This window comes from Stenotrophomonas sp. Steno-Z10-BAI (assembly GCF_056393115.1).
In genome coordinates this window covers 1-57,053 of the sequence record NZ_JBWJOZ010000004.1, presented here as the reverse complement: position 1 = coordinate 57,053, position 57,053 = coordinate 1, and the positions used below count along the sequence as shown (strand labels likewise).

Here is a 57,053-nt window from a genome sequence, read left to right as displayed (position 1 = left end):
ACCCCCGTGCGCAGACCTCGCGCAACACAGCGCGCCACCGCCGGCGCGCGCGCCCCTCACACGCCGGCGGCAGTAGCTGCGACAGACTGACCCCTGTTCCGCGCGCCGGTTGCTGGCATCCTTTGTCCATGATTGTTGTCCTGTCCTCTTCCCGCCGGTGCCCGGCATGACGGCTGCCGGCGAGGCGCATGCACCCAGCTGGTACGCCGACAGCGTGCCGGGCGCGCCGCTACGTGAACCGTTGACGGGCGATCTCAGCGCCGATGTCTGCGTGCTGGGTGCCGGCTACACCGGCCTGTCCGCCGCCCTGACCCTGGCCGAGCGCGGTTATCGCGTCGTGCTGCTGGAGGCGCACCGCGTGGGCTGGGGTGCGTCCGGCCGCAACGGTGGCCAGGCGATCGTCGGCTACGGCTGCGAAGTGGATACGCTCGAGCATCTGGTGGGTGCTGAAGACGCGCGGGCGCTGTTCGAGTTCTCGCGCGATGGCATGCGCCTGCTGCGTGATCGCATCACCCATCACCAGATCGAGTGCGATTGGCGCGATGGCCACGCCAGCGTGCCGATCAAACCCCGCCAGGAGCGCATGCTGCGCGCCGGGCTGATCGATCTGGCCCAGCGCTACGCCTATCCCCTGCAATGGTGGGACCGCACGCAGCTGCGCGGGCAGCTGGACAGCCCCCGCTATCGCGGGGCGATGTTCGATCCCCACAGCGGCCACCTGCATCCGCTGGCCTACGCGCAGGGGCTGGCCCGTGCCGCGGAGGCGGCCGGCGCGGTGATCCACGAGCAGTCCCCGGTCCTGCAGCTGATCCGCGGGCCCCGGCCGCAGCTGCGTACCGCACACGGCACGGTCAGCGCCGACCACGTGGTGATCGCCGGCAACGCCTGGCTGGAGGGCATCGCGCCGGAGCTGGAATCGCGGATCATGCCGGTCGGCACCTATATCGGCGCCAGTGCGGTCCTTGGGCAGGCGCGGGCGGAATCGCTGATCCGCAACGGCATGGCGGTGGCCGACGTCAGCTGGGCACTGGACTATTTCCGCCTCAGCCGCGATCACCGCCTGCTGTTCGGCGGCCAAGCCAGCTACTCCGCCCTGCCCCCGCCTGGCCTGCGCGGTGTGATGACCCGGCGCATGCGCGCGGTGTTTCCGCAGCTGGCCGACGTGGAGCTGGAGTACGTGTGGGGCGGCTATGTGGACATCACCCGCAACCGCGCCCCGCACTGGGGCCGACTGACCCCGAATGTCTATTTCGCGCAGGGCTTCTCGGGCCACGGTGTTGCCGCGGCGGGCCTGGCGGGCCAGGTGCTGGCCGAAGCCATCGCCGGGCAGGCAGAGCGGTTGGATGTGTTCGAACGCATTCCCCACCGGCCCTTCCCCGGCGGGCGCATGCTGCGGACCCCGCTGCTGGTGGCGGCGATGTCCTGGTACAAACTGCGGGACGCGTTGTGGTGAGGGCTTAAGGGGCTTTCGGGGTGGCGGGCTCGGCGAGGGTGCCACGTTGGAAAAGTGAGACACGGCGCGGGATCTGAAAACGGGCTTTCCATTTCCCGGCAGCTCCAGAACGGCGAGTGCCAGCAGATGGTATGGGAGCGCTTGCCGTGCTGTGCACGCCGCGCGTCACAGACCAGCGAAGTGTGGAGAATGCGTCATATCAATGCCCTCAGTGGCAGAGATTGGCACTCCTCAACCACGGGGAGTCATCTGCATGTCCGCGGCGCAGCTCGAATGCGGCCCCCATGACCGGCGTGAAGAGTTTCATAAAAAAATGAGATATTTGTCACGCCCATGGGCGCGACACGTGTCTACATGTGTATCCATACGCTGTGCGCGCCATCACGCCGGACCACTTGCGCAATTGCATAATCCGGCGCGTATATATACCGTCCAATCTGATCGCGGCATTGATACACAGGGACGTTGAAGGCACGAACAGGGGGAGCCGGTGCGAGGAGAATGGTGGAAAAATGGACTTCAGGTGAATCTGCGCATCGAGCCGATCGGGCTTGTTCTTGCCGTCATCTACGCCTTTGCATGTTGGGGCGCGCGCAAGTTGTCCCTCGACCAGTTCTACCTGCCTGCTGGCATACGCGTGGCTGCACTCCTGCTCTGTCCACCACGACTGTGGCCCTATCTGTTCCTGGGTGAGTACGCCTACTTCGCCCAGATGCGTTACCCGATGGTGGAGAAGTACGGGCTGACGTGGGTCGTTCTCGCCTCCGTCTCGCTGATGCCCACGGTGGCAATGATCGTGCGACTGCATCGCAAGATGATGGCCGCCACCACGCAGGCCTGGTTGCTCTCAGTTGGCGCGGCATCCGCCGTAGCCGTTACGTCAATCAATCTTGCTCTGGCGGAATTGCTTTGGACAACGCCGGATATGCCATTGCTCACTGGCATCGCGCGCTACATCGTAGGTGACTTCATCGGGATCCTGACCGTGGCGCCGCTGGCCTTGCTTTGGGCAAAGCGGCACACGGAGCCGGCATGGACTAGCAGATTACTCACGCCAATCATTGCCGCACTCGCCTTGATGATCATGTTAGGCATATGCATGACGCTGACCCCTGCGGAATCGCCCACAGCCAAGAGCAGCCTGCAGCTGTTCATGGCGCTCCCGGCCATTGCACTGACGTGCCTGCTCGGCTGGCGTGGCGCAGCAGTGGCGGTGCCAACACTTAATCTGATCATTGGTCTTACCACGCCCAAGCCCTATCCGTCGGCATTTGATCCCTCGACGTTTACCACGCAGATGATCATGGCCATTGCAGGTGCCGCGTTACTGATGTTCGGCTCCCGGATCACTCATTACTATCACCGCTACCGAATCCGGGACGATGGTGAGAAGAACGCTATCAAGCTGGCCAGAAACTCCCATATGGCGAGGGAAAACGGTCTGCGCGAGCGTGCGCTTAGCCTCCGGAAGCTTGGAGATGGCATTGATGTCTCCCTCAACGAAGTCGTGAACTGGTTGAAGCTGCATGGACATCATGAAATCGCCAGCGGCCTGCTGCACACTGCAACGGTGCATTCGCGCCTGTTTCGGGAGCAGGCAAGCATGGTCTATCCCACCACTTTGGACCAACTGGGTCTTTATGTAGCCCTGCAGACCGGTGGCGTGCGCGAAGCGTGGGAGAAGAGCGACCGGGTGACCCGGCCTCGGCTGGAGGGCGACCCTTGCATGCTGAGCAATGGCCTGCAGCTGGCTGCCTATCGCGCACTGACCGATGCCGTATCCCTTCTGCTGGAGCATGAGAAGGGACAGGTATTGGTTCGCGCGCGCTGCGGACGCTTCGGACCGCAGCGGGGAATCCTCGTGGTGGTCGCTCGTCTTGATTCTGGAAGTGGATTGTCTGAGACGACTATCGCTATGGCAGATGAACGCTTGGCCGGCCTGCCTCTCGCATATGGCGGCGTCGTGCAGTGCCGTCGCAACCGGATCAGAATGGTGCTCACGGAAGCACCAACACGCTCCTCCAACAGAGCCGCCCGCTACCACTCGGCGGGGCGCGGAACATCTGACGTGGACAATAGCAAAGCGTTGACCTAATCGCGGTCTGACGCATGCTTCTGCGCTCGCTCCCGATGACCAAGGTCAGCTACTGGACGGCCCGTTGCACCAGCTTTTCATTGAACAACGTGCTGTCACCCTTGGGATGACAGCACGTCATGACTGACCTGTCAGCGAGTTCCTAGTTCAGGTCATCCTTGGCTTCGACAGCCCACACGGCGTCGCCGCCGTGTCCGTAGCGCACCAACGAGAATTTGGGCCCCCGATACACTTCGACGCGTGATGCGTTCGTGGAATGCCGTACTTGCTGCATCGGCAACGAAACCCGAGCCCGGCCGTCGCCGGCGGGCAATGTCCAGAACACATCATCGGTATTCCCGATGATTACCTGCACACGCCCGGCAAGATCATTCACCTGGAAATACGAGATACCGTCTCGCTGGAATCCGTACACGAGCCAGTTCGGATCCTGACTTAAGTTGACAGCCATGGGTTGTGCCTGGCCGAGTCCACTTCTCGCCAGAGGAGTTCCGTGACTATCTGACTGCGCCATTCCAACCATTGGAACCGACGCGAGAATAACGACACCCACAACACCCACAATCCTTGGAATGCGCACATTTACCTCCTGATTAAAACGTCGAGGGGAACTTCAGCGATAGTAACCGTAAGCGGACGTCCATCGAGCAAACGGGGACCGCCTGAGCCGCCAGCACAGGACGACGAGCCACACGGCAGCCAGGCGGAGGCTGCGACATTGCGCGGCACCCCCTCCCCCTAAAGTTGCATGTGAAACGGCCGCTACCAGTCCCGACCCACTCGGAATCGAGCGTACGCCTCATGCCGGCACTGTTGCAGGGCGCTGTTCTCAGCGACCCCGGTGATGCCCTGCCCCAGCGGATCCTGCTGGTGGAAAACTCGCGCACGTTCACCAGCATGCTGCGCGAGGCGATCGAGCAGCGGTTGGAGCTGCCGGTCTCGGTGGCGACCAGCCTGGCCGAGGCCGGGCGGTTGCTGGATGAGGAACAGGGCTGGTTCCTGGTCCTGACCGGGCTGGTGCTGGCCGATGGCGACCGCGATACCGTGGTGGACTACTTCCTGTCGCGCGGGCTGCCCACGGTGGTGGTCAGCGGCGTGTATGACGAGGATCTGCGCAAGCGCGTGCTGCAGCAGCAGATCATCGATTACGTGCTCAAGAACACTCCGGGCAGCATCGATTATCTGGTGTGGCTGGTGCAGCGGTTGGAGCGCAACCGGCGCATTGCCGCGCTGGTGGTGGACGACTCGATGTCGGCACGGATGTACGCCGCCTCCTTGCTGCGCATGTACGGGCACGACGTCTACGAGGCCGCCGACGGTGCCGAGGGACTCAAGGCGATCGAGGCCCACCCGGCGATCCGGCTGGCCGTGGTCGACCAGGAAATGCCCGGCATGGAGGGGGTGGAATTCACCCGCCGTCTGCGCACGATGCGCTCGCGCGACAAGCTCGCCGTGATCGGGATTTCCGGCAATACCGATCCGTCGCTGATTCCGCGCTTCCTCAAGAACGGCGCCAACGATTTCCTGCGCAAGCCCTTCTCGCGCGAGGAGTTCTTCTGCCGCGTCTCGCAGAACGTGGATCAGCTCGAGCTGATCGGCACGCTACAGGACCTGGCCACCCGCGATTTCCTGACCGGCCTGCCGAATCGTCGCTGCTTCCTGGAGCAGAGTCAGCGCCAGCTGCCGCAGCTTCACCTGGACGGTGAACAGGTCGCGGTGGCGATGATCGACATCGATCACTTCAAGCACATCAACGATACCCATGGCCACGAGGCCGGCGACGATGCGCTGCGCGCGGTGGCCGCAGCGGTGGCCCAGCATGCGCGCGAGGACGATCTGATCGCGCGCTTCGGGGGCGAGGAGTTCTGCCTGCTGGTACCGGGCATGGATGAAGTGCAGGCCGTGCAGTACTTCGACGAACTGCGCCAGACCATCGCCGCGCTGGAGGTCGACCTGGGCCACACCACCCTGCGCATGACGGTCAGCATCGGGCTGTGCTGCCTGCGGCCGCAGCGCGATTCCCTGCACCGGCTGATTTCCGAGGCCGACCGGCAGCTGTACCTGGCCAAGGCCGGCGGCCGCAATCGCGTCCACTGCGCTACCGTGGCGACCGGCCCACGCCAGCGCGAGCCTGCCCTGGCGCCTTGATCGAGATCAACGCGGCCCCGGCCGCGACTGCCTAGAGTCGCCCCCAGTTGAACAGCGCGGGGAACGCACCATGGCACTTCTGGTCTGGCAGGACGATCTGAACATCGGTATCGATGTCATCGATCACCAGCACATGCGCATCGTGGAGATGCTCAACCACCTGCACGTCGCCCAGAAGAGCCTGGAGCGGCTGGCCGTGGCCGAGGTCATCGACGAACTGGTGGACTACACGATGTCCCACTTCGCCTTCGAAGAAGAACTGATGGAGGAAGCCGGGTACCCGTTCTGTTCGGCGCACAAGCGTGTGCACGAGATCTTCGGCAAGCGCGTGGGCGAGTACCGGCTCCGTTTCCAGGCCGGTGAGGACATCACCGAAGAGCTGCGTACGATGCTGTCGCGCTGGCTGTTCAACCATATCCGTGGCGATGACAAGGCGTACGCGCCGCAGGTCAAACAGCACCTCAACCAGTTCGCGCGCGACCACCAGCAGGGTAGTTGGCTGGGCCGCACGCTCAAGCGCTTCTTCCGCTGATCAGCGCCCGCGCCGCCCCATCGCCAGCAAGGCAACGATGGTGACCAGTGCGGTCACGCACAGGTAATAGCCCACCGCGACCAGGCCATAGCGCTCGGCCAGCCAGGTGGCCACATACGGCGCCGGTGCGGCACCGAGAATGCCGGCCAGGTTGAACGACAAGGAGGCGCCGGTATAGCGCACCTGCACCGGGTAGATCTCGGCCAGGAAGGTGCCGCACGGGCCGTAGGTCAGGCCCATCAGGAACAGCCCCAGCGCCAGGAATCCGAGCACCAGCCACGGGCTGCCGGCCTGGAACAGCGGCGCGAACACCACGCCGAAGGCGAGGATCAGGCCGCTGGCCACGATCATCGTGCGGCGCGTGCCCCAGCGGTCGCCATACAAGGCTGAAATGGGAATGCCGGCGGCGAAGAACAGGATGCCGACCATCTGCAGCAGCAGGAACTGCTCGCGCGAGTAGCCGAGCACGGTGGTGCCATGGCCGAGGGTGAACACCGTCATCAGGTAGAACAGCACGAAGGTGGCGAATGCCCCCAGGGTGCCCAGCACCAGCGTCAGCGGATGTTCGCGCAGCACCGTCCACATCGGCAGCTTGACCCGCTCGTTGCGGTCCAGCGCGGCCTGGAATTGCGGGGTCTCGTGGATGTTCAGGCGTACCCACAAGCCGATGCCGACCAGCAGCGAACTGGCCAGGAACGGCACGCGCCACCCCCACTGCAGGAAGTCGGCCTCGCTCATCGCGCGGCCCAGCAGCAGGAAGATGCCGGCCGAAAGCAGGAAGCCCAGCGGTGCGCCCAGCTGCGGGAACATGCCGTACCAGGCGCGCTTGCCGGGCGGCGCATTCTCGGTGGCCAGCAGCACGGCGCCGCCCCACTCCCCACCCAGCCCCAGGCCCTGGCCGAAGCGGCACAGCGCCAACAGGGCCGGCGCCACCAACCCGATGCTGGCATGCGTGGGCAGCAGGCCGATCGCCACGGTGGAGATGCCCATCGTGAGCAGCGCAGCGACCAGCGTCGCCTTGCGCCCGATGCGGTCACCGTAGTGACCGAACACCGCCGAGCCGACCGGCCGCGCGATGAAGGCCACCGCGAAGGTCGCCAGCGACTGCAGCATCGCCGCACCATCGCTGCTCTCCGGGAAAAACAGGTGCGGGAACACCAGCACCGCCGCCGTGGCGTAGATGTAGAAATCGAAGAACTCGATGGTGGTGCCGATCAGGCTCGCCAGCAGGATGCGGCGGGGAGAGTTCACGACAGGCGCGACAGCAGGTGTGGACATCGGGTACGCAGGAAAAGGCAGCTGCCGGATTCTGCCACGGCCTTCCGCTGGGTGCCGCAATGGTTGCAGACGAGACTGTCAGCCTGTGACCGGGTCGGCGGCCTGCGCATCGGGCAGGAACTTCCCCGGCACCGCAGGGTCTGACCGCGGTCACCCCACCAGGACGGTCCCGGATGTCAGCCTCACGGAAGAGTACCGCCCCCTCGCGCTGGGCGCAGCCGGCCGCCATCGCGGTGGTGATCGTTGTGCACGGGCTGATGCTGGGCGTGCTGCTGCGTTCACCGCCGCCCGGTGGCGTCGCGGAGGACGCCCGCCTGGCGGTGTACTGGCTGCCGCGGCCGTTGCCTGCGCCGGTTCCCCCACCCTTGGCGACTCCCGCGCCCCCTATGCCGCAGCCCGCCGCCTCGCAGCGTTTGCCTGCGCCACGCGTGGCCACGCCCACCATCGCATCACATGCTGCGGCGGTGGATCCGCAGGCGCCACGCGCCGCACTGGACCTGAGCGTGCCGGGCTCGCTGATGGGCAACGGCATCGATGCCGCCTTGCTGGTTCCGCGTGTGCTGGGCGACCGGGAGGTACACCCGGCATTCCAGCCCAAACCCAAGCGCTTCCGCATGAAGGCGGGGATGACCCCGGAGCAGATCGTGCACGGCATCTTCCAGCTGATCGGCGCCTGGCCCCCGGGCTACACGGTGGACCCGTGCCGCCTGACGCGGCAGCAGATCGACTACCTGCGCAACGCCGTGGATGAAATGGATCGCGACCTGCTGCGCGAGTCGCTGATCCGCCACAGCCAGGACTGCTGAGCGGCGTCAGCCGCCCAGATGAATCCAGGTCGCCTTGAGCTCGGTGTACTTGTCGAAGGCATGCAGGGATTTGTCGCGGCCGATGCCGGACTGCTTGTAGCCACCGAACGGCGCGGTCATGTCGCCACCATCCCATTGATTGACCCACACACTGCCCGCGCGCAGCCCGCGTGCTACCCGATGCGCACGGCCAAGGTCGCGTGTCCACACCCCGGCGGCCAGCCCGTAGATCGAATCATTGGCCATGCGCAGGGCATCGTCTTCATGATCGAAGGTCAGCACCGACAGCACCGGCCCGAAGATCTCCTCGCGGGCGATGGTGTGCTGCGGATCGACCTCGTCGAACACCGTCGGTTCGACATAGCTGCCACCCGGCACCACCTCCAGCCGCTTGCCGCCCAGCAGCAGCCGCGCGCCATCGGCCTCGCCGCGTGCCACATAACCCAGCACGCGGCCCGCATGCGCCTCGTCGACCAATGCGCCCATCGCAGCGTCCGGTTCGAACGGGTGCTGCGGCTGCATATGCCGGCCATGCGCCAGTACCCGTGCCACGAACGCGTCTTTGATCGAGCGCTGGACCAGTAAACGCGAGCCAGCCGTACACACCTCGCCCTGGTTGTAGAAGATCGCGGTGGCCGCCGCCTGCGCAGCCTTGTCCAGATCGGGCGCGTCGGCGAACACCAGGTTCGGGCTCTTGCCGCCGCACTCCAGCCAGGTGCGCTTGAGATTCGATTGCCCGGCGCATTGCAGCAACCGGCGACCCACGGCGGTAGACCCGGTGAACGCCAGCGCATCCACATCCATGTGCAACGCCAACGGCTCGCCCGTCCGCTCACCATGGCCGGGAAGCACATTGAAGACACCATCGGGCACCCCCGCCTCGGCCACCAGCGCGGCCAGCCGGATCGCGCTCAGCGGCGAGCGCTCGGAGGGCTTGAGCACCACGGAATTGCCCGCCGCCAAGGCTGGCGCGATCTTCCACGTTGCCATCAGTAGCGGGAAGTTCCACGGCACGATCACCGCCACCACGCCCACCGGCTCACGGGTGATCAGGCCCAGCGTATCCAGCGCGGTCGGGGCAACCTCGCCGTACACCTTGTCCACCGCCTCGGCGGTCCAGCGCAGGCAGCGCACGACACCGGCCAGATCGCCCTCGCGCGCATCGCGTACCGGCTTGCCCATATCCAGGGTCTCCAGCAACGCGAGCGCATCGGCGTGCTGTTCGACCAGATCGGCCAGCCGCAGCAGTACCTGCTTGCGATGAGAGGGCGCAGCCCGCGACCAGTCGCCCGCATCGAAACTGCGCCGCGCCGCCGCGACCGCCCGGTCGACGTCCGCCATATCGGCATCGGCCACCTGCACCAGCACGCGCCCGTCGATCGGGCTGATGCAGTCGTAGCGTGCGCCGCTGGCCGCATCGACGTAGCGCCCATCGATGAAGGCCTGCCCCTGAAAGGTCAGTGCATCGGCCTGGCGCTGCCAGTCGTCACGGGTGCGTGCGGTGGTCATCGGCGTCGTCCTCATCCACTCAGTCGGGTAAGGCGGTTATACCCGGCGCCGTCACGGGATGACGTGAGGCGAGTGCGATAAAGTCGTGACCATCGCGCCCTTGCGGAGTGCCTCATGCCTCGTCCCGAACCGTCGTTGTCGATCCTGGCCATCCAGGTTCCCGCAGACCGGGATGCCTACTGGATGCCGTTCACCGCCAACCGCCAGTTCAAGGCCGCCCCGCGCCTGCTGGTGCGCGCCGAGGGCATGTACTACCACGACGTCGACGACCGCCCGATCCTGGATGGCGCGGCCGGCCTGTGGTGCTGCAACGCAGGGCATGCGCGGCCGCGGATCGTGCAGGCGATCCAGCAGCAGGCGGCCACGCTGGATTTCGCGCCACCGTTCCAGATGGGCTCGCCCTTGCCGTTCGTGCTGGCCCAGCGCCTCGCTGCGCTGGCACCGGCGAGCTTGAACCATGTGTTCTTCACCAACTCCGGCTCCGAAGCAGTCGACACCGCGATGAAGATCGCGCTGGCCTACCACCGCTTGCGCGGCGAGGGCCACCGCACCCGCTTCATCGGCCGCGAAAAGGCCTATCACGGCGTGGGCTTCGGCGGCCTGTCGATCGGCGGCCTGCCCAACAACCGCAAGACGTTCGGGCCGCTGTTGGCCGGCAGCGACTTCCTGCGCCACACGCTCGATCTGGAGCGCAATGCCTTCAGTCCCGGCCTGCCGCGCCACGGCGCCGAACTCGCAGACGACCTGGAGCGTTTGATCGCACTGCACGATGCGTCCACGATCGCGGCGGTGTTCGTCGAGCCGATCGCCGGCTCGGCCGGGGTGATCCTGCCCGCACCGGGCTACCTGCAGCGCCTGCGCGAGATCTGCGACCAGCACGGCATCCTGCTGGTGTTGGATGAGGTGATCACCGGTTTCGGACGGGTCGGCAACGCCTTCGCTGCGCAGCGCTTCGGGGTTACCCCGGACCTGATGACCTTGGCCAAAGGGCTGACCAACGGCGCGGTGCCGATGGGCGCGGTGCTGGCCAGCGATGCGATCCACGACGCGTTCATGCAGGGGCCGCCGGCCGCCATCGAGTTCTTCCACGGCTACACCTATTCCGGCCACCCGCTGGCCTGCGCAGCGGCCCTGGCGGCGCTGGATACCTACGCCGAAGAGCATCTGTTCGAGCGCGCCATCGAGCTGGGCGACTACTGGCAGGAGCGACTGCACAGCCTACGCGGGCTGCCGCATGTGGTGGATATCCGTAATTTTGGGCTCATCGGTGCTGTCGAGCTGATGCCGCGCAAGGACGCCCCCGGCGCGCGTGGCTACGAGGTGTTCGAGCGCTGCTTCCGCGATGGCCAGTTGCTGGTGCGCTGCACCGGCGATGTGATTGCGCTGTCGCCCCCGCTGATACTGGAGCGCAGCCATATCGACCGGATCGTGGACGTACTGGGCGAGATGATCCGCGCCACCGGCTGAGGCTGAATCCGCCGGCGACGACGGCGACCGCCGCGATCCTTACAATGGTCGGTCACGTTTCGCTCGCGTACCGGATTGCATGGACATTGTCGTCAAAGAAGAACTCAAGGCCTACATCGACCCGCTGACCCCGGACGAGCACGACGCGCTGGAGCGCAGCATCCTCGCAGAGGGCTGCCGCGATGCGCTGGTGCTGTGGGGCGAGGTACTGGTCGATGGCCACAACCGCTACGGCATCTGCCAGAAGCACGGCCTGCCGTTCCAGACGATCCAGAACACCCGCTTCCAGTCGATGGGTGACGTCCACCTGTGGATGATCGAACAGCACCTGGGGCGCCGCAGCGTCTCCGATTTCCAGCGTGGCGTGCTGGCGCTGCGCAAGCGCGACATCCTGGCCGAGCGCCACCGCGCCGACCAGGCCCAGCTGCAGAAGGAAAGCGACGGCGAGATCAGCGGGCCGGCCGATGCCGGTGACGAAGACAGCCCGCCGTGGGCCGCCGCGCCGAAGGTCAGCCGCGCCGACATGGCCCGCGAAGCGCGCCTGAGCAGCAGCCAGGTGACGATGATCGAGCGCATCCACAAGCAGGCCGCACCGGAGCTGGTGGAAGCGGTCAAGACCGGTGTGATCTCGATCAGCGCCGCAGCCGCCGTGGCTGATCTGCCCGAAGACGAGCAGCGCGCCGCGGCCGCCGCCGGCAAGGACGAGCTCAAGCAGGCCGCCAAGCGCGTGCGCGAGTCCAAGCGCAAGCCGCGCAAGCCGGTCCAGGAGGTGCTGCACAGTGCCGACGGCGAGGCCGAGGCCGACCCCAGCCGCGCCGCCGAGATCGCCGATGCGCTCAACGCCCTGGGCGAAGGCCCTGCCGAGCTGCGCCAGCGCATCATCGCGCTGACCCTGGAAAACGACACCCTGCGCCAGCAGCTGGCCGCGCTGCGCAAGCAGGTGGCGGACAGCGGGATGGCCGACGCCTGATCCGGTGTAGTGCTGGCCAGCGGCCGGCACTACCTGTTGCTCATGCCGGGGTCGTTAAACTGCCGCAATGACGCCCACCTCCCCTCCCGACCCGCGCCGCGCCCAGCTGCGTCGGCTCAAACTGATCGCCCTGGCCATGCTGGTGGCGATGCTGGCCGGCTTCGCGGTCAGCCACTGGCACGGCGAACGCGGCATCTGGGCCTGGGTCTCGGCCTTCTGCGAGGCTGCCGCGGTCGGCGCGCTGGCCGACTGGTTCGCGGTGGTGGCCCTGTTCCGTCGGCCGCTCGGCCTGCCCATCCCGCATACCGCGATCATCCCGCGCAGCAAGGACCGCATTGCCGACAGCCTGGCGCTGTTCGTGCGCGACCAGTTCCTGGAACCGCAGGCCCTGCTGGCCCGGCTGCAGGTATTCGATCCAGCCAGCCGCCTGGGCAGCTGGCTGGCCGAGCCGGCGCGAGCCCGCATGCTGGCCGACATGGCGCGCGGCTGGGCCCTGCAGGCGCTGGACTTCCTCGATGAAGCGGCCGTCCGGCGCAGCATCCAGGGCTTCGTGATCCAGCAGCTGCGGCAATGGAATGCGGCCGCCACCGCCGGGGAACTGCTCGGCCTGCTCACCGCCGACAACCGCCACCAGCGCGTGCTGGACGAAGGCCTGACCCGGATCAGCGAATGGCTGGGTAACGAGAAGGTCAAAGACCGCGCGTCCACGTTGATCGTGGGCTACATCCAGCGCGAGTGGCCCAAGCTGGCCAGCACGGTCAACTGGGTCAAGCCGATCGATGAGATCGGTGACACCCTTGCCGAGCGCCTGGCGCATGCGGTGCTGGAGGAACTGCAGCAGATCCTGGCCCAGCCCGAGCATCCGCTGCGGCGCGATTACGAAACCTGGCTGAGCGATTACATCCAGCGGCTGCGCGAAGACCCGGCCCTGGCCGAGAAGGTGGAACAGCTCAAGCAGCAGGTGATTGACCACCCGGCCGTGCAGGAGTACGTGCAGGGCCTGTGGGCGCGCATCCATGCCAGCCTGCGAGCCGACCTGGCCAGCGAGGACTCCGCACTGGCCGGCCATCTGCGCCGCAGCCTGGCCTCGGTGGGCGAGGCACTGCAGGCCGACCCGTCGCTGCGCGAGGCGCTCAACCAGCACCTGATGGACGGTGCCGAGCGCCTGACCACGCGGCTGCGCAGCGGCGTGACCGAGCACATCGCACAGACCGTCAAAAGCTGGGACGAACGCCACTTGGTCGAGCAGCTGGAACTGAGCGTCGGCCGCGACCTGCAGTTCATCCGTTTCAACGGCACCCTGGTCGGTGGCCTGATCGGCGTGATCCTGCATGCACTGACGGTATGGTTCCACTGGTAACGCGATAACCGCTCGCGTCGGCTGGCGACGCTGGCGGAAACACCGCCAGCGTCGTTGGGTACGTCAGCCCGCGACCGCGCGTACGGCCGCCACCAGTGCGTCCATCTGCGCCGGCGTACTGAAGATGCCTGGCGTCACCCGCAGGCAGGCGCCCGAGGCCAGCCCTTCGCGCGGCACCACGAACACGCCGGACTGCTTCACCATCCGCTGCGAGGTGGCCGTGTTGTCGCGCATCGTGGTCTGCCCACGCAGCCGGAACGAGGTGATCGCACTGGACAGGCGCGGGTCGTCCGAGCCGAGCAGCTGGATGCGCGCGTCGCCGCGCAACGCGTCCATCCACTGATTGCGCAGGCGCAGCAGGCGCGCCCGCTTGTTGGCCACGCCGATGCGCTCGTGCAGGTCCAGTGCGGCCGGCAGCGCCATGTAAGCGGCGAAATTGACCGTGCCGGTGTGCACGCGGGTGCGGATGTCGTCGTGGTCCTGCTCCCCCATGTACGGATCCAGGTCACGCACCCGCCCGCGGCGGACATATACCGCCCCGACACCGACCGGCGCGCCGATCCACTTGTGCAGGTTGATCCCGATGAAATCCACGCCCAACGCGCGCAGCGGCGTGTCCACCTGGCCAATGCCGTGCGCGGCGTCGAGTACCACCTCCACGCCGGCCGCCCTGGCCAGCGCGGCGATCTCGGCCACCGGCAGCAGCATGCCGTTGCGGTGATTGACGTGAGTCAGCAGCAGCAGGCGCACGCGCGGGTTGGCGGTCAGCGCGCGGCGGTAGGTCTCCACGATGCTGTCGTGGTCGAACGGCTCGGGCAGCGTGATCGCCACCGGCTGCACGCCGCGCCGCGCCTGCAGCCACTGCATCGCGCTGATCATGCTGTCGTAGTCGGTGTCGGCGTACATCACCGCATCGCCCGGCGACAGCCTGCGGTAGCTGCCGATCAACACCTGCATCGCCTCGGTCGCACCGCGGGTGAGCACGATCTCGTCGGTCTCCACGCCCAGCACCTGTGCCAGGCGCACGCGCGCCTGTTCAAACAGCGGTGGAAACGCGAGCCGCCCGAACCAGGCGTTACCGGCATTCACCGTGGCGGTGGCCTGCTGGTAGGCCTGCAGCACCGGGCGCGCCATTGCGCCCCAGTAGCCGTTGTCCAGCATCACGACCTCGTCGGTGAGGTCGTACAGCGCGCGCACCTGGGCCCACCAGGTTTCGTCGGCGGCCAGCTCGGCCGGCGTGCGCGTGCCCACTGCCGGCAGCGTCATCGGCTCAGCGCCCATGGCAGTCGCACCGGTCAGTGCCGCAGCGACTGGCAGGGCCAGTGCGCCACGCAGCAGGTGTCGTCGTTGCCGGTCCATCAGTAACGGATCCGGTATTCGGCGTAGAGGTTGCGCCCGTCGGTGTCATACGGCGCGTTCCGCGAGTAGATCAGGCCACGGCTGGCCTGGAAGCTGGCTTCGTCCGGATAGCGGTTGAACAGGTTGTCCGCGCCGATCCGCAGCGTCTGCTGCTCGGTGACATTCCAGCTCACCGCCAGATCGACGAAGCTCATCGCCCCGAAGCGCTGGAAGATGTCGCCGGTGGCATTGCCCGAAGAGTCCGTCCATGCCCCGTAGTATCGCAGCTTGCCGAGCACGCTGAAGCGGCCCCACGCATACGTGCTGCTGAGCGTGGCCTTCTGCCGCGGCAGACGCTCTTCGAAGATGCGGCGCTGGCTTTCATTGGTGGCCACGCCGGTGGCACCACTGTCGACCTGGGTCTGGTTGTAGTTGTAGCCCAGCGTGGTACTCAGCCGGCCCGCGCCGAGCGCGGTGGCGTGGCTGGCGACCACGTCGACACCGCGCGTGGTGGTGTCGAAATCGTTGGTGTAGAAGCTCACCGAGGTGTACGCCAGCGGATTGGGCACGCCGGCCGGCACTGCGAACGAGGCCGACTGGCTGAAACGATCGGTGACTTTGATGTCGTACAGGTCCACCGAGCCGGAGAAGCCCAGCTCGTTCTTCCAGGTCAGCCCGAGCGAGGCGGTGCGCGACTGCTCCGGCTTGAGCGGTTGGGCACCGAGCTGGATCGCCAGCGGATCGCTGGGCGAGAGGCGGCCGGTGGTGAACACCTGCAGGGTCACGGTGTCCAGGCCCTGCTGGGTGCTCTGCGTGTAGAGCTGGCCCGGCGTGGGCGCACGGAAGCCGGTGGAAAGCGAACCGCGCACAGCCAGGTCCGGGGTGAACTCGAAGCGGCTGGAGAGCTTGCCGTCCAGGCTTTCACCGAAGGCGGAGAAGTGCTCGTAACGGGTCGCCGCGCCGACGGTCCAGCGGGCGGTCAACGGTGCTTCGACATCGATGTAGGCCGCGCGGCTGCGCTGGCTCCAGCGGCCGGCATTGGCCGCGCTGAAGCCCGGCGCACCGTTGGCGCCCCCGGCCAGCCCGGTCACCGCCCCCGGGCCGATCGCATACGACGCCGGATCACCGGCATCCACCCCGTAGGTTTCCTCGCGCGTCTCGGCGCCGAAGGCGATGTTGATCGGTGCGGCCAGCGCGCTGACCGGCAGCGAATAGACGATATCCGCGTTGAGGTTCTTCTCTTCCTGCGAGAGGCGGCCGAGGTAGAACGAGGTGGGGCTGTCCGGGCCGAGCGAGGCATTGATCGAGTTGCCCAGCGTGTAGTCGATGCGGTTGCGCCCGTAGGAGCCGCTCACATCCCAGCGCCAGCGTTCGCCCCAGTAGCCGCGCAGACCGAGTACGCCCTGAAGGTCGTCCTGTTCGTTGCCGTATTTCGGGCTGAAGCCGGTCGGGTACAGGCTGCGCGCATCCCAACCGGGGAACACACGGCTGCGGTTGTAGACCGAGGCAGTGCCATCGGGATTGCGCCAGTTGAAATCACTGACGCCCTCGCTGTGCCCGTACAGACCGAAGCCGTAGAGATCGACGCTGTCGTTCAAGGCCAGGTTGAGGTTGAAGCCGAAATGGCGGTTTTCCAGGTCCGGCTGGCCCCAGCGCTGCACCGGATCGGGCACGACCAGATCCGGGTGGGCGTTCTGGAAGGCGATCGCATCGGCGCGCTGGCGGCTGCGCGAGGTCGCATCGGATCTGTCCCAGTCGGCGAACAGCGACAGGCTGCCCTTGTCACCCAGCGCGAACCCGTGGCGGCCGCCGATCTTGCGACCGGTCCCATCGCCTTCGCTGTATTCGGACAGACCCAGCGACAGCTCCCCGCCGACGCGGTCATCCAGAATGATGTTGATCACCCCGGCGATGGCGTCCGAGCCGTACTGCGCCGACGCGCCATCGCGCAGCACTTCGATGCGCTGGATGGCGTGCACCGGAATCTGGGCCAGGTCCGGCCCCTGCGCGCCGCGCGCGCCCAGCAGCGCCGAGCGATGGAAGCGGCGGCCGTTGACCAGCACCAGGGTCTGGTCCGGCGAAAGGCCGCGCAGCGTGGCCGGCCGCACGAACACCAGCCCGTCGTTCATCGGCATGCGCTGGACCACGAACGACGGCACCAACTGGGCCAGCACGTCGTTGAGGTCGGAGGACTCGATCGCCTGGATCTCTTCCTGCGAGAACACGTCCACCGGGGCCAGCGTATCGAACTGCGTGCGGTTGCTGCCGCGCGTGCCGGTGACGATCATCGTGTCCAGGGTGGCGGGGGCCGCGGCAGTCCCTGCCGGGGCGGCCTCGGCGCGCGCATCGGCGGCCGTGGCGAAGGTAAGGACTGACAACACCGCTACAGCAAGCACACAACGATTCACTGACGACTCCGCAAACGAACAGGTGGGGATGGGCGTGACCGAGTGTCACGACATCCTCACAGTCTGTTGACGCGATGTTGCCCGGCAGTGACACGCAGGCGACGGTGGCTGCGGGCCGCCACACATACGCCAGCGCACGGCCTTGCATGGCTTCGACAGCGGCATAACGCTTGTCTAACGAAATGATAATGACTATCATTCACTGATCGGCTGTACGCCTAGCCAACCGGCGCCCGGATGCACCACGCCTTCCCCGCGCAACGCCCCGTGTACACCCCCTGATCCGCTGCCTTGCCTGCCCTGCTGCCTTCGGCAGCGCCGCTGTGCGTGGCGCGCTGACGTTCTCCCACACTGGAAGTGTTGCCATGCCCTGCTCGTCCGCTTCACCTTTGTCCCGGCCATCGCTGTTGGCGATCGCGCTCGTTGCTGCCCTCGCCGGCCCGGCGCTGCCGGCGTTCGCCGAGGCCGAACCTGGCGATGCGACCACCCTGGACACGATCAAGGTGACCGCCGACGGGGAGATCCCGAACGCCTACACGGTCAAGCAGGCCAGCACCGCCACCAAGTTGAACCTGTCGCTGCGCCACACGCCGCAGTCGGTCACCGTGCTGACCCGCCAGCGCCTGGACGACATGGGCCTGTACGCGCTGTCCGATGTGATGGGCCAGGTCACCGGCGTGCATGTATCGGTCACCGATTCGGAGCGCATCAACTACATCTCGCGTGGCTACAGCATCACCAATTTCCAGATCGACGGGATGCTCAACACGTTTGGTGGCTCGCTCAAGACCAACACCGACAGCGCGATCTACGAGCGCATCGAAGTGGTCCGCGGCGCGACCGGCCTGACCACCGGTGCCGGTGACCCGTCGGGCACCATCAACATGGTCCGCAAGCGCCCGACCCAGGAGATGGCGATGAGCGCCGGGCTGACCCTGGGCCGCTGGGGCAACCAGCGCCTGGAAGCGGACATCGGCGGCCCGGTCGCGCTGGACGGCCGCGTGCGTGCGCGCTTCGTCGCCGCCAAGCAGCAGAGCGATTCCTTCCGCGATGTGTACCGTCTGGACAAGGACGTGTTCTACGGCATCGTGCAGGCCGACCTGACCGACAGCACCCTGTTCGAAGTCGGCTATGACTACCAGTCGCCGGAAACCAAGGGCGTGACCTGGGGCGTGGTGCCGTACTGGGGTCCGGACGGAAAGCCGGCCAACCTGCCGCGCTCGACCAACCTCTCGGCACGCTGGAGCAGCTGGCCGATCGTGGAGAAGACCACCTTCGTGCGCCTGGAGCAGCAGCTCGGCAACGGCTGGTCGCTGAAGGCCAGCGCGACCCAGGCCAAGCGCAACACCGATGGCGACGTCTGGTATGGCGCGCAGGGCTATCCCGCGCCGGATGGCACCGGTGTGCGCGCCTACCTCTCGCATTTCGCCGAACGCAGCGAAATGAACGTGTTCGACCTCAACGCCAGCGGCCCGTTCCAGCTGTTCGGCCGCGAGCATGAACTGGTGTTCGGCGTCGGCCAGTCGGTTCGCAAGGGCGAATCGCCTGCCTCGGAATTCACGCAGCCGCCGGGCTACGACGTGGTACCGGACTGGCGCACCTGGACCGGGGATGTCGCCCCGTTGCCGCTCACCCGGCATGACTGGCTGGCCTCGGAGAACGAGTTGACGCAGAAGGCTGCCTACGTGGCCGCCCGCCTGCAGCTGGCCGATCCGTTGCTGGCCGTGCTCGGCGCGCGCTATGGCAGCTGGGAAACCCGCAGCTGGCGCTATACCAACGATGCGGCCGGCAACCGCACCGGTACTACCCGCGGCGGCTACAAGCCGGACGATTCGCTGACCCCTTATTTCGGCCTGGTCTACGATTTCAGCAGGCAGTTCAGCGCCTACGCCAGCTACACCGACATCTTCCAGCCGCAGGACTACCGCGACAAGAACAACGATTACCTGGAGCCGGTGGTCGGCGACATGTGGGAGGCCGGTCTGAAGGGGGAATTCTTCGGTGGCCGCCTGAACACCTCCGCCGCGGTGTTCAAGGGCGAGAAGGACAATGTGGCCGAGCTCGACGATTCGGTACCGGCCGCCTCGCTGCCCGATGGCGGCAGTGCCTACCGGTCCACCGGCAAGGGCAACAAGGTCAAGGGCTGGGAACTGGAAGCCCAGGGTAGCCTGACCGAGAACTGGAACCTCTCGGCCGGTTTCGCGCACACCACCATCCGCAACCAGGCCGGCGTGGCGCAGAACACCACCAACCCGGTGGACACGTTCCGCCTCAACACCAGCTGGCGCCCGAGCGGTGAATGGAACCGCCTCTCGCTGGGCGGCGGGGTGACCTGGCAGAGCCGGATCTACCGCACCAGCACCAAGCCGCGCGCGGATTACGCGACCAGCGGCCGTACCGAATCGGCGTTCATCACCCAGGATGCGTTCTACCTGGTGAATGTGTTCGCCGGCTACCGCTTCAACGACACCTTCTCCGCGCAGCTCAACGTCAACAACCTGCTCGACAAGAAGTACTACAGCAACGTCGGTTTCTACAACGGCGTGTACTGGGGCGAACCGCGCAACGTGATGTTGAACCTGCGCTGGAAGCTCTGACACAGGCTCCAAGGGACCACTGCGACGCGCAGTGAACACGGCCACGGATGGCCACTATCCTTCATCACCGGCTGCGGCCGGTGATGCCCGTTTCCCCGATTGATCAGCAGGTTTCCGTGGACAGCACGCCGCACGCCAGCGCCAGGTTCAACCGTCTTGGTTCCCTCTTCACCCGCCCCTGGCTGGGTGTCCTGTCACGTTCGCTCGCCGCGATCTTCGGCGGCTACGCGCTGGCCGCGACCTGCTCGATGTTCTTCGCGGTCGCGCTGCCGATCGCACGCGGGCAAGCCGTGCTGACCGGCATGCTGGTGGCGATCGTGCTGTGCGCCTGCGCGGCATTGTGGGCGTTCGCTACCCGCACCGCCCTGCGCGCCTGGGTGGGCATCCTGATTCCCACGCTGCTGTTCTGGGTGGGCACCCGCCTGCTTCAGGGGGCCGCATGAAGAACGGATTCCGCCAATCGATGGCCTGGCTGCACACCTGGACCGGCCTGCTGGTCGGCTGGCTGCTGCTGCTGATCTTCATGGCCGGAACGGCCAGCTATTACCGCGAGGAAATCAGCCGCTGGATGCGCCCGGAGCTGCCGCGCAGCAGCGTCACCGCCGACGTCGCCGCCGAGCGCGCCCTGACCTTCCTGCAGCACAAGGCCCCACAGGCCGAGAGCTGGAACGTCACCCTGCCCGACCCGCGCAACCCGGCGATGCGCATGTTCTGGCGCAATCCCGAATCGATGGTCAAGCCGCCGGTGGAAGGCGAGCGCCGCCGGCGCGGCGGTGGCCGCTTCGGCGATGCCACCGTCGATCCGAACACCGGCGAGGAGATCGCCGCACGCGAAACCCGCGGTGGCGACTTCTTCTACCGCCTGCATTTCGACCTACACTACATCCCGGTGTACTGGGCGCGTTATCTGGTCGGCTTCTGCGCGATGTTCATGCTGGTGGCGATCATCACCGGCGTGATCACGCACAAGAAGATCTTCAAGGACTTCTTCACCTTCCGCCCGGAGAAGGGCCTGCGGTCGTGGCTGGACTTCCACAACGTCAGCGCGGTGATGGCGCTGCCGTACCACGCGATGATCACCTACACCGGCATCGTCACCTTGATGTTCATGTACCTGCCATGGGGCGTGAGCGTGGCCTACCCCAAGGATGAGGAGGCGTTCTTCAGCGAGGCCTTCGCGCGTCTGGCCGAGATCGAGACCCCGGCCGAAGGACGCGCCACGCCGCTGCCGATCCAGCAGTTGCTGGACAGCGCCCGCGCCGAATGGAAGGGTGCGGATGTGGCCGGCTTCACCCTGTACCACCCGGGGGCGGCGAATGCGATCGTGGATATCACCCAGCGCGATGGAAAGCGCCTGTCGGTGGATACACCGTCGCTGCGCTTCAACGCGATCACCGGCCAGTTGCTCGAGGCCAGCCCGGCCTCGGGCGGCGCCACCCAGACCCGCGGCGTGATGTACGGCCTGCACCTGGCGCGCTTCGCCGATTGGGGCCTGCGTGCGCTGTTCTTCCTGTCCGGCCTGATCGGCTGCCTGATGGTCGCCAGCGGCGTGGTGCTGTGGGCGGTGAAGGAACGGCCCAAGCACGCCAAGTCCGGCAAGACCGGGTTCGGCCTGCGCCTGGTCGATGCGCTCAACATCGGCGCGGTGGCTGGCCTGCCGATCGCGTTCGCCACCTATTTCCTGGCCAATCGTCTGCTGCCGGTCCAGATGGCCGAGCGCGCCAACGCCGAGGTCAATGCGTTCTTCTATGCATGGGCCGCCGCATTGCTGGCCGGTTTCCTCTGGCCCAAACGGAGGATGTGGACCTGGCAGCTGTACCTGGGCGGCGCGCTGTTTGCGTTGATTCCGGTGGTCAACGCACTCACCACGCATGCGCATCTGGGCGTCACCCTGCGCAGCGGTGACTGGGTCCTGGCCGGGTTCGATCTGACCATGCTCGCGTTCGGCGCGATGCTGGCCTACTGCGGCCATCGCATGCAGCGCTGGCAGCCACCACTGAGCGCGGCCGAGAAGAAGCGCCGCCAGCAGGCCGCTGCTGCGCGGGCGACGGCATGATGCTGCTCGCAATCACGCTGACCTTCTCCGCGTTCACGGCGTTGTCGCTGGCCATGGACAAGCACCAGCTGGACCTGCACGGCAAAGCCGGCGCCAGCGCATCGCGCATGCGGGTGTGGCGCTGGGTGGGGTGGACGTTGCTGGCCGTCACGTTCGCGCTGTGCGTGATGGACCACGGCTGGGCGATCGGCCCGGTGCTGTGGCTGGGCGCGCTGACGATCAGCGGGGTGGTGATCGCGTTCGGGCTGTACCCGTACCGCCCGCGCTGGATCGCGCCGCTGGCATGCGCGTTGCCGGTGGTGGGGCTGGCGGTGGCGCTGGTCGCGCGCTGAGGGAGCAGCCACGCAGCCGCATCGCGATCGCCGATCAGGGCACCAGTGAGAACATGTGCGCGGCGGCAGGCCGGTCGTCGATGACCAATCGGTTGCGCGCCACGCCCTCGCGCAGGGCGCCGGCCTTTACCGCCACCCGTTCGCTGGCCAGGTTGCCCACGGCCACGACGATCTCCACCCGATGCAGGCCCAGCGGCCCGAATGCCTGGGCAGCCAGCGCCTGCACGACGCGGGGCGCCACGCCCTGGCCACGGCACGACTGCCGCACCCAGTAGCCCAGGTTGCAGAACCGGGGGTCGTGCTGGATCTTGTTCAATCCCGCGCCGCCGACGAAGGCGGCCGTGTCCTGGTCGAAGATTCCGTATTCGCAGGCGGTGCCTGCCGCCCAGCCATCGCGGCAGGCCTGGAACCACTGCAGCGCCTGCTCGGCGCGGTAGTCGACCGCGCTCCACGGCATCCAGCGCCGCATGCCCTCGGCCGATTCGCGCACCGCCGCCGCAAAGGGGGCGGCATCGGAAGCCTCGAACGGACGCAGCAGCAGTCCCTCGGCGTGAAGCGGGCTGGCGTCCATGTCAGCCCCCCGGTCCGTCAGGCGCCGTAGCGGCGCAGTTCCCACGCGCGATGGATGCGCGGGTTGCGCTCGAAGTCCGCCCCGATGGTCTCGGGCGAAATCTCCTTGCACGCCGCGAATTCCTTGATCGCTTCGTCGTCCAGCTTGAAGCGGCGGAAGTTGTTGGAGAAATACAGCACGCCTTCCGGGCTCAAGCGCGCCACGGCCGCGCGCAGCAGGCGCACGTGTTCGCGCTGGATGTCGAAATCATCGGCGCGGGCGGAGTTGGAGAACGTCGGCGGATCGCAGAAGATCACGTCGAAGCGGTGACGTTCGGCTTCCAGCCACGCCAGCGCATCGGCCTGGATCAGCTGGTGCTGGCTGCCGCCCTTGCCGTTCAAGGCGAGATTGTCGGCGCACCACTGCAGATAGGTGCCGGACAGATCCACGCTGGTGGTGGTCGCGGCACCGGCCACGGCGGCCTGCACCGAGGCGACACCGGTGTAGCAGAACAGGTTGAGGAAGCGCTTGCCCTGGGCTTCCTGCGCCATGTGCCAGCGCAGCGGACGGTGGTCCAGGAACAGCCCGGTGTCCAGATAATCGAACAGGTTCACACGCAGCAGCGCATCGTTCTCGCGGACCAGCACGAACTCGCCGCGCTGCTCGAAACGACCGTACTTGCTGCCGCCCTTGCCACGCTCGCGTGACTTCAGCGCGACCTGCTCGGCCGGCACCTGGAAGACCTCGCGCGCGGCCGAGAGCAGCTCGTTGCGGCGGCGACGCACATCCACGTCCGGAATGGTCGCCGGGGCCGCGTATTCCTGCACATGCAGGAACGTGCGGCGGGCACCGCCGTCTTCTTCATAGACATCGATGGCGGCCGCGTACTCGGGCAGATCGGCATCGTAAACGCGGTAGCAGGTGATGCTCTCGCGCGTCCGCCACGTCTTGAACTTCTTGATGTTCTTGCGCAGGCGGTTGGCCACCATCTGCGCGCCCTCGCTGAGCTCGCGCGGCTGACCGGTGTTCTCGCGCTGCGGCACCGCGATCGGGTCGCAGACGATCAGCGCGCACTCGATGGCGCCGTTGAACAGCTGGTACTTCTTGTTGGCGCGCAGGCCGGTGGCGAAGGCCAGGTCGGCGCTGCCGCACAACAGGCTGGCGCGCCACTGCGGCACCGCGCGCTTGAGCGCGTCGCCGAGTTGGCGGTACAGCACCGCGTCGGCGGCCAAGCGCTCGTCATAGGGCGGGTTGCAGACCACGCAGCCGGTCTCCTGCGGCGGGACCTGCACATCGGTGATGTCGCGCACGCCGAACCAGATGGCATGGCCCACACCGGCCGTTTCGGCGTTCTGCTTGGCCGCATGGATGGCGTGCGGATCCACGTCGCTGCCGTGGATCACCTGCTTGAGTGCGCTGCGGCCGGCGGTTTCGCGGGCGCGCGCTTCTTCCATCAGGCTGTTCCAGGCGTCGCGGTCGAAGCCCAGCCAGCGGCTCGGCGGAATGCTGCCGTGGCGCTGCAGGCCCGGGGCCACGTCGGCGGCCATCAAGGCGCCTTCGATCAGCAGCGTGCCGCTGCCGCACATCGGGTCGAGCAGGCCACCGCCTTCGCTGTGGATCTTCGGCCAGTTGGCGCGCAGCAGCACCGCGGCGGCGAGGTTTTCCTTCAGCGGCGCATCGTTCTGCGCCATCCGCCAGCCGCGGCGGTGCATCGGGCCACCGCCCAGGTCGATCGAGATCGTGGCCCGGCCCTTGCGCAGCGACAGGTTGATGCGCACGTCCGGGAAGTCGGTGTTGACCGACGGCCGCTCCAGGCCCTGCGCGCGCAGGCTGTCGACCACGCCGTCCTTGACCCGCTGCGCGGCGAAGCGCGCGTGCGTGATCTCGGTGCCGGACACATGTGCATCCACCGAGAGGGTCAGCTCGGGGCTGATGTGCTGCTCCCACGCCATCGCCGAGACGCCCTGGTAGAGCGATCCCTCGTCCGGGCACTCGAACTCGGCCAGCGGCCACAGCACCCGGCTGGCCAGGCGCGACCACAGCACCACACGCTGCGCCTGCGCCAGCTCGCCCTCGGCGTTGACACCGGAAATGGTGGCGGTGGCCTTGTCCAGGCCGAGCGCCAACAGTTCGTCGGCGAGCAGATACTCCAGGCCCTTGGCGCAGGAAACAAAGAATTTCACGGAATCGGTATCGCAGGTCAGCGGAGAGGGGGTGCCCACGGGCACGGCAAGCAGCCGGGCACGGGGTCCGGGGGGCCATTGTACGTGAGGTGGGCTGGAACGCCCGGTTACAGCGAGGCCAGCAGTTCCTCGAAGGCCCGGCTCGAGGCCTCGACGTGGCCGGCCAGCCGGTGCCCGTCGTCCACCATCAGCAGGCGAGCCGAGCGGGCCTGGGCCCAGGCGATCACCTCCGCCGGCGGGATCAGCTCGTCGTGCCAGGCATGCACCACGCTGGTCGGCACGCGGGCGGCATCCAGCGCCGGCATCGGCCCCATCCGGGTCGGCGGCACCATCAGGAACAGGCCCTGGACCGGCACCTGCAGCGAGGCGATGGCCGAGATGTACGAGCCCAGGCTGGAACCGGCCAGGACCACCGGGCCCTGCGCGGCACGGGCGGTGGCCAGGGTGATCAGGCGCTGCAGGCGGGCACGTACATCGCCGAGACTGCTGACCTCGCGCTGGGCGTCCAGGTCGGTGTAGTCCGGGCGCTCGTGGGTCCAGCCCAGGCGCTCGGCCACCTCGGCCAGGGCGGTCACCTTGATGGCGTCCGGGCCGCTTTCAAAGCCGTGGGAGAGGATGCAGTGGCCGCGGCTCATGCGCATACCGCGCGGGAATCGATAGGAGCGTTCATGCCCGAATGCTAGCATCGCCGCATGCCCGACCGCGCCCCGCCCGCCATCGATGCACAGCCCCTGCCCTACCAGGACAGGCTGCTGCCCCGCACGCACGACGAGATCGATCTGGTGGTCATCCACTGCACCGAACTGCCGGACCTGGCGATGGCACGCGAGTACGGCGAACGCGTGCTGTATGACAGCGGCACCGGCAACAGCGGGCATTACTACATCGACCGCGACGGGCGCATCGTGCAGTACGTGTCCTTGGACCGCGTCGCGCATCAGGTCAGTGGCTATAACCCGCGCTCGCTCGGGATCGAACTGGTGAACACCGGACGCTACCCGCACTGGTGGGATTCGCGGCACCAGGCGATGGACGAGCCCTACCCGGATGCGCAGATCGCGGCGCTGATCGACCTGCTGCAACACCTGTGCGGGACGCTGCCCGCGTTGGCACATATCGCCGGGCATGAGTGGCTGGATACGCGCGAGGAAGTGGCCAGCGATGATCCGGAGCGGCGGGTGCCGCGCAAGCGCGATCCGGGTCCGATGTTCCCGTGGCCACGCGTGCTGGCGGCGGTGCCGTTGCAGGAACTGCGTGGGTGATGATCAGCCGGTTGCGACAGGACGCGAAGCATCGCTGACCCAGCCACTCCACGAATCCGCATAGATCCGCGCCCCTTCCAGCCCGGCCGCTTCCATCGCCAGCAGCAGATGGCAGGCGGTCACGCCGGAGCCGCACATCAGCACGACCTCGTCCGGAGCGTGCGTGCCGATCAAGGGCTGCAGCGCGGCGCGCAGATCCGCCGCAGGGCGCAACCGTCCTTCATGCACGTTCAACGCGAACGGACGATTGACCGCGCCGGGCACGTGGCCGGCGACCGGATCCAAGGGTTCCACGTCGCCCCGGAAACGCTCGCCCGCCCGCGCATCGATCAGCCAGCCCGGCGCGTGCTTGAGACGCGCCTGGACCTCCTCGACCGAGGCGATCTGGTTGCGGTCGAACTGACCCGGGTACGGCGGCAACGGCGTCACCTGCGGCAGCGCTGCGGTGACCGGCAGACCAGCGGCCTGCCACGCCGCAAATCCGCCATCGAGAACGCGTACCTGTGCATGCCCGATCAGCCGCAGCAGCCACCACAGCCGCGCGGCGGCCATGCTGCCGTCGCCGGCGTCGTAGACCACGACCTGGGTCTGCGGCCCGATGCCCCATGCGCCCAGGCGCGCGGCGAACGCATTGCTGTCCGGCAGCGGGTGACGGCCGTGACCGGTGCGGCCGAGATCGGACAGATCCCGGTTGAGATCGGCGTACAGCGCGCCGGGCAGATGGCCCTGTGCATACAACGCCGCACCGGACTGCGGATCGGCCAACGAGAAGCGCGCATCCATCACCCGCAGCGAGGGGGCGGCACTGGCCGTCGCACGGGCATCCATGAGGCGCGCTGCGCCTTCGTGGAGGGCGTGTGCGAGGGTGCTGACATCGATCAACGGCGTGGTCATGCGGTCTGCTCCAGGCGGCGACGCAGGTTGTAGAGAATGGCGGCGGTCGCGCCCCAGATCCGCTGCCCGGGCCAGCCGTACTCGAGCACGTGGCGGATGCGCCCGCGGTGATCGATCTCCACGTGGTGCAGGTTGGCCGGGTCCATCAGGTAGGACAGCGGCACTTCGAAGACTTCGGCGACCTCACCCGGCTCGGGCACGGCCACGAACGCAGGATCGATCACGGCCACTACCGGCATGACCCGGTAGCCGGTAATCGTCACGAACGGATCCAGATACCCCAGTACCTGCACCTGATCGTGCTTGAGTGCGATTTCCTCGTCGCTCTCGCGGATCGCGGCAGCGACGGCATCGCGGTCCTCCGGCTCCATGCGGCCACCGGGGAAGCCGACCTGGCCCCCGTGATGGCGCAGCGTGTCGGTGCGCCGGGTCAGCAGCACCTGGGCGCCGCCCTCGCGCGGAATGATGCCGGCCAGCACGGCCGCTTCGACCGGCGGACCAGGCGGGAGAAGATCGATCAGTTCGCTGCGGTTCCAGCCATCGCCGGGCGGCGGCTGGTCCAGCGGATGCAGCGCGCGCAGCAGGCGCTCGTGTTCGGCCAGCGAACCGCACAGCGATTGCCGCAGTTGTTCGCGCAGGGGCAGCGTGTGCTGCATGACGTGATGCTGTTCGGGTCGGCTCATGGTTCGCCAGCGGGTGATTTCATCCACGGTGCGCAGGCAGCCCGTGCACACACCGGCACGATCCAGCGCGCAGATTCCGATGCAGGGAGAGGGCACGGCATGCGGGGATTCTTCCATCGATTGCACCGGTCAACAGTACCGCGATTGCACGGAAACAAAAAACGCGCCGGTGTTGCCACCGGCGCGTTCTTGATGTTGCGAAAATTACTTGACGCTGACGAGCTTGATTTCGAACTGCACCGCAACGTTCGGCGGGAACGGCGTGCGCGGATCGGCACCATAGGCCTGCTCCGGCGGCAGCGTCACTTCCCACTTGGAGCCCGCCGGCATCTGCAGCAGGGCTTCACGCATGGCCTTCATTTCGACTTCGCTGACCTTGATGCCCGGGATCTGCTGGGCCGGACGTGCTTCGGCCGGACGGGTGCCGAACGGGTACGGACCGGCCACTTCCAGCTGCACGGTGCTGGCCTGGGTCGGCTTGGCGCCCTTGCCGGCTTCGATCACGCGGTACTGCACGCCGCTCGGGAGCGACTGCACGCCGGCCTTGGCCTTGTTGGCGGCCAGGAACTGGGTGCTCTTGGTCTTGTTCTCGGCGGCAGCCTTGTCGTACTCAGCCTTGGCGGCCTGCGCACGACCCTGCTCACGCTTCTGGAAGGCTTCGACGGCGGGTTTCAACTGCTCGGCCGTGATCGACGGCTGCTTCTTGGCGTAGGCATCCTGCAGGCCCTTCACCACCGAGTTGATGTCCAGCTGCTCGCCGCGTGCGGTGAGTTCAGCCAGGTTGTTACCGTAGTCGTAACCGAAGTAATAGCTCAGCTTGCCCTTTTCGGACGAGGTGTCCTGGGCGAAGGCATTGCCCGTCAGGGCCAGGGCCGCGACGGCGACCGCGATAGAACGCAACTTCATCAAACTTTTCTCCAGGGGTGGTAACTCAGGACGCGTTGGGCCGCCCTGAGGCGACGGGTTAGGATAGCCGCCGCAACGTTGAACCGCCACTAACGACGCAGGCTCTGACCTGACTTCGTTTCAAGAGTTCAACAATCACTTTTTTTTAACGTTTTCAGGAGTCCTGCCGTGGCCGACGCCCTTATCTCGATTATGGACGATGCTGCCGTGCGCACCGTGACGGTCAACCGCCCGGACAAACTCAACGCCCTCAACCGGGCGACCCTGGAAGCCCTTGATACAGCGTTCTCCGAGGCAGCCGCCGACCCGGCCGTACGCGTGGTGGTGCTGACCGGCGCAGGCCCCAAAGCCTTCGTGGCTGGCGCGGACATCGCCGAAATGAACGGCCTGAGCGCGGTTCAGGGTCGTGATTTCTCGTTGCTGGGCCAGGGATTGATGCGCCGGATCGAGCGCATGCCCAAGCCGGTGATTGGCAAGATCAACGGATTCGCGCTGGGCGGCGGGCTGGAGCTGGCCATGGCCTGCCACATCCGGGTGGCCGCGGAGACCGCCAAGGTGGGGCAACCGGAGATCCATCTGGGCCTGATCCCCGGCTTCGGCGGCAGCCAGCGGCTGCTGCGCCTGTGCGGCCGCGCCGCCGCGCTGGAGTTGTGCCTGCTGGGCGCCCCGATCACCGCCGCACGTGCCGCGCAGCTGGGTATCGTCAACGAGGTGGTTCCGGCCGAGGAACTGGATGCCCGCGTCGACGCACTCGCGTCGCAGTTGGCCTCGGCCGCGCCTCTCGCGCTGCGCGGCATCCTCGATGCGATCCACATCGGCGGCGAGTGCCCGCTGGGCGAGGGCCTGGAGTACGAGAGCGTGCAGTTCGGCCTGATGTTCGCCACCGAGGACATGCGCGAAGGCACCAGCGCGTTCCTGGCGCGCCGGCCGCCGGTGTTCCAGAACCGCTGAGCCATGTCGCCTTTCGATACCGCTTCGCCGGCGCAGCTGCTGGCACTCGTCCTCGACGATCAATGGGATGCCGCGCTGGCGGCCGGGTTGATGGACTACGTCCCGCAGCCGGGCGACGAAGCGCTGCGTCCCGATCATCCCGATCTTCCACAGCGGCTGCAGCACGCACAGCAGCAACTGCAACGCGCCTGGGCCGCGCGCGCGCGCTACCGCCAGCGCCAGCAGCGGCTCGCGCGCCGCGCTGCCGAGCGCGATGCACGCCGCGCACCGCCCCCCACACCCGAGATCCAGAAACCCGCCCTGCCCTCGGCCGCTGCTGCGATCCTCGCGCGCGCCAAGGCCAAGGCCGCGGGCCGCACGTCCTGATGGCTACGATGAAGAAACCCGCCGCACGCACCGCGCGCATGCCCAAGGCCGACGTGATCGAAATGTTCACGCGCCTGCGCGAACTCAACCCGCACCCCAAGACCGAACTGGAGTACAGCTCGCCGTTCGAGCTGCTGGTGGCGGTCACATTGTCGGCACAGGCCACCGATGTCGGCGTCAACAAGGCCACGCGCAAACTGTTCCCGGTCGCCAATACGCCGCAGGCGATTCTCGCTCTCGGTGAAGACGGCTTGAAGAAGTACATCGCCACCATCGGCCTGTACAACGCGAAAGCGAAGAACGTGATTGCCGCGTGCGCCATGTTGGTGGAACAGCACAGTGGCGAGGTGCCGCGTGATCGTGCGGCACTCGAGGCGTTGCCCGGTGTCGGCCGCAAGACTGCCAATGTCGTGCTCAACACGGCCTTCGGCGAGCCGGTGATGGCGGTGGACACGCACATCTTCCGCGTCTCCAACCGGACCGGTCTGGCGCCGGGCAAGGATGTGCGTGCGGTGGAGGATCTGCTGATCAAGGTGATCCCGGCCGAGTTCCTGCTCGATGCGCATCACTGGCTGATCCTGCATGGCCGTTACGTGTGCAAGGCACGCAAGCCGGACTGCCCGCAATGCGTGATCCGCGACCTGTGCCGTTTCAAGGAAAAGACCGCCGCCTGAACGGGGGGCGCGACTGCCATATGGGCGCAACCCGGCGGTCATCTGCGCCGGGCATCAATAGCAGCCTCTGACGCCGCTTGGGACACGGGCGATGACGGTTTGTCTGAAACTGTCACATTTACGCAATCTTCACTAATTAGCCTGCGCAGCATCTTCCCACCTGCCTGCAAGGCTCCTTCCATGAAACTGCATCGCCAACTTCTTACTGCGGCCGTGGCGGCTGCGCTGTTCGTTCCGGCCGCTCACGCTGAAGTGGCCATCGACGTGATCGGCGGTTCGGAAATCACGTTCGAAGGCCTGGTCCAGGCCGACGGCAACTGGTTCGACAACGATGTGACCGACCTCAATGGCGGTGACGCCGGCAACGGCAAGAACAGCGAATTCGAGCTGCGCCGCGCCGAGCTGGTGCTCAAGGGCAAGGGCCCGGGCAATGTGGAATGGGTGGTGGGCTACGACGCCAAGGCCGACAAGTTCCTGGACACCAACCTGAAGTACAAGCTGGCCGGCAACGCCAACCACTTCGTGCAGTTCGGCCAGTTCAAACAGCCCAACAGCCTGGAAGAACTGTCCAGCACCAAGAACAACGACTTCATCTCCAAGGCCACGGTCACCAACACCTATGCCGTGGCCCGCCGCCTCGGTGGCGCCTACAGCATCGGCGACAACAACTGGTCCGTCACCGCCAGCGCCTTCGGCCGCGAACTGACCCGCAACCTCGCCCACGGCAGCGGCTACGGCGCGCGTGGCACCTGGGCCCCGATCAATGAAAAGGGCCAGGTCCTGCACTTCGGCCTGAGCTATGTCGATTACGACACCGACGCCGACACCCTGCGTGTGCGCGCCCGCCCGAATGCGGATCTGGCCACCGCGCGCCTGGTCGACAGCGGCAATCTGGTCGATACCGACCGCGTCAGCACGATCGGTGCCGAAGCGATGTACATCGGCGGCCCGTTCAAGGCCCAGGCCGAGTATTACACCAGCAAGGCCAAGCGTTACTCGCACGACAACTACAGCAGCGACGGTTACTACGTCAGCGGCCTGTGGAACATCAGCGGCGAGACCTGGGGCTACAAGGGCGGCACCCCGACCACCGGCCTGCCGGACGAGCCGGGCCGCGGCATGTGGCAGCTGGGCGCGCGTTACGACCACATGGACCTCAATGACGGCAACCTGCTGGCGAACCCGGTGGCCGGTCGCCCGCCGATCGTCGATGGCGTGCTGGGCGGCAAGATGGACATCTGGACCGTGGGCGTGAACTACTACTGGCGCTCCAACACCAAGTTCGCGCTGAACTACGTGATGGTGGACAGCAAGAAGTACAGCTCGACCGCGCGCACGTTCGTCAACGACGACCCGAACATCCTCGAAGCGCGCCTGCAGTTCTTCTGGTAAGCCCTGCAACACGCGTGTGACACAAAGGCGCAGCTTCGGCTGCGCCTTTTTTCGTGCCCGCTCGCGGGTATGCTGTGCGCCCTTTGCCCATGGCTGGACCCGATGCGTATCGCACTCTCGCTGTTGCTGGCTGCCGCGTGCGGTGCCGCCCTGCCCGCCCACGCGCAGGACTGCCACGACGCCCAGGCCGCCGCGGAGGAAGCGTACGTTGTGCGGGCGGACGACGTACTGCCCGATCGCCCCGGCTACACCCGCGACACCGCCGCCAGCGTCTGCCGGCGATGGCTGGCACGCCCCGAGCTGACCCTGGTGGCCACGCCGGTCTGGCGCGACGGCGGCGACCACGACGCCCGCGATGGCGACGTGGAGGTGCTGGTGATCGATAGCGACACCCTCGCCACGCGCGCATGGACGGTGCTGCCCGGCGCGCTCGACAGCGATGCGATCTTCTTCGACGGCATGCAGCTGGATACCGCGCGCTACCTGCTTGCGCCGGACACCCTTGCCTTCGGCCTGCGCGTGCAGCGCCGCAATGGCTCCGGGCCCAATCCGTTCAGCGAAGAGCAGTTGCATCTGCTGGCGGTGCAGGCAGACACGCTGCGCACGCTCGGCCCACCGATGGTGCTGCGCCGTTTCCAGGCCGAGTGGGATACCCGCTGCGCCGGTGAGTCCACCGATGTAACGCGCACCGTGGCCGTCGGCTCCAAAGGTCAACACGGCTTGGCCGACCTCATCCTGCGCGAGCGGCGGGTCACCACGCACAGCTGGATGGACGGCGACACCTGCCGCGACCAGGACACGCCGGTGGACGGCGAGCGCCGCGTGCTGCGCTTCGACGGCCGCCGCTACGCGGTCCCGGAGGCGCTGCAGCCGTTGTGACACCCCGCCCGGAAGGCGTGTCACGAGGTGGTCATATGACAGTCGCTGCGCTGTCATCGAACCGTTATGGAATGAGCACCGGGCGGGACACCCCGCACCTTCATCCATTCCAGGAGCCACCCCGTGATCCACGCCTTCAAGTCGCGCGCCGCTGTTGCCGTCCTCGCCGCGTCGTCCGTGTTCGCCGCCAACGCCGCCGATGTGACCGGCGCGGGCGCCTCGTTCATCTACCCGGTCATGTCCAAGTGGTCGGCCGACTACAGCACCGCGACCGGCAAGAAGGTCAACTACCAGTCCATCGGTTCCGGTGGTGGTATCGCCCAGATCAAGGCCGCCACCGTTGATTTCGGCTCCTCCGATGCCCCGCTGAAGCCGGAAGAACTGGCTGCGGCCGGCCTGGCCCAGTTCCCGTCGGTCATCGGCGGCGTGGTCCCGGTGATCAACGTGGCCGGCATCGCGCCGGGCGCGCTGAAGTTGGATGGCCCGACCCTGGGCAACATCTTCCTGGGCAAGATCAAGACCTGGAACGACCCGGCGATCGCCGCGCTGAACCCGGGCGTGAAGCTGCCCGACGGCAAGATCACCGTCGTGCACCGCTCGGACGGTTCGGGCACCACCTTCAACTTCGTCAACTACCTCTCCAAGGTCAACCCGGAGTGGAAGACCAAGGTCGGTGAAGGCACGTCGGTCCAGTGGCCGGTCGGCATCGGCGGCAAGGGCAACGAAGGCGTTGCCGCCTACGTGAAGCAGATCAAGGGCGGCATCGGCTACGTCGAACTGTCCTACGCACTGCAGAACAAGATGTCCTACGCTGCGATGAAGAACGCTTCGGGCAAGATCGTGCTGCCGAGCGATACCTCCTTCGCCGCCGCTGCGGCCAGCGCCGACTGGGCCAGCGCGAAGGACTTCTACCTGGTCATGACCAACGCCCCGGGCGCCGATGCGTGGCCGATCACCGCCACCAACTTCATCCTGGTCCGCAAGCAGCCCAAGAACGTCGCCAACGCCAAGGCCACCCAGGAGTTCTTCCGCTGGATCTACAAGAGCGGTGATGCGCAGGCCAAGCAGCTCGATTACGTCCCGCTGCCGGACGCTCTGGTCAAGCAGATCGAGACCTACTGGTCGCAGAACCTGAAGTACTGATCCACCGCACAACGAGGCAATGGCGCCGGAGGGACCTCTCTCCCCCTTCGGCGCCATCGGGCGCGGACCGCAAGGTTCCGCGCCTTTTTGTTGCCTGCCGCTGAATGCCCGGCCCTTGTGCCGCAAGGCTTTGCGTGCGCTCGGTCACGGCGTCATCAAGCTGTAACAAAAACATCATTTCATAGTCGCGTCGCCGGAAAGACCGGCCCTTGTCCCGCTATGGAGTGACGCATGAAACTGCACACGGCCAGCATCGCCGCCCTTTCCCTGGCCATCGCGCTGGGTCTTTCCGCCTGCAAGCCGGGCGCTGAAGGCCAGGCCACCGCGCCGGCCACCGACGCGCCTGCCGCTGCTCCGGCTGCTGGCGATCGCCTGACCGCCGAGATTTCCGGCGCCGGTGCGTCCTTCATCTTCCCGCTGGTGTCCAAGTGGTCGGCCGACTACAACACCGCCACCGGCGCCAAGATCAATTACCAGTCGATCGGTTCGGGTGGCGGCATCGCCCAGATCAAGGCCGGCACCGTTGACTTCGGTTCCTCCGACAAGCCACTGAGCAGCGAAGAGCTGGCCCAGGCCGGCCTCGGCCAGTTCCCGTCCGCCATCGGCGGCGTGGTGCCGGTGGTCAACATCGACGGCCTGGAAGCCGGCAAGCTGCGCCTGAGCGGCGCCCTGCTGGCCGATATATTCCTGGGCAAGGTCAAGACCTGGAACGACCCGGCCATCGTCGCCGCCAACCCGGGCGTAAAGCTGCCCGACGGCAAGATCACCCTGGTCCACCGTTCGGACGGCTCGGGCACCACGTTCAACTTCTCCAACTACCTCTCCAAGGTCAGCCCGGACTGGAAGAGCAAGGTCGGCGAAGGCACCTCGGTGCAGTGGCCGGACGGTGTGGGTGGCAAGGGCAATGAAGGCGTGGCGTCGTACGTGAAGCAGATCAAGGGCTCGATCGGCTACGTCGAACTCGCCTACGCGCTGCAGAACGGCATGCCGTATGCCTCGATGCAGAACGCCGCCGGCAACTGGGTGCAGCCGAGCGCGGAAACCTTCGCCGCTGCCGCCGCCAGCGCCGACTGGGCCAGCGCCAAGGACTTCAACCTGGTCATCACCAATGCCCCGGGCGACCAGGCGTGGCCGATCACCGCCACCAACTTCATGCTGATGCACAAGCAGCCCAAGGATGCGCAGCGCAGCAAGGACACCCTGGCGTTCTTCAAGTGGGCCTTCGAGAAGGGCCAGACCCAGGCCAACGAACTGCACTACGTGCCGCTGCCGGCCGAACTGGTCACCCAGATCGAAGCCTATTGGACCAGCGAGTTCAAGTAAGCCAGACAGCGGGCCTGTGCACAGCGCAGGCCCGCTTTCCTCGCCGCACCACCCTGCCGAACCACCACTCGGGCCCCCGCCTCAGCCATGAATGCCATCGCCCAGCCTGTTCCCGCACCGTCCCTCCGCGACCTGCGTGATGCCCGCAACGACAAACTGTTCCGCTGGGTCCTGATCGCCACCGTCATCCTGGTGCTGGTCGCCCTGGCCTGCGCCGCGCTCTCGATGCTGTGGGGCGGCCGCCATGCCCTGCAGGAGCAGGGCCTGAGCTTCTTCTACTCCTCCGAATGGAATCCGGTGGAGAACAAGTTCGGTGCACTCGCACCGATCTACGGCACCCTGGTCACGGCCCTGATCGCGATGGTCATCGCCGTGCCGGTGAGCTTCGGTATCGCCTTCTTCCTGACCGAGGTCGCCCCGCGCTGGCTGCGTGGCCCGGTCGGTACCGCCATCGAACTGCTGGCCGGTATCCCCTCGATCATCTACGGCATGTGGGGCCTGTTCGTGCTGGTCCCGGTGATGACCGAGTACGTCACTCCGTTCCTCAATGATCACCTGGGCACGCTGCCGATCATCGGCCCGCTGTTCCAGGGTCCGCCGCTGGGCATCGGCGTGCTCACCGCCGGCTTCGTGCTGGCGATCATGGTGATCCCCTTCATCTCCTCGGTAATGCGCGAGGTGTTCCTGACCGTGCCGACCCGCCTGAAGGAATCGGCCTATGCGCTGGGCTCCACCAAGTGGGAAGTGAGCTGGGACATCGTGCTGCCCTACACCCGCTCGGCGGTGATCGGCGGCATCTTCCTCGGCCTCGGCCGCGCCCTGGGTGAAACCATGGCGGTGGCCTTCGTGATCGGCAACAGCGTGCGCCTGTCGCCGTCGCTGCTTGAACCGGGCACCACCATTGCCGCCCTGATCGCCAACGATTTCGGCGAAGCCACCGAAACCTATCGCTCGGCACTGCTGCTGCTCGGCTTCGTGTTGTTCCTGGTGACCTTCGTGGTGCTGGCGATCGCCCGCCTGATGCTGATGCGCCTGGCCCGCAAGGAGGGCAACTGATGTCCACCGCCAATGCCCAACCGCTGTACCTGCGCCGCCGCATCGTCAACGTGGTCGCGCTGCTGATGTCCTGCCTGACCGCACTGTTCGGCCTGTTCTTTCTCGGCTGGATCCTGTGGACGCTGGCCTCCAAGGGCCTGGCCGGCATCAATCTGGATCTGTTCACCAAGATGACCCCGCCGCCGATGCAGGACGGTGGTCTGGCCAATGCCTTCTTCGGCAGCGCGGTGATGTGCGGCCTGGCCATCGCCATCGGGACGCCGCTCGGCGTGCTGGCCGGCACCTGGCTGGCCGAGTACGGCAACTTCCGCAAGACCGGCACGGTGGTCCGCTTCGTCAACGACATCCTGCTCTCGGCGCCGTCGATCGTGCTGGGCCTGTTCGTCTATACCCTGTACGTGATGCAGACCGGTGGCCAGTTCTCGGCCTTCGCCGGTGCGCTCTCGCTGGCCTTCATCGTGCTGCCGGTGGTGGTACGGACCACCGATGAAATGCTGCGCCTGGTGCCTTCGCAGATGCGCGAAGCGGCGCTGTCGCTGGGCATCCCGCAGTGGAAGGTGACGGTGCAGGTGCTGTACCGCAGCGCCGCCGCCGGCATCGTGACCGGCATCCTGCTGGCGCTGGCCCGCATCTCCGGTGAAACCGCCCCGCTGCTGTTCACCGCCTTCGGCAACCAGTACTGGAACAGCAACGTGTTCCAGCCGATGGCCTCGGTGCCGGTGGTGATGAACCAGTTCGCCGGCAGCCCGTACGAATCCTGGCAGGTGCTGGCCTGGGCCGGCGCGCTGGTGCTGACCGTCTTCGTGCTGCTGGTCAGCCTTTCCGCGCGCGGCATCCTGCTGCGCAACCGTATCTCCCATGACTGACCTTTCCACGGACATCGCCATGAACGATCTCTCCAACGCCGTGCCGATGCAGCGCATCGTGGTCCCGGCCTCGCATGAAAGCCTGCAGACCCCGGCGCCGATCAAGCTGGCCGCACGCGGGCTGGATTTCTACTACGACAAGTTCCATGCGCTGAAGGGCATCGACCTGGAGATTCCGGAAAAGCGCGTCACCGCGCTGATCGGTCCCTCCGGCTGCGGCAAGTCCACCCTGCTGCGCATCTTCAACCGCATCTACGCGCTGTACCCCAAGCTGGAAGCGCGTGGTGAAGTGATGCTGGACGGGGAGAACATCCTCTCGCCGAAGTACCCGATGAACCGCCTGCGCAGCAAGGTCGGCATGGTATTCCAGAAGCCGGTGCCGTTCCCGATGACCATCTTCGAGAACGTGGCCTATGGCATCCGCCACCACGAGAAGCTCTCCAAATCGGAGATGACCGATCGCGTCGAGCAGGCCCTGCGCCAGGGCGCGCTGTGGGACGAAGTGAAGGACAAGCTCAACCAGAGCGCGCTGGGCCTGTCCGGTGGCCAGCAGCAGCGTCTGTGCATCGCCCGCGCCGTGGCCCTGCGCCCGGACGTGCTGCTGCTCGACGAGCCGACCTCCGCGCTGGACCCGATCTCCACCAGCCGCATCGAGCAGTTGGTGGAAGAGCTCAAGCACGATTACACGATCGTGATCGTGACCCACAACATGCAGCAGGCCGCGCGCGTGTCCGATTACACCGCCTTCATGTACCTGGGTGACCTGATCGAGCACGACCGCACCGAAGTGATCTTCTCGCAGCCCAACAAGCAGCAGACCGAAGACTACATCACCGGCCGTTTCGGCTGATTCCGGCCCACGAACCCTGGATAGAACCGCATGAGCATTCCCAACGACCACATCGTCAAGAGCTACGACGAAGAACAGCAGCGCCTGGTGGCCGAGATCGTGCGCATGGGCGAGATGGCGGTCGCGCAGCTGGAGGCGTCCATGGACGTCATCGAGAAGCGCGACGAGAACGCCGCCCAGCGCATCATCGCCAACGATGAAGCCATCGATCAGCTTGAGCAGCACATCAGCCACGACGTGATGCGCCTTGCGCTGCGCGGGCCGATGGCACGCGACCTGCGCGAGATCCTGGCCGGCCTGCGCATCCCGGCCGATATCGAACGCATTGGCGATTACGCGGCCAACGTGGCCAAGCGCTCGATCGCGCTGAGCAAGGTGCCACCGCTGCCGCAGATCCAGGGCCTGCGCGCCCTGGGCCGGCTGGCCGCACAGCAGGTGCGCCGCGCGATCGAGGCCTACCGCGACAACGACGCCGCCGCGGCGCTGGAGCTGCGCGACGATGACGCCCGCCTGGACGCGCAGTACACCGCGCTGTTCCGCGAGCTGCTGACGTACATGATGGAAGACCCGCGCAACATTACCCCGTGCACCCACCTGCTGTTCATGGCCAAGAACCTGGAGCGCGTGGGCGACCATGCGACCAACATCGCCGAGAACGTGTGGTTCCTGGTGCATGGCGAGCAGGCGCTGCCGCCGCGCGAGAAGCGCGACGAGACCAGCAGTACCGATCACGTCTGAGCGCGTGCTCCAAAAAGGAAGCCAAGAGCCGCTGCCTCCGGGTGGCGGTTTTTTTGTTCCTCACCCAAAGCACGACAGCACCTCAGCGGTACTTTGGATCCACCAGTGTTTCCGCTTGGGCCTGCCGCGGGCGTCACGCCCCGCATCAACCGGCCGGCCCCTCGGCAAATGTCCCCCGGCCGGCGCCTCGCGGCGACGGCCTCCTCCTTGATTTTGCCCAGGGGCCTGCCGGCCTCTACTGGGCTCGCGTGTTGGACGACTCCGCGAAGTCGTGCCTTTCTGTGGGCGCGCAGGGTCTCGAGTCGCTGGGTCGTGATGCCCTTGTGGGCGAACTCAAGGAGGAGGCGCCGGCCGCAGGCCGACGCCGGGGGCCATTCGCCGACAAGGGCATCGCGGCCCAGCGCCCGACCCGTCCACCGCTGTTGAATAACGCAACGCACTGCACTGCACTTCACGAAACGTTGAATCCTGTGTGAGGATTCGATGAGCCGGGCCGGGCCACCATGGCCGCACCTGCTGCCCCCACGCAGCCATCCCGGGCCCCGGCCCATTCCAAGGAGCGTTACCCGATGAGCACACCCACCCGTTCGCTGTCCCTGCTGGCGGCCACTGCGCTGGCTGCAGGCCTGGGCGTCACCGCCTCGGCATCCGCGTTGAGCATGACCGAGCTGGCCCAGGGCTACCTGGTGGCTGGACAGGCGGCGACCAAGGCCGCCGAGGGCAAGTGTGGCGAAGGCAAGTGCGGTGCGCATGGCGAGAAGGCCGGCACCAAGGCAGGCGACAAGGCCGCGACTGCCGGTGCCAAGGCAGCCGAAGGCAAGTGTGGGGAAGGCAAGTGCGGCGCCGACAAGGGCAAGGCTGCTGGCACCAAGGCAACGACCGCTGGCGACAAGAAGACGGCGGAAGGCAAGTGCGGCGAAGGCAAGTGCGGTGCCAAGCACTGACGCCCTCGTCACTGGCCTGGGCCGGTCGCCGCTGCCTGCGGCGGCGACCGGACTGGGTCTGCGCCGCGCCCTGCTGCAGGACCTGCGTGACGCGCCCGCCGGCGATATCGACTTCCTCGAATGCGCGCCGGAAAACTGGATCGGTATCGGTGGGCCGGCCGGTGACGCACTCGCCGAACTGGCCGCGCGCCATCCGCTCACCTGCCATGGGCTGTCGCTCTCACTGGGCAGCACCGCGCCGCTGGATACCGTGCTGCTGGAACAGGTAGGACGATTCCTGGCGAGGCACCACGTGCCGCTTTACAGCGAACACCTGAGCTATTGCAGCGATGAGGGGCATCTGTACGACCTTCTGCCGATTCCGTTTACCGACGAGGCCGTACGCCACACCGCATCACGCATCGCCCGCGTGCAGGACCTGTTGGGCCGGCGGATCGCGGTGGAGAACGTGTCCTATTACCTCGCCCCGGAACCGGCCATGGACGAACTGGCCTTCACCAACGCCGTGCTGGCCGAGGCTGATTGCGATCTGCTGCTGGACGTCAACAACGTCTACGTCAACGCCTGCAACCACGGCTACGACGCCGATGCGTTCATCGCCGGGCTGCCGGCCGCGCGCATCGTCTGCCTGCATGTGGCCGGCCATCTGGACGAGGCGCCCGATCTGAAGATCGACACCCACGGCAGCGCGGTGATCGATCCGGTCTGGGACCTGCTCGCCCGCACCTATGCGCGCATCGGTGCGCGCCCGACGCTGCTGGAACGTGATTTCAATTTTCCGCCGTATGCCGAACTGCGTGGCGAACTGCAGCACATCCGCCAGCTGATGGCCGCCCATGCAGGGAACGGACATGACTGACGCCCCGGCGCGCCTGCACGCACAGCAGAGGGCGTTCACCGCGCACCTGCGCGACCCGGACCATAACGCCGCACCCGACGGCATGGACGCGCGCCGGCTGGGCATCTACCAGCGGTTGGTCTTCAACACTCTGCTGGGGCTGCTCGGCAACGGCTTCCCGGTCTGCGTGCAGCTGCTGGGTGAGGCGGCGTGGGCCACCCTGGTCCGGCGCTTCCTTGCCGGACACCCGGCGCAGACCCCCTTGTTCACCGAGCTGGCCGCCGAGTTCGTGCAGTGGCTGCACCATCAAGCCGCGCTGCCGCACCCGGCGTTGGCAGAACTGGCCCATTACGAGTGGGTGGAAACGGCCCTCTACCAGCTGGACGCGCAGCCCCTGCCGCCCTCGCCGGGCATCGACCCGATGCACGCGGCGCTGCAGCGCTCGCCGCTGGCCTGGCCATTGATCTATCACTGGCCGGTGCATCGGCTGGGCACCGATGATGCGCCCTCGCAGCCCGCCCCCGAGCCGACCGGGCTGCTGGTCCGGCGCGACCCTGATGGCCAGGTCCGCTTCGCCATGATCAGCCCGATGGCCGCGCAGTTGCTGGAGCAGATCGGCCAGCACCCCGGCAGCACCGGTGCCACTTACCTGCAGCAGCTCGCGCAGGCGCACGGCATGGCGGCCGATGCCTTGCGCCTGCCCGGCGCCGCCCTGCTGCGCCAATTCCACGACAACGGCGTGATCGGGCCCGCCGCGCCCGTCACCTGACCGTTCCACAAAGGAATCGCATCGATGAAGTCACCGCCCCTGGTCGCCCTGCGCGCCCGGCTGGATCACCTCGGCCCGTGGTTGGCCCCGCTCGGCCTGCGCCTGCTGATGGGCTGGGAGTACTTCGAGTCCGGCCGTGAAAAACTGCGAGGCCAGAACTGGTTCGAGGACCTGCAGCAGGCCTTCCCGTTTCCCTTCGATCAGCTGCCGGCCACCCTGAACTGGCAGCTGGCCACCTGGTTCGAGCTGGTCGGCGCAGCCTGCCTGCTGCTTGGGCTGGGGACCCGCGTGGCCGCCAGCTGCCTGCTGGTGCTGACCGTGGTCGCCACCGCCGCCGTGCACTGGCCGATGCACTGGAGTGGGTTGGCCGAGCTGGCGATGGGCTATGTCATCACCGATCAGGGCTTTGGCAACTTCAAACTGCCGCTGCTGTTCATGGCCATGCTGCTGCCTATGGCCCTGCAGGGCGCCGGCCCGTTGAGCCTGGATCACCTGCTGCACCGCGGCCGCGGGCGCTTCCCTGCCCTGGCCTGAGCGCAGGGGGGGGTACAGGCCGCTCTGCTAAACTGCCGCGATGACTGACGACCTCCCCCGCTCCGACGCGCCGGCTGCTGCCGACGCACTGCCCGCTGCCGCCCAGCGCTTGATGGCAACCCGCTTCCGCGGCTTCCTGCCGGTGGCGGTGGATGTGGAGACCGGGGGATTCGACTCTGATCGCCACGCGCTGCTGGAGATCGCCGCCGTTCCGATCGAGATGGACGAAAACGGCCTGCTCTATCCCGGCCAGACCGCCAGTGCCCACGTGGTTCCGGCCGAAGGCCTGGAGATCGATCCGAAGTCGCTGGAAATCACCGGGATCATCCTGGATCACCCGTTCCGGCTGGCCAAGGTCGAGCGCGATGCGCTGGACCACATCTTCACCCCGATCCGGGCGGCGATGAAGAAGTACGGTTGCCAGCGCGCGATCCTGGTCGGGCACAACGCCCATTTCGATCTGGGCTTCGTCAATGCGGCCGTCAACCGCACCGGCCACAAGCGCAACCCGTTCCATCCCTTCAGCGTGTTCGACACCGTCACTCTCGGCGGCATCGCCTACGGGCAGACCGTGCTGGCACGCGCGGCCACCGCCGCCGGGCTGGGCTGGGATGCCGATGAAGCGCACAGCGCGGTGTACGACACCGAGCAGACCGCCAAACTGTTCTGCAAGGTCGCCAACAGCTGGCCGCGCCCCTGAGCTGCATCACCCGATAGCGGTCCTGTCGCGCCCTTCGCTCTTGGCGCGGTACAGCGCGCGATCGGCGCGCTGGTAAAGCAGCATCGGGGTGCGGTCGGCAGCGTCCAGTTCCACCAGACCGGCACTGAAGGTGACCTTCAGGCCCGGAATACCGGCCCAGTCCGGATGATCATGGAACAGCCCGCGCAGACGCGCGCAGACCTGGGCCGCTTCATCCAGCCGGGTATCGTTGAGCAGCAGCGCGAATTCTTCGCCGCCCGTACGTGCGGGCATGTCCGAATCGCGGCACGCCGAGGCCAACAGACGCGCCACTTCCACCAGCACCACATCGCCCACCGAATGGCTGTGCCGGTCGTTCACTTCCTTGAAGTGATCGATATCCAGCACCACCAGACACAGCGGGTGACGGCTGCGCTGCGAACGGGCGAAATCGCGCGCCAGCGCTTCATCGAATGCACGCCGGTTCGGCAGCCCCGTCAGCGCATCTTCGCGGGCCTGCCGCTCGAACGCCTCGGCCTGCACCGCCAAGCGGTCGGCCAGTTCGGTCTTCTCCTGATTGAGTGCCTGCAGGTTGACCGTCTGGGTCTGCAGATCCAGCGTGGCTTCCTGCACCATCCGCGCCAGCCGCACGTTGCTGGCCTTGTAGCGGTTGATCAGATACCGGTACAGCGCCACCAGCCCAGCCAGCAACAACAGCGCGGCGATCAACTGCACGCTGTGGCGCTGCCACAGGAACGGCTCCACCGTGAATTCCCAGACCGCTTCGCTGTCGCTCCAGACACCGCCTGGATGCGCGGCGGAGACGTGCAGCGTGTAGTCGCCCGGCGGCAGGCCGATGAATTCCACACTGCGCTGCTGGCCGCGCTCGATCCACCTCTTGTCCAGGCCGTCCAGACGGGTCCGGTAGCGGATCCGCTCGGAAAGCAGATAGCTGAGGCCGACGTAGCTCACGCTCAGCCGGCGCCCGCCCGGAATCGCATTGTGATTGCTGCCCTGCCAATGCAGGGGCGCGCCATCGACCTGCACGTTCTCGATCACCGCCGGTGGCGCCATGCGCTCACGGAAGCGCTGCAGGCGCAATGGATCGACCGTGCTCAAGCCACCGGCGGTCACCACCCAGAAAGTGCCGTCCTGGCGCAGGATCGCCGAGGGCCCGGAGCTGCCGTTGGCCTGCGAATTGGCCATGCCGTCAATCTCGTTGTAGTGCTCCACCTCGACCCGTTCGACGCGGCCATCGGCGACCGCGTTGAGCATCGCCATGTCGGTGCGAAGCACGCCGCGGTTGCTGCTGATCCACACGTTGCCGACGCGGTCGGGCACCAATTGGAACACCGTATCCACCGGCATGCCCTGCTCCAGGCCGACCCGTGCCAGCCTGCCCTCCTGGTAGCGGTACAGGCCGCGGTCGGTGCTGACCCACATCGCATCGCCGATCTGCTGGAACCCGAACACGCTGCGGCCACCGCCCAACGGCTGTAGATCGATCGTCTGGACCCGGTCACCGCGCAGCACGCGGATCCCCTCGATGGTGCCGATCCACAACGCGCCGTCGTCGTCATGCGCCAACGCGGTGATCAGCCCGGTCGGCATGCCCGGGATCACCGGCTGCTCGGCCTTGCCGGCCTCGATGCGGACCACCCCCTTCTGGGTACCGGCCCAGACCACCCCGTCGCGGTCGATGCTGATCGCACGGATGTTGCCGCCCGGCAGCCCTTCGTCCGTGCCGTAGTCGCGCAGGCGCTGCCCCTGTTCGTTGATCCGGAAGATGCCGTCGCCAAACGTGCCCACCCACAGCGTGCCCTCGCGATCCTGGGCCAGGCTCAATACCGAGGGACTCTTGCCGACGTTGTTGCGCAGTGGCATCGCGCTGAAGCGACCCTGGGCATCGCGCCGGTCCAGCCCGCTGGCGCTGCCGATCCACAGCTGCCTCTGGCGATCCTCGAACACCGTGCGCACGTAGTCGCCACTGAGCCCGTCGCGCTCGGTGAAGCTGCTGAACAGGGTTTCGCGCAGGCGATACAGCCCGCCGTTGGCGCCGACCCAGATGCTGCCCTCGGCATCTTCGCGCAGGCTGACCACGCGTCCTCCGGGCAACGACAGGCCCGGCGGCAATCGCTCCAGCCCGTGCCGCGACAACCGCAGCAGACCTTGATTCTCGGTGCCCAGCCACAGGTCGCCATGGCGGTCCTGCAGCATCGCGGTGATGTGGGTCACGCCCGGCAGCCGGTGCTGCAGCAGCGGTGCGCCGTCCTGCATCCGGTAGATGCGCTCGCCAGCCACTACCCACATCACCCCGTCGGGCGCGCGATACGGCCAGACCAGGCCACGCCCCAGCCCCCAGCTGTCCGGCGCACGGCGCAGCACGCCATCGGTATCGCGTACGACCAGCCCGTCGAGTGTGCCGACCCAGACCCGGTCCTGCGCATCCACGACCAGCTTGGTGAAGCTCATGGCCATCGGTACGTCGGCCGGTGGCTTCTGATAGTCGAACGTCCCGTCCGGCGCCAGACTGCCGATCCCCTTGCCCTCGTACAGCAGCCACAGGCGCCCATGGCTGTCCATCTGCATCGCCTGGATCAGCACCTGCGGCGTATCGGCGCGGTGCTCCCAGACCTGCCAGCGGCCGTCCGGGCCGCGCCGGGTCACGTTGCCGCGCGAGTCACTGATCCACAATCCGCCGCTGCGGTCCACCAACAACGCGCCGACCCCGTTATCGCGCAGGCCCGGCGTGGTGCTGCGGTCGAACACGGTGAAATCCAGGCCGTTGTAGCGGACCAGGCCTTCCCAGGTGGCGAACCACAGGTGCCCTTCGGGCGTCTGCGCGATGTCGCGCAGGGAGTTGTGCGGCAACCCGTTGCGCGAGGTCCAGACATCGATGGCGTAGTCGCGCAGCGGCGGCGGGCCATCCTGCGCCGACAGCGACCACGGCAGCGCGCACAGCAGCAACAGCCACAGCGCTGCCGCCTGCAGCGTTGGCATGCCCGGGAACTTCAGTTGTGCCGGCCGCCACCGGATCCTGCCCCCCCGATCGCTCATCCGTATGGATCAACCTTGGGCAGGCGCCGTGTGCATGGGGGGAACGGCCGTGCACCGGCGCGATGGCCGGCAGAGTCGTACGCTCTCATGGGGGAGACGCTGGAAAGAGATGCCCATAGTAGGCAAATCCTTTCGCTTTGGGGGACCGGCGTCAGCCCCCGCGTGGCCCCGCCGCCGCCCGCGCCGGCGCGGCCCAGCGCACGATCGCTTCCAGCCCGCCCTGCGGATGGTTGCGCAGATGCAGCGTCGCGCCGTCCTTTTCGGCCAACGCCCGGGCGATGGTCAGCCCCAGGCCGGCACCGCCGGTCTGGCGCGAGCGCGAGGTCTCCAGCCGCACGAACGGGTCAAACACCGCCTCCAGCTCGTCCTCGGCCAGGCCGGGGCCGCTGTCGCGGATGCGCACCTCCACGTCCTGCCCGGCCTGCTCCACCCGCACGCGTGCGGTCTGGCCGTACATCACCGCGTTGTCGACCAGGTTGGAGAACAGGCGGTGCATCGCCAAGGGGCGCAGCATGAGCACTGCCCCGCTGGGTTGCTCGAAATGGACATCGGCGCCGGCTTCGGCGGCATCTTCGACGATGCTCTCCAGCAGCGAATCGAGGTCCAGCGCGGCACGTTGTTCAGCGCTCTCGGCACTGCGGGCCAGCTCCAGCCCTTCACGGATCAGCGCCTGCATCGCGCCGAGATCGGCGATCAGGCGTTCACGCAATGTCTCATCGGTGACGTTCTCCAGCCGCAGCCGCAAGCGCGTCACCGGTGTCTGCAGATCATGGGTGATCGCTGCCAGCATCTGGGTGCGCTCACCGAGGTGGCGCTGCAGCCGCTTCTGCATGGCGTTGAACGCCTCCGCAGCCCGGCGGACTTCCACCGGGCCGGTCACCGGCATCGGGGCGCCCTGCAGATCATCACCCAGTGCGGCGGCGGCATCGGCCAACCGCTGCAGCGGGGCGCTGGCCATCCGCGCCACGATGTAGGCCAGGATGGCGATCGCCACGACCAGCAAGGTCAGGAACAACGGGTCCACGGCGAGCACGCCGTTGTGCGCCACGGCGGGGGAATCCAGTGCCAGCCGCAGCGGTGTGCCGTCGGTCAGCTGCAGCGTGACCACGCGGCACTTGGGTGGGATGAAGGCCGGGTCGCGCTCACGCGGCGGGTGCCGCATCTTTTCCTTGTCGCGCGGCGGCGGCAGCAGCTCCGGCAACCGCGGCAGGCAGGAGCGGAACGAGGTGAAGGCCACCTGGCTGCTCGCCACCGGGCCGGGCCGGTCATCGAGGATCTCCATCAGCGCGGCATCGGGCCGGCCGATGCGTGCCCCCTCCGGCAGCTGCCGCACACTCGGCCCGCCACTGGTGAGCAGCCGCTGGCGCAACTCCGGATTACCGTCCAGCAGATTCACGAACCCCTGCAGGCGGTCGGCGATGCGGTTGAGGTTCTGCCGCTCGAACTCCTGCTGGCGCTTGGTACTTGCCAGCATGGTCGCGCCGATCGCGGCCACGCTCATGCCCAGCAGCAGGATCACGAACAGTCGCCCCACCATCGAGGAAAAGAAGTGGCGCAGGCGTTTCATTCCAGGGTGACCGCCGCAGCAAGCACATAGCCTTCGTTGCGCACGGTTTTGATCAGGCCGTCGCTGCCGCCATCATCGGCCAGCTTGTTGCGCAGGCGGCTGACCTGCAGATCGATGGCGCGATCCTGCGATTCGTAGTTGCGGCCGCTGCTCAGCGACACCAGTTGTTCGCGCGACAGCACCTTGTTGGCATGCCCGACGAACACCCGCAGCAGCCGGAATTCGGCGCCGGACAACACCACCACGCGCCCATCGGGATCAACCAGATGGCGGTGTTCGAGATCGAAGATCCAACTGGAGAAGCGCGCACGCCGGATCGCCAGCGGCTCCAGGTTGGCCGGCAGCGCCTCGGTGCGGCGCAGCACGTTGCGGATGCGGGCAAGCAGTTCGCGCGGTTCGAACGGCTTGGCCAGATAGTCGTCGGCGCCCATCTCCAGGCCGAGCACGCGATCGATCGGCTCGCTGCGCGCGGTCAACATGATCACCGGCGTGCTCGAGCGCGCGCGAAGATCGCGGCACAGGGTCAGGCCGTCTTCGCGCGGCAGGTTGAGGTCGAGCACGATCAGATCGACGTGTTCGCGCTCCAGCAGCTGGCGCATGCCCTGGCCATCGCTGGCCGTGCTCACCAGGTAACCGGCGCGGCCAAGCTGCTCGGCGAGCAGCTGGCGGATATCGTTGTCGTCATCGACGATCAGCAGTCTGTGCATGCTGTTGGCAGTCTCCATGCAGTGATCATCCCCTGTCGGGAGCTGAACCGCATCTCCTGGTTTACGTACGTCTGTTTCAAGGGGTGATGCAGATACACAATGAAATGCGCTGTGCACCGCAGGGATACATCTTGGTACACGGCGAGCATTGAGCCGGCGGTGAACGATCTTCACAATGCTGACAACGCCGATGCACCGGCCTGCCGAGTTGACGATCATCGTGAAGCCCCGTTTGCCCAGAACCCGCCGTGCTCGCCTCCTGCTGTTGCTCGTGGTCCTCGTCCTGATCGCCGCGATTGTGGCATGGATGCTGCGCAAGCCGACCGCGCCCACCCTGGCGACCACACCGGTCAGCCGCGGCGACATCGAACAGACGGTGGAAGCCACCGGCGTGATCGACGCCTACAAGCTGGTCAGCGTCGGCGCGCAGGCTTCCGGCCAGGTCACGTCGCTGAAGGTCCAGCTCGGCGATACCGTCAAAGAGGGCGATCTGATCGCCGAGATCGACGCCACCACCCAGCAGAACCAGGTGCTCAATGCCCAGGCCTCGCTGGACCAGGTCAAGGCACAGCGCGCGGTGCAGCAGGCCAGCCTGCGCGAAGCCGAGCTCGAGTTCGCACGCCAGCAGCAGATGCTGGCGGCCGAAGCTACCTCGCGCGCCGAGTTCGATGCGGCCGATGCCAAGCTCAAGACCGCCCGTGCCCAGATCCAGTCCTTCGACGCACAGATCAAGGGGCGCGAAACCGAATTGGGCACGGCCCGCGCCAATCTCGCCTACACCCGCATCATCGCGCCGATGGACGGCACCGTGGTCGCGGTGGTCACCGAAGAAGGGCGCACCGTCAACGCCAACCAGACCGCACCGACCATCGTGATGCTCGCCCGCCTCGATCTGGTCACGGTCAATGCCGATGTGTCCGAAGCAGACGTGGTCAAGATCCGGGCGGGCATGCCGGTGTACTTCACCACGCTGGGCGATCCAGACCGCAGATATCACGCCACGCTGCGCCAGATCAACCCGGCCCCGGCCACCATCGTCAAGAAGGATTCCACCACCAGCGACTCCTCCACCACCACCGCGGTGTACTACAACGCGCTGTTCGATGTGGAAAACCCGGACGGCACCCTGCGCATCGACATGACCGCCCAGGTCTCGATGATGCTCAAGCAGGCCAAGGATGTGCTGCTCATTCCCGCCGTGGCGCTCGGCCCGAAGAGTCGCGATGGGCAGTATCTGGTGCGCGTGGCCGGTGCCGACGGCATGCCGGCCCCGCGCAAGGTCAAGATCGGCATCAACAACGGTGCCAACGCCGAAGTCCTGTCCGGCCTGGAAGAGGGTGACAAGGTCATCGTCGGCGAAGGCGGTGGTGCACAGGGCGCAGGCGGCGGCAGCCGCGGTAGCGCCGTGCGGATCAGCGGCCCCGGCATGGGCGGACCGCGCCGATGAGCGCGGCCTCGACGGGCACGCCGCTGCTGCGGCTGCGCGACCTGCGCAGGGAATTTCCGGCAGGCGATGACACCATCGCGGTGTTGCGCGACGTCAATCTGGACATCGCTGCCGGCGAGATGGTCGCCATCGTCGGCCAGTCCGGCTCGGGCAAGTCCACCCTGATGAACATCCTGGGCTGCCTGGACCGCCCCACGCGTGGCAGCTACCAGGTGGCCGGCCGCGAGACCGGGCGGATGGAACCGGACGACCTGGCCGAACTGCGCCGCGAACACTTCGGCTTCATCTTCCAGCGCTACCACCTGCTCGGCGATCTGGATGCGCGCGGCAATGTCGCGGTACCCGCCGTCTACGCCGGCAGCCCCGGCCCGGTGCGCACTGCGCGCGCCGAGGAGCTGCTGCAGCGCCTCGGTCTGGGCGACCGCATGAACCACACCCCAGGCCAGCTCTCCGGCGGCCAGCAGCAGCGTGTCTCGATCGCACGGGCGCTGATGAACGGTGGCGAGGTGATCCTCGCCGATGAGCCGACCGGTGCACTGGACACGAAATCCGGCGAAGAAGTGATGGGCATCCTGGGCGAGCTGCATGCCGAAGGCCACACCATCATCATCGTCACCCACGACATGAGTGTGGCCCAGCACGCCCAGCGCATCATCGAAATCCGCGATGGCGAGATCATCGCCGACCGCGCCAATCCAGCGGCGCCGAGCTATCGCGCACAGCGGCAGCCAACCGTGGCCGCGAGCAAGGGCCACAGCTGGCGTGCCGCCCGCGACCGCTTCACCGAAGCGTTCCGGATGGCCCTGCTGGCCATGAATGCCCATCGCCTGCGCACCTTCCTGACCATGCTCGGCATCATCATCGGCATCGCCTCGGTGGTCTCGGTGGTGGCGTTGGGTAATGGCTCGCAGCAGCAGATCCTGCAGACCATCGGCTCGCTCGGCACCAACACGATCGATGTGTATTCCGGCCGCGGATTCGGCGACATGCGTTCGGCTCGCGTGCAGACCCTCAAGGCCAGTGATGCCGATGCGCTGGCCAACCAGAGTTACGTCGACAGCGCGACGCCCAGCGTCTCCTCCTCGGTGACCGCCCGCTACCGCAACCAGTCGGCCACGGCCCAGGTGAGCGGCGTCGGCGAGCAGTTCTTCCGGGTCAAGGGCGTCAAGCTGCTCGCCGGCAGCTTCTTCGACCGCGACGCGGTCACGCGGCTGGCACAGGTGGCACTGATCGACGAGAACACCCGCACCCAGTTTTTCCCCAATGGCGAAGATCCAATCGGCCAGGTGATCCTGCTCGGGAATGTTCCGGTACGCGTGATCGGCGTCGCCCAGCGGCCAGGATTTGGATTTGGCGGCAGCACCAGCCTGAGCGTGTGGGTGCCTTACACCACCGTGATGTCGCGCATGCTCGGCCAGAGTCACGTGTCCGGCATCACGGTGCGGGTGGATGATGCGACCCCGATGGATGCTGCCGAAGCAGCCATTTCCAAGCTGTTGATCATGCGCCACGGCACCGAGGATTTCTTCCTCAGCAACAGCGCTGAAATCCGCCAGACCATTGAACAGACCACTCGCAGCATGACCCTGCTGATCAGCGCCATCGCCGCGATCGCGCTGCTGGTCGGCGGCATCGGCGTGATGAACATCATGCTGGTCTCGGTGACCGAGCGCACCCGCGAAATCGGCGTGCGCATGGCCGTGGGCGCGCGGCAGAGCGATATACGCCAGCAGTTCCTGATCGAGGCGGTGCTGGTCTGCCTGCTCGGCGGCCTGCTCGGCGTCGGCCTGTCGCTGGTGGTCGGCTGGCTGTTCGGCAGATTCGCGCCGGACTTCCAGATGCTGTTCTCGACCGCGTCCATCGTGGCCGCCTTTGCCTGCTCCAGCCTGATCGGCGTGGCGTTTGGTTTCCTGCCGGCCCGCAATGCCGCCCAACTTGATCCCGTGGAGGCGCTGGCGCGCGAATGAAGATTTCTCCTGCTCTGCTGCACCCCGCATCGCTGCGTCCACTGGCCCTGGCCTGCGTGACCGCACTGACCCTGTCGGCCTGCGTCAGCACCGGCCGCTACCAGGTCGAGGCGCCGGCAGTACCGGCCACCTATGGCCGTGGCGATGCCACCTTGAACACCCCCACCGAGGCGGTGAGCGAGCAGCCGCATGCGGCTGCCGCCGATGTCCGCAGCGATGCCTGGTGGACCCAGTTCGGCGACACCGGCCTGGACCGCGTGATCGATCGCGCCCTGGCCGCCAACACCGATCTGGTCTCGGCCGGCTTGGCGGTGCAGCGCGCGCGCCTGCAGGCCGGCCTGGCCGACAACGCGCTCTGGCCACAGCCCTCGGGCAGCGTCAACAGCAGCGGCAACCGCCCGATCGACCAGCGCGCGGACTGGAACCGCGGCAGCTCGGCCGGCGTGTCCCTGCAGTGGGAGATCGATCTCTGGGGCCGCCTGCGTACCCAGCGCGACATCGCCCAGTGGGAGGCCCAGGCCAGCCAGGAAGACCTGCAGAACACCGCGCTGCTGGTAATCAGCGACGTGGCCACGCAGTACTGGACGCTGGCCTTCCTCAACCAGTCCATCGCCGCCGGCCAGGCCAATCTGCAGCGCCTGGAGCGCACCCGCGAGCTGGTCCAGGCGCGCTTCGATGCCGGTGCGGTCTCGCGCCTGGAAGTACGTCAGGCCGTACAGAGCCTGGAGGCACAGCGTGCTGCGCAGAGTGCACTGGAGCAGCAGCGTGTGGCTGCGCGCAATGCACTGACGGTGCTGCTGGATGGGCAGCCGCTGGCACTGGCCGAGGAACCGCAGCAACTGCAGCGCGCCGGCAGCCCGGTCGTGGCCGAAGGCCTGCCGGCCGATCTGCTCGGCCGCCGCCCGGACCTGCGCGCCGCCGAGCTGCGCCTGCGCAACAGCCTGAAGACCATCAAGGTCACGGCTACCCAGTACTACCCGGCGTTGAGCCTGACCGGCAGTGTCGGTACCGGCGCGCCCTCGCTCTCGGACGTGCTGAAGAATCCGGTCGCCACCTTGGGCGCGGGGCTGTCGCTGCCGTTCCTCAATGTGCGCCAGGCCCAGTTGAACACCCGCCTGGCCGGCACCGATTACCAGATCGCGGCCAACGGGTTCCGCCGCACGCTGTACACCGCGCTGTCGGAAGTGGACAACGCCCTGTCGGCGCGCGCCCAGTTCGCCACGCAGGTGGCGGCCTCGCAGGCGTCCTACGACGAAGCAGTGGAGATCGAGCGGATGTATGAAGTGCGCTACCGGGTCGGCGCTACCGACCTGCGCACCTGGCTGGAAGCGCAACAGACCCGGCGCGATGCCGAGCTGTCACTGGCGTCCGTGCGCCAGCGGCAGTTGATCAACGATGTGACGTTGTTCAAGGCGCTGGGCGGCAGCGCGGGGTGATCCCCCGCGCCAGGCGCATCACAGGTAGAGCGCGCGGCTTACAGCCCGCGCTGACGCACCGCTTCGAACAGGCTCACGCCGGTGGCGACGGAGACGTTCAGGCTCTCGATATCGCCCGGCATCGGAATCTTGACCAGGCCATCGCAGTTTTCGCGGGTCAGACGACGCAGGCCGTCGGCTTCGCCGCCCAGCACCAGCGCCACGTTGCCCTTCAGGTCGATCGCGTACAGCGACTCGGTGGCTTCACCGGCCAGGCCGTAGATCCACACGCCCAGCTTCTGCAGGTCCTTCAGGCAGCGCGAGAGGTTGGTCACCTGCACCACCGGGATACGGTCGGCCGCGCCAGCCGACGTCTTGCGCACGGTCGCATTGACCGACGCCGACTTGTCCTTGGGAATGATCACCGCCGTGGCACCGGCCGCCGCTGCGCTGCGCAGGCAGGCGCCGAGGTTGTGCGGGTCCTGGACCTCGTCGAGGATCAGCAGCAGGGCCTTGCCCTCGGCCGCTTCGACCAGCCCTTCCAGCTCGTTCTCGCCCCAGGTCCGTGCGGCCTGGTAGCGCGCCGCCACACCCTGGTGACGCACCGAACCGCCCACACCGTCCAGCGCCTGGGTGTTCACCTTGCGCACGTCGATGCCCTTGCGGCGTGCGTTTTCTTCGATCTCGGTCAGACGCGGGTTCTTCGCACCGGCCTCGATGAGGACCTCGCGGACGTTCTCGGCATCATTCTCGATCGAAGAGGCGACGGCGTTGACGCCGACGATCCACTGGTTTTGCTTGCTCATTGCGGGGGGCGGGACCGGTAAAGGGGTTAGTAATGGTAGAGCATCAAGGCCCACCCTGCCCTGCCGGGCGTTCACAGACCGCCTTCAGCCCGGCGGCCACTCCGCGGTGTCGTGGTCCGGGTGCTGGTGGGAGACGATATGCAGCAGGAAGTCGCCGGCCTCGGCGTCTTCCTCGCTGCGCAGCGCGCTGAGCGACCCCAGGGCATCCACGAACGGAAGCTTGGCCTCGATCCCGTACTGGATCGTCGGCGGCAGGCGGGCCGGTTCGTCGAAGGCGCCGGCCGCGACCGCCACGCCATCGGGGGCTTCGTAGGTCAACGGGGTGCCGCAGTCAGCGCAGAAGCCGCGCTGGACTTTGTTGGAGGATTGGAAACGTCGGGGCTCACCACGGGTCCAGCGGAAGTCGCTGCCACGGACCGAGACCAAGGGGGCGTAGTAAGCGCCGAAGGCCTTCTGGCACATCCGGCAATGGCAGATCGAGCTGTGGGTCAGCGCACCGACCACATGGAAGCGGATCGCGCCGCACTGGCAACCACCGCTGTATTCGGGGAGGGCCTGCATGGGATCGCTCCGGTGGAATCCGTGTGCCCACCAACGGTGGGCGGATAGACAGCGTGCCGACCAACGGTCGGCACCTGCCGCTTACCGGCCGTGGGCCGGTAAGCGATGATCAGTACTTCTGCTTCTGGCGCTTGGCCGGCTGGCCGCGCGGCGGCAGCTCGGGCAGCGAATCGTCCTTCTCTTCCACCAGGCGGAAGTCGATCTTGCGCTCTTCCATGCTGGCCTTGAGCACCAGGATCCGCACCCGGTCACCGAGGCGGTAGATCTTGCCGCGGCGTTCGCCGTTGAGCGTTTTGCGCACCGCATCGAACTGGTAATAGTCGTGCGGCAGCTGGGTCACGTGGACCAGGCCGTTGACCTTGGATTCGTCCAGTTCCACGAACAGGCCGAAGCTGGTCACGCCACTGATCACGCCCTCGAACTGGCCACCGACGTGCTTTTCCATCCACGCGGCGCGGTAGCGCTCGTCCACTTCACGCTCGGCTTCATCGGCACGGCGCGCCCGCTCGGAGCACTGCAGGGCCAGCGCGGCCATCTCACGCGGCGAATAGGTGAACTTCTCCGGCGCGGCTCCGCTGAGCGCGTGCTTGATCGCACGGTGCACCAGCAGATCGGGGTAGCGACGGATCGGCGAGGTGAAGTGGGCGTACGCATCCAGCGCCAGGCCGAAGTGGCCCAGGTTGTCCGGCGAGTACACCGCCAGGCTCTGGCTGCGCAGCAGCACCGATTCCAGCAGCGCTGCGTCCGGGCGATCGCGCACTTTCTTCAACAGCTTGGTGAAATCGGCCGGCTGCACCTTCGACCACGGCGGCAGGCTCAGCTTGAATTCCTTCAGGAACTCGAGCAGATCGGCGTACTTGGATTCCGGCGGACGCTCATGGTCACGGAACGGCGCCGGCACCTGCTTGGCCAGCAGGTAGCGCGCAGCCTGCACATTGGCCGCGATCATGCATTCTTCGATCAGCTTGTGCGCATCGTTGCGCACCATCATCCCGGCCTGGGTGACTTCGCCGGTGTTGTCCAGCACGAAGCGCACTTCGGAGGTTTCAAATTCGATCGCACCGCGGCGGGTACGCGCCTTGGCCAGCACGTGATACAGCTGGTACAGGCGATCCACCTGCGGCATCAGCGGACCGATCGCCTTGCGCGCAGCCGGGTCGTTCTCGCCCACCGCTTCCCAGACCTGGTTGTAGGTCAGGCGCGCGTGCGAGTTCATCACCGCTTCGTAGAAACGCGAATGAATGACCTCGCCTTCGCGGTTCACCTGCATATCGCAGACGAAGCACATGCGGTCGACCTTGGGCATCAGCGAGCAGATGCCGTTGGACAGCGTTTCCGGCAGCATCGGCACCACGAACCCGGGGAAATAGACCGAGGTCGCGCGCTTCTGCGCTTCAGTGTCCAGCGGCGTACCGGGACGCACGTAATTGGAGACGTCGGCGATCGCCACGACCAGGCGGAAGCCTTCGGCATTGGGTTCGCAGTAGACCGCGTCGTCGAAGTCCTTGGCGTCCTCGCCATCGATGGTGACCAGCGGCGTGTTGCGCAGGTCCTCGCGGTGGCCGATCTGTTCGGGGGTGACCACCATCGGGACCGCGGTGGCTTCAGCCAGCACTTCGGCCGGGAACTCGAACGGCAGCTCATGACCGTGGATGGCGGTTTCCACCACCAGCGAGGCCGTCAGCTTGTCGCCGAGTACGGCGATGATGCGGCCGATCGGCGGGCGGCGGGTGTCCGGCGCCTGGGTCAGCTCGCAGACCACCAGCTGGCCATCGCGGGCATCGCCGGTCTGGTCGGGTGGGATCTGTACATTGCGCTGCACGCGCTTGTCGTCGGGCACGACGTAGTTGATGCCGAACTCGACGCTGAAGCGACCGATCAGGCGGCTCATGCCACGCTCGAGCACACGCGAGATGCTCGCCTCGCGACGGCCGCGACGATCGATGCCGGTCACGTTGACCAGCACGCGGTCACCATGCAGCACCTTGCGCATTTCGAACGGCGGCAGGAACAGATCGTCGCCACCTTCGACCGGGCGCAGGAAGCCGAACCCTTCCGGGTTGGCGATCACCACGCCGGTGATCAGGTTGACGGCCTGCAGCGGTGCGAAACCGCCACGGCGGTTCTGCACCAGCTGGCCGTCACGGCACATCGCGCCCAGACGCTTGCCCAGGGCATCGGCACGGTCCGGCTCGGTCAGGCCGAGGTGGATGGCGATCTCTTCGGCGGTCTGCGGGCCATCGCAGCGGTCGAGCAGCTGCAGGATCGCCTCACGGCTGGCGATCGGCTGCGCATAGCGCTCGGCCTCGCGGGCGGCGAAGGGGTCGACCTGGACCTCACCGTCGAGCGGGGTCGGATGCGGGCGGCGGCGGGTCGGGATCGGCCCGGCATGCGCGGGCTTGGGCCCGCGCTTGTTGCCACGCGACGGCTCAGCAGTGTTCAGGGATTCGGGCATCCAGGGGGGCAGCTTGCCGGCTTTCTTGGCGGCAGCGCGGGGCTTGCCCGACGGACCGGCTGCCTTCTTGGGCGCCGGGGACTTGGGGGCTTTCGCGCCCTGGGTCGGTTTCTTTGGTTTCATTGACCTCAATAGTAACCGCTGCGCGTGTGCAGAACCGATCAGCGGCGCTCCTGTGCAGGATTGTGAAGAAATTTCACAAAACCGTTGACAACCTGCGGGGACATGGCCAAAATTCGCCC

49 protein-coding genes are annotated in these 57,053 nt (G+C 67.0%); 32 read left to right on the top strand and 17 right to left on the bottom strand.

The genetic code is table 11. The annotated features are described in order from the left end of the window. Positions 1 to 166 precede the first annotated feature (166 nt). Together AC06E9_RS11305 and AC06E9_RS11300 are read left to right on the top strand one after the other, a co-directional pair. Entirely contained in the window at positions 167 to 1,453 is a 1,287-nt protein-coding gene (locus AC06E9_RS11305; protein ID WP_478056065.1) for an NAD(P)/FAD-dependent oxidoreductase, read from the top strand. A 490-nt stretch (positions 1,454 to 1,943) separates the two neighbouring features. After that, complete coding sequence (locus AC06E9_RS11300) at positions 1,944 to 3,548, top strand: MASE1 domain-containing protein (protein WP_478049889.1); 1,605 nt, start codon at positions 1,944 to 1,946, stop codon at positions 3,546 to 3,548. Positions 3,549 to 3,690: 142 nt separating this feature from the next. Here AC06E9_RS11300 and AC06E9_RS11295 read toward each other — a convergent pair whose 3' ends face one another. Further along, positions 3,691 to 3,999, bottom strand: coding sequence for a hypothetical protein (locus tag AC06E9_RS11295; RefSeq protein ID WP_478049890.1), 309 nt, complete (start codon positions 3,997 to 3,999; stop codon positions 3,691 to 3,693). Positions 4,000 to 4,349: 350 nt separating this feature from the next. On the opposite strand from AC06E9_RS11295, the gene AC06E9_RS11290 reads away from it, so the two are divergent. Together AC06E9_RS11290 and AC06E9_RS11285 are read left to right on the top strand one after the other, a co-directional pair. Beyond that, positions 4,350 to 5,696 carry a diguanylate cyclase gene (locus tag AC06E9_RS11290; protein WP_121041613.1) on the top strand — a complete coding sequence of 449 codons (1,347 nt, stop codon included), beginning with the start codon at positions 4,350 to 4,352 and terminating at the stop codon, positions 5,694 to 5,696. A gap of 70 nt (positions 5,697 to 5,766) precedes the next feature. Then, positions 5,767 to 6,228, top strand: coding sequence for a bacteriohemerythrin (locus AC06E9_RS11285; protein ID WP_152151837.1), 462 nt, complete (start codon positions 5,767 to 5,769; stop codon positions 6,226 to 6,228). Here the strand turns inward: AC06E9_RS11285 and AC06E9_RS11280 are convergent, their stop codons facing one another. Further along, a complete protein-coding gene (locus tag AC06E9_RS11280; protein ID WP_121041609.1) occupies positions 6,229 to 7,506 on the bottom strand; it encodes an MFS transporter in 1,278 nt (425 codons plus the stop codon). Between the two features lie 173 nt (positions 7,507 to 7,679). Here AC06E9_RS11280 and AC06E9_RS11275 point away from each other — a divergent pair, with 173 nt between their 5' ends. Next, entirely contained in the window at positions 7,680 to 8,312 is a 633-nt protein-coding gene (locus tag AC06E9_RS11275; protein WP_478056064.1) for a hypothetical protein, read from the top strand. A gap of 6 nt (positions 8,313 to 8,318) precedes the next feature. Here AC06E9_RS11275 and AC06E9_RS11270 read toward each other — a convergent pair whose 3' ends face one another. Next, positions 8,319 to 9,821, bottom strand: coding sequence for an aldehyde dehydrogenase (locus AC06E9_RS11270; RefSeq protein ID WP_478056063.1), 1,503 nt, complete (start codon positions 9,819 to 9,821; stop codon positions 8,319 to 8,321). Between the two features lie 114 nt (positions 9,822 to 9,935). Here AC06E9_RS11270 and aptA point away from each other — a divergent pair, with 114 nt between their 5' ends. The 3 genes from aptA to AC06E9_RS11255 all read left to right on the top strand — a co-directional run bounded on the left by aptA (position 9,936) and on the right by AC06E9_RS11255 (position 13,618). Then, complete coding sequence (aptA, locus tag AC06E9_RS11265) at positions 9,936 to 11,288, top strand: omega-aminotransferase AptA (RefSeq protein WP_478056062.1); 1,353 nt, start codon at positions 9,936 to 9,938, stop codon at positions 11,286 to 11,288. A 79-nt stretch (positions 11,289 to 11,367) separates the two neighbouring features. After that, positions 11,368 to 12,258 carry a plasmid replication/partition related protein gene (locus AC06E9_RS11260; protein ID WP_478056061.1) on the top strand — a complete coding sequence of 297 codons (891 nt, stop codon included), beginning with the start codon at positions 11,368 to 11,370 and terminating at the stop codon, positions 12,256 to 12,258. A gap of 67 nt (positions 12,259 to 12,325) precedes the next feature. Beyond that, the gene (locus AC06E9_RS11255) at positions 12,326 to 13,618 is read left to right on the top strand and encodes a DUF445 domain-containing protein (RefSeq protein WP_070426981.1); all 1,293 of its coding nucleotides are present in this window, start codon (positions 12,326 to 12,328) and stop codon (positions 13,616 to 13,618) included. Between the two features lie 63 nt (positions 13,619 to 13,681). Here the strand turns inward: AC06E9_RS11255 and AC06E9_RS11250 are convergent, their stop codons facing one another. Both AC06E9_RS11250 and AC06E9_RS11245 read right to left on the bottom strand, forming a co-directional pair. Continuing rightward, entirely contained in the window at positions 13,682 to 14,977 is a 1,296-nt protein-coding gene (locus tag AC06E9_RS11250; protein WP_282262565.1) for an aminotransferase class V-fold PLP-dependent enzyme, read from the bottom strand. Next, complete coding sequence (locus AC06E9_RS11245; protein WP_282262564.1) at positions 14,977 to 17,337, bottom strand: TonB-dependent receptor plug domain-containing protein; 2,361 nt, start codon at positions 17,335 to 17,337, stop codon at positions 14,977 to 14,979. The genes AC06E9_RS11250 and AC06E9_RS11245 overlap by 1 nt, the downstream gene beginning before the upstream one ends. Before the next feature lie 392 nt (positions 17,338 to 17,729). Here AC06E9_RS11245 and AC06E9_RS11240 point away from each other — a divergent pair, with 392 nt between their 5' ends. From AC06E9_RS11240 to AC06E9_RS11225, 4 genes are all read left to right on the top strand, one after another. After that, entirely contained in the window at positions 17,730 to 19,961 is a 2,232-nt protein-coding gene (locus tag AC06E9_RS11240; RefSeq protein ID WP_282262563.1) for a TonB-dependent siderophore receptor, read from the top strand. Between the two features lie 83 nt (positions 19,962 to 20,044). Beyond that, positions 20,045 to 20,404 carry a DUF3649 domain-containing protein gene (locus AC06E9_RS11235; RefSeq protein WP_259462166.1) on the top strand — a complete coding sequence of 120 codons (360 nt, stop codon included), beginning with the start codon at positions 20,045 to 20,047 and terminating at the stop codon, positions 20,402 to 20,404. After that, positions 20,401 to 22,017, top strand: coding sequence for a PepSY-associated TM helix domain-containing protein (locus AC06E9_RS11230; RefSeq protein WP_478056060.1), 1,617 nt, complete (start codon positions 20,401 to 20,403; stop codon positions 22,015 to 22,017). The genes AC06E9_RS11235 and AC06E9_RS11230 overlap by 4 nt, the downstream gene beginning before the upstream one ends. Continuing rightward, positions 22,014 to 22,349, top strand: a complete 336-nt coding sequence (locus AC06E9_RS11225) for a DUF3325 domain-containing protein (RefSeq protein ID WP_478049898.1) — start codon at positions 22,014 to 22,016, stop codon at positions 22,347 to 22,349. The genes AC06E9_RS11230 and AC06E9_RS11225 overlap by 4 nt, the downstream gene beginning before the upstream one ends. 34 nt (positions 22,350 to 22,383) lie before the next feature. Here the strand turns inward: AC06E9_RS11225 and AC06E9_RS11220 are convergent, their stop codons facing one another. The 3 genes from AC06E9_RS11220 to AC06E9_RS11210 form a co-directional block, all read right to left on the bottom strand. Continuing rightward, positions 22,384 to 22,920: a GNAT family N-acetyltransferase gene (locus tag AC06E9_RS11220; protein ID WP_478049899.1), complete on the bottom strand. Its 537-nt coding sequence runs from the start codon at positions 22,918 to 22,920 to the stop codon at positions 22,384 to 22,386. Positions 22,921 to 22,937: 17 nt separating this feature from the next. After that, positions 22,938 to 25,082, bottom strand: coding sequence for a bifunctional 23S rRNA (guanine(2069)-N(7))-methyltransferase RlmK/23S rRNA (guanine(2445)-N(2))-methyltransferase RlmL (rlmKL, locus tag AC06E9_RS11215; protein WP_121042199.1), 2,145 nt, complete (start codon positions 25,080 to 25,082; stop codon positions 22,938 to 22,940). Between the two features lie 107 nt (positions 25,083 to 25,189). Continuing rightward, positions 25,190 to 25,717, bottom strand: a complete 528-nt coding sequence (locus AC06E9_RS11210) for an alpha/beta hydrolase (protein WP_121042197.1) — start codon at positions 25,715 to 25,717, stop codon at positions 25,190 to 25,192. A 57-nt stretch (positions 25,718 to 25,774) separates the two neighbouring features. On the opposite strand from AC06E9_RS11210, the gene AC06E9_RS11205 reads away from it, so the two are divergent. After that, positions 25,775 to 26,344, top strand: a complete 570-nt coding sequence (locus AC06E9_RS11205) for an N-acetylmuramoyl-L-alanine amidase (RefSeq protein ID WP_461770889.1) — start codon at positions 25,775 to 25,777, stop codon at positions 26,342 to 26,344. Positions 26,345 to 26,347: 3 nt separating this feature from the next. On the opposite strand, the gene AC06E9_RS11200 is transcribed toward AC06E9_RS11205, so the two are convergent. From AC06E9_RS11200 to AC06E9_RS11190, 3 genes are all read right to left on the bottom strand, one after another. Next, positions 26,348 to 27,238, bottom strand: a complete 891-nt coding sequence (locus AC06E9_RS11200; RefSeq protein ID WP_478056059.1) for a sulfurtransferase — start codon at positions 27,236 to 27,238, stop codon at positions 26,348 to 26,350. Further along, positions 27,235 to 28,038: a CoA pyrophosphatase gene (locus tag AC06E9_RS11195; protein ID WP_478056058.1), complete on the bottom strand. Its 804-nt coding sequence runs from the start codon at positions 28,036 to 28,038 to the stop codon at positions 27,235 to 27,237. Before AC06E9_RS11195 ends, AC06E9_RS11200 begins: the two co-directional genes overlap by 4 nt. 87 nt (positions 28,039 to 28,125) lie before the next feature. Then, positions 28,126 to 28,827, bottom strand: coding sequence for an FKBP-type peptidyl-prolyl cis-trans isomerase N-terminal domain-containing protein (locus AC06E9_RS11190; protein ID WP_176989918.1), 702 nt, complete (start codon positions 28,825 to 28,827; stop codon positions 28,126 to 28,128). Positions 28,828 to 29,019: 192 nt separating this feature from the next. Between AC06E9_RS11190 and AC06E9_RS11185 the strand changes: the two genes are divergently transcribed. The 16 genes from AC06E9_RS11185 to rnt all read left to right on the top strand — a co-directional run bounded on the left by AC06E9_RS11185 (position 29,020) and on the right by rnt (position 42,850). Then, the gene (locus AC06E9_RS11185; protein WP_428999819.1) at positions 29,020 to 29,778 is read left to right on the top strand and encodes an enoyl-CoA hydratase/isomerase family protein; all 759 of its coding nucleotides are present in this window, start codon (positions 29,020 to 29,022) and stop codon (positions 29,776 to 29,778) included. 3 nt (positions 29,779 to 29,781) lie between these two features. Next, positions 29,782 to 30,144 carry a hypothetical protein gene (locus AC06E9_RS11180; protein ID WP_478056057.1) on the top strand — a complete coding sequence of 121 codons (363 nt, stop codon included), beginning with the start codon at positions 29,782 to 29,784 and terminating at the stop codon, positions 30,142 to 30,144. Then, positions 30,144 to 30,818 carry an endonuclease III gene (gene nth / locus AC06E9_RS11175; RefSeq protein ID WP_461770887.1) on the top strand — a complete coding sequence of 225 codons (675 nt, stop codon included), beginning with the start codon at positions 30,144 to 30,146 and terminating at the stop codon, positions 30,816 to 30,818. Before AC06E9_RS11180 ends, nth begins: the two co-directional genes overlap by 1 nt. A gap of 180 nt (positions 30,819 to 30,998) precedes the next feature. Beyond that, positions 30,999 to 32,210, top strand: a complete 1,212-nt coding sequence (locus AC06E9_RS11170) for an OprO/OprP family phosphate-selective porin (RefSeq protein WP_121041569.1) — start codon at positions 30,999 to 31,001, stop codon at positions 32,208 to 32,210. Between the two features lie 102 nt (positions 32,211 to 32,312). Further along, positions 32,313 to 33,089, top strand: a complete 777-nt coding sequence (locus tag AC06E9_RS11165) for a PA3715 family protein (protein ID WP_478056056.1) — start codon at positions 32,313 to 32,315, stop codon at positions 33,087 to 33,089. A 123-nt stretch (positions 33,090 to 33,212) separates the two neighbouring features. Beyond that, complete coding sequence (gene pstS, locus AC06E9_RS11160) at positions 33,213 to 34,232, top strand: phosphate ABC transporter substrate-binding protein PstS (RefSeq protein ID WP_121041565.1); 1,020 nt, start codon at positions 33,213 to 33,215, stop codon at positions 34,230 to 34,232. Positions 34,233 to 34,463: 231 nt separating this feature from the next. Further along, a complete protein-coding gene (gene pstS / locus AC06E9_RS11155) occupies positions 34,464 to 35,555 on the top strand; it encodes a phosphate ABC transporter substrate-binding protein PstS (protein WP_121041563.1) in 1,092 nt (363 codons plus the stop codon). An 87-nt stretch (positions 35,556 to 35,642) separates the two neighbouring features. Beyond that, entirely contained in the window at positions 35,643 to 36,611 is a 969-nt protein-coding gene (gene pstC, locus AC06E9_RS11150) for a phosphate ABC transporter permease subunit PstC (RefSeq protein WP_121041561.1), read from the top strand. Next, positions 36,611 to 37,477: a phosphate ABC transporter permease PstA gene (pstA, locus tag AC06E9_RS11145; RefSeq protein ID WP_121041559.1), complete on the top strand. Its 867-nt coding sequence runs from the start codon at positions 36,611 to 36,613 to the stop codon at positions 37,475 to 37,477. The genes pstC and pstA overlap by 1 nt, the downstream gene beginning before the upstream one ends. 19 nt (positions 37,478 to 37,496) lie before the next feature. Beyond that, on the top strand, positions 37,497 to 38,327 hold the full coding sequence (pstB, locus tag AC06E9_RS11140; protein ID WP_070471812.1) for a phosphate ABC transporter ATP-binding protein PstB: 831 nt from the start codon (positions 37,497 to 37,499) through the stop codon (positions 38,325 to 38,327). A 30-nt stretch (positions 38,328 to 38,357) separates the two neighbouring features. Beyond that, positions 38,358 to 39,065: a phosphate signaling complex protein PhoU gene (gene phoU / locus AC06E9_RS11135; protein WP_070471813.1), complete on the top strand. Its 708-nt coding sequence runs from the start codon at positions 38,358 to 38,360 to the stop codon at positions 39,063 to 39,065. A gap of 569 nt (positions 39,066 to 39,634) precedes the next feature. After that, entirely contained in the window at positions 39,635 to 40,009 is a 375-nt protein-coding gene (locus tag AC06E9_RS11130) for an HvfA family oxazolone/thioamide-modified RiPP metallophore (protein WP_121041557.1), read from the top strand. After that, complete coding sequence (locus AC06E9_RS11125; RefSeq protein WP_478056055.1) at positions 39,996 to 40,868, top strand: HvfB family MNIO-type RiPP peptide maturase; 873 nt, start codon at positions 39,996 to 39,998, stop codon at positions 40,866 to 40,868. Before AC06E9_RS11130 ends, AC06E9_RS11125 begins: the two co-directional genes overlap by 14 nt. Beyond that, positions 40,861 to 41,616 (top strand): HvfC family RiPP maturation protein, encoded by a 756-nt coding sequence (locus AC06E9_RS11120; protein ID WP_152151800.1) that lies wholly within the window; start codon positions 40,861 to 40,863, stop codon positions 41,614 to 41,616. The genes AC06E9_RS11125 and AC06E9_RS11120 overlap by 8 nt, the downstream gene beginning before the upstream one ends. A 24-nt stretch (positions 41,617 to 41,640) precedes the next feature. Then, positions 41,641 to 42,150 (top strand): HvfX family Cu-binding RiPP maturation protein, encoded by a 510-nt coding sequence (locus AC06E9_RS11115; protein WP_478056054.1) that lies wholly within the window; start codon positions 41,641 to 41,643, stop codon positions 42,148 to 42,150. Positions 42,151 to 42,262: 112 nt separating this feature from the next. Next, a complete protein-coding gene (rnt, locus tag AC06E9_RS11110; protein ID WP_121042195.1) occupies positions 42,263 to 42,850 on the top strand; it encodes a ribonuclease T in 588 nt (195 codons plus the stop codon). A gap of 6 nt (positions 42,851 to 42,856) precedes the next feature. Here rnt and AC06E9_RS11105 read toward each other — a convergent pair whose 3' ends face one another. The 3 genes from AC06E9_RS11105 to AC06E9_RS11095 all read right to left on the bottom strand — a co-directional run bounded on the left by AC06E9_RS11105 (position 42,857) and on the right by AC06E9_RS11095 (position 48,178). Then, positions 42,857 to 45,829, bottom strand: a complete 2,973-nt coding sequence (locus tag AC06E9_RS11105; RefSeq protein WP_478056053.1) for a two-component regulator propeller domain-containing protein — start codon at positions 45,827 to 45,829, stop codon at positions 42,857 to 42,859. Between the two features lie 208 nt (positions 45,830 to 46,037). Further along, positions 46,038 to 47,453, bottom strand: coding sequence for a sensor histidine kinase (locus AC06E9_RS11100; protein WP_121041547.1), 1,416 nt, complete (start codon positions 47,451 to 47,453; stop codon positions 46,038 to 46,040). Continuing rightward, entirely contained in the window at positions 47,450 to 48,178 is a 729-nt protein-coding gene (locus AC06E9_RS11095; RefSeq protein ID WP_121041545.1) for a response regulator, read from the bottom strand. The genes AC06E9_RS11100 and AC06E9_RS11095 overlap by 4 nt, the downstream gene beginning before the upstream one ends. A 172-nt stretch (positions 48,179 to 48,350) precedes the next feature. On the opposite strand from AC06E9_RS11095, the gene AC06E9_RS11090 reads away from it, so the two are divergent. From AC06E9_RS11090 to AC06E9_RS11080, 3 genes are read left to right on the top strand one after another with little or no spacing between them, the layout of a single operon-like run. Next, positions 48,351 to 49,607: an efflux RND transporter periplasmic adaptor subunit gene (locus AC06E9_RS11090; RefSeq protein WP_478056196.1), complete on the top strand. Its 1,257-nt coding sequence runs from the start codon at positions 48,351 to 48,353 to the stop codon at positions 49,605 to 49,607. Further along, positions 49,604 to 51,574 carry a MacB family efflux pump subunit gene (locus AC06E9_RS11085; protein ID WP_121041543.1) on the top strand — a complete coding sequence of 657 codons (1,971 nt, stop codon included), beginning with the start codon at positions 49,604 to 49,606 and terminating at the stop codon, positions 51,572 to 51,574. Before AC06E9_RS11090 ends, AC06E9_RS11085 begins: the two co-directional genes overlap by 4 nt. Then, the gene (locus tag AC06E9_RS11080; RefSeq protein ID WP_478056052.1) at positions 51,571 to 53,010 is read left to right on the top strand and encodes an efflux transporter outer membrane subunit; all 1,440 of its coding nucleotides are present in this window, start codon (positions 51,571 to 51,573) and stop codon (positions 53,008 to 53,010) included. Before AC06E9_RS11085 ends, AC06E9_RS11080 begins: the two co-directional genes overlap by 4 nt. A 38-nt stretch (positions 53,011 to 53,048) precedes the next feature. Here AC06E9_RS11080 and rlmB read toward each other — a convergent pair whose 3' ends face one another. The 3 genes from rlmB to rnr form a co-directional block, all read right to left on the bottom strand. After that, complete coding sequence (gene rlmB / locus AC06E9_RS11075; protein ID WP_478056051.1) at positions 53,049 to 53,795, bottom strand: 23S rRNA (guanosine(2251)-2'-O)-methyltransferase RlmB; 747 nt, start codon at positions 53,793 to 53,795, stop codon at positions 53,049 to 53,051. 84 nt (positions 53,796 to 53,879) lie between these two features. Next, the gene (locus tag AC06E9_RS11070) at positions 53,880 to 54,356 is read right to left on the bottom strand and encodes a GFA family protein (protein ID WP_121041539.1); all 477 of its coding nucleotides are present in this window, start codon (positions 54,354 to 54,356) and stop codon (positions 53,880 to 53,882) included. A 109-nt stretch (positions 54,357 to 54,465) separates the two neighbouring features. Continuing rightward, complete coding sequence (gene rnr, locus AC06E9_RS11065; RefSeq protein WP_121041537.1) at positions 54,466 to 56,934, bottom strand: ribonuclease R; 2,469 nt, start codon at positions 56,932 to 56,934, stop codon at positions 54,466 to 54,468. Positions 56,935 to 57,053: the final 119 nt, after the last annotated feature.

Coding starts and splice junctions, on each gene's coding strand:
- AC06E9_RS11130 (WP_121041557.1), top strand. CDS start 39,635: ATGAGCACACCCACCCGTTCGCTGTCCCTGCTGGCGGCCACTGCGCTG.
- phoU (WP_070471813.1), top strand. CDS start 38,358: ATGAGCATTCCCAACGACCACATCGTCAAGAGCTACGACGAAGAACAG.
- AC06E9_RS11275 (WP_478056064.1), top strand. CDS start 7,680: ATGTCAGCCTCACGGAAGAGTACCGCCCCCTCGCGCTGGGCGCAGCCG.
- AC06E9_RS11170 (WP_121041569.1), top strand. CDS start 30,999: ATGAAACTGCATCGCCAACTTCTTACTGCGGCCGTGGCGGCTGCGCTG.
- AC06E9_RS11180 (WP_478056057.1), top strand. CDS start 29,782: ATGTCGCCTTTCGATACCGCTTCGCCGGCGCAGCTGCTGGCACTCGTC.
- pstC (WP_121041561.1), top strand. CDS start 35,643: ATGAATGCCATCGCCCAGCCTGTTCCCGCACCGTCCCTCCGCGACCTG.
- AC06E9_RS11250 (WP_282262565.1), bottom strand. CDS start 14,977: ATGGACCGGCAACGACGACACCTGCTGCGTGGCGCACTGGCCCTGCCA.
- AC06E9_RS11295 (WP_478049890.1), bottom strand. CDS start 3,999: ATGGCTGTCAACTTAAGTCAGGATCCGAACTGGCTCGTGTACGGATTC.
- AC06E9_RS11235 (WP_259462166.1), top strand. CDS start 20,045: ATGCCCGTTTCCCCGATTGATCAGCAGGTTTCCGTGGACAGCACGCCG.
- AC06E9_RS11195 (WP_478056058.1), bottom strand. CDS start 28,038: ATGGAAGAATCCCCGCATGCCGTGCCCTCTCCCTGCATCGGAATCTGC.
- AC06E9_RS11200 (WP_478056059.1), bottom strand. CDS start 27,238: ATGACCACGCCGTTGATCGATGTCAGCACCCTCGCACACGCCCTCCAC.
- AC06E9_RS11115 (WP_478056054.1), top strand. CDS start 41,641: ATGAAGTCACCGCCCCTGGTCGCCCTGCGCGCCCGGCTGGATCACCTC.
- AC06E9_RS11120 (WP_152151800.1), top strand. CDS start 40,861: ATGACTGACGCCCCGGCGCGCCTGCACGCACAGCAGAGGGCGTTCACC.
- AC06E9_RS11165 (WP_478056056.1), top strand. CDS start 32,313: ATGCGTATCGCACTCTCGCTGTTGCTGGCTGCCGCGTGCGGTGCCGCC.
- AC06E9_RS11220 (WP_478049899.1), bottom strand. CDS start 22,920: ATGGACGCCAGCCCGCTTCACGCCGAGGGACTGCTGCTGCGTCCGTTC.
- AC06E9_RS11185 (WP_428999819.1), top strand. CDS start 29,020: ATGGACGATGCTGCCGTGCGCACCGTGACGGTCAACCGCCCGGACAAA.
- aptA (WP_478056062.1), top strand. CDS start 9,936: ATGCCTCGTCCCGAACCGTCGTTGTCGATCCTGGCCATCCAGGTTCCC.
- rlmB (WP_478056051.1), bottom strand. CDS start 53,795: ATGAGCAAGCAAAACCAGTGGATCGTCGGCGTCAACGCCGTCGCCTCT.
- AC06E9_RS11285 (WP_152151837.1), top strand. CDS start 5,767: ATGGCACTTCTGGTCTGGCAGGACGATCTGAACATCGGTATCGATGTC.
- AC06E9_RS11085 (WP_121041543.1), top strand. CDS start 49,604: ATGAGCGCGGCCTCGACGGGCACGCCGCTGCTGCGGCTGCGCGACCTG.
- rnt (WP_121042195.1), top strand. CDS start 42,263: ATGGCAACCCGCTTCCGCGGCTTCCTGCCGGTGGCGGTGGATGTGGAG.
- AC06E9_RS11190 (WP_176989918.1), bottom strand. CDS start 28,827: ATGAAGTTGCGTTCTATCGCGGTCGCCGTCGCGGCCCTGGCCCTGACG.
- AC06E9_RS11225 (WP_478049898.1), top strand. CDS start 22,014: ATGATGCTGCTCGCAATCACGCTGACCTTCTCCGCGTTCACGGCGTTG.
- pstA (WP_121041559.1), top strand. CDS start 36,611: ATGTCCACCGCCAATGCCCAACCGCTGTACCTGCGCCGCCGCATCGTC.
- nth (WP_461770887.1), top strand. CDS start 30,144: ATGGCTACGATGAAGAAACCCGCCGCACGCACCGCGCGCATGCCCAAG.
- AC06E9_RS11080 (WP_478056052.1), top strand. CDS start 51,571: ATGAAGATTTCTCCTGCTCTGCTGCACCCCGCATCGCTGCGTCCACTG.
- AC06E9_RS11290 (WP_121041613.1), top strand. CDS start 4,350: ATGCCGGCACTGTTGCAGGGCGCTGTTCTCAGCGACCCCGGTGATGCC.
- pstS (WP_121041563.1), top strand. CDS start 34,464: ATGAAACTGCACACGGCCAGCATCGCCGCCCTTTCCCTGGCCATCGCG.
- AC06E9_RS11260 (WP_478056061.1), top strand. CDS start 11,368: ATGGACATTGTCGTCAAAGAAGAACTCAAGGCCTACATCGACCCGCTG.
- AC06E9_RS11070 (WP_121041539.1), bottom strand. CDS start 54,356: ATGCAGGCCCTCCCCGAATACAGCGGTGGTTGCCAGTGCGGCGCGATC.
- AC06E9_RS11210 (WP_121042197.1), bottom strand. CDS start 25,717: ATGAGCCGCGGCCACTGCATCCTCTCCCACGGCTTTGAAAGCGGCCCG.
- AC06E9_RS11280 (WP_121041609.1), bottom strand. CDS start 7,506: ATGTCCACACCTGCTGTCGCGCCTGTCGTGAACTCTCCCCGCCGCATC.
- AC06E9_RS11255 (WP_070426981.1), top strand. CDS start 12,326: ATGACGCCCACCTCCCCTCCCGACCCGCGCCGCGCCCAGCTGCGTCGG.
- rnr (WP_121041537.1), bottom strand. CDS start 56,934: ATGAAACCAAAGAAACCGACCCAGGGCGCGAAAGCCCCCAAGTCCCCG.
- AC06E9_RS11090 (WP_478056196.1), top strand. CDS start 48,351: ATGCACCGGCCTGCCGAGTTGACGATCATCGTGAAGCCCCGTTTGCCC.
- AC06E9_RS11230 (WP_478056060.1), top strand. CDS start 20,401: ATGAAGAACGGATTCCGCCAATCGATGGCCTGGCTGCACACCTGGACC.
- AC06E9_RS11205 (WP_461770889.1), top strand. CDS start 25,775: ATGCCCGACCGCGCCCCGCCCGCCATCGATGCACAGCCCCTGCCCTAC.
- AC06E9_RS11240 (WP_282262563.1), top strand. CDS start 17,730: ATGCCCTGCTCGTCCGCTTCACCTTTGTCCCGGCCATCGCTGTTGGCG.
- AC06E9_RS11305 (WP_478056065.1), top strand. CDS start 167: ATGACGGCTGCCGGCGAGGCGCATGCACCCAGCTGGTACGCCGACAGC.
- AC06E9_RS11095 (WP_121041545.1), bottom strand. CDS start 48,178: ATGGAGACTGCCAACAGCATGCACAGACTGCTGATCGTCGATGACGAC.
- AC06E9_RS11105 (WP_478056053.1), bottom strand. CDS start 45,829: ATGCCAACGCTGCAGGCGGCAGCGCTGTGGCTGTTGCTGCTGTGCGCG.
- AC06E9_RS11100 (WP_121041547.1), bottom strand. CDS start 47,453: ATGAAACGCCTGCGCCACTTCTTTTCCTCGATGGTGGGGCGACTGTTC.
- AC06E9_RS11270 (WP_478056063.1), bottom strand. CDS start 9,821: ATGACCACCGCACGCACCCGTGACGACTGGCAGCGCCAGGCCGATGCA.
- pstB (WP_070471812.1), top strand. CDS start 37,497: ATGAACGATCTCTCCAACGCCGTGCCGATGCAGCGCATCGTGGTCCCG.